Origin of the sequence: Nocardia sp. NPDC005998 (assembly GCF_040614395.1) — a bacterium.
Classification (GTDB): Bacteria; Actinomycetota; Actinomycetes; order Mycobacteriales; family Mycobacteriaceae; genus Nocardia.
The window spans coordinates 1-55,863 of sequence record NZ_JBEXUI010000043.1 but is presented as its reverse complement, the minus strand read 5'-3'; the positions used below and the strand labels follow the sequence as shown (position 1 = coordinate 55,863).

The window sequence follows — 55,863 nt, the reverse complement described above, 5'->3', positions numbered from 1 at the left end:
GAGCACCCATGTCGATACTGCGTTCACGGGTACCACCTCCTCGTTCTCTTGCACGGCCTCCGGAAAAGTAGCAGTGGTCGCCGTGGTCCGGCAACGGGTTTTTGCGGAGGCTCCGGGGCCGGATGCCACGGAGCCACTCGCCTAAAGGCCAAGGCCGCCGGTTCTTCTCGTGCGCCTGGTCGCGGCGATACAGCGCGGTCAGCACTGCGCGGTCACGCTCGGTCAGCGCCTATAGCAGCCGCTGTGGTGCCGACGCCGGGTGCACTATGTCGTAGAGCCCGCGCGCCTTCTGTAGATCAACTTTTCGGGCGTCGTCGAGATCGAGAAAGTAGTCGCACTGCCACTTCTGGGACCGCATCGCTTGACTGTTCTGGGTCGCGGACCACGGCGGATACACGCGGAACCCGCGCTTCCCACCCCGGCCTGCCACGGAAACGATGCCGTGCTCGATCAACGCGGCCTTGGGGAATACGAATTGGCCGAAGCGCTGTCCCTCTCGGGCGGTGATCACCAGCAGATCGATGTCGTCCTCGGCGGCGTACGGCTCGCCCGCCCCATCCGCCGCGCGTTTCCACACTGTCACGAACAGCCCCACCTTCGTCGGCGTCAGCTTGCCCACCCGGAACCTGACCAATCCGCGACCCACACGGGAGACGAACGCCCCGTACTCAGCATTGTCCGTCTCGGGAACCGCAGCCGAAATCTCCAAACCCAGACCGCCGAGAAGATGCCTCGCCTCGGCCACATCGGGATGCACACCAACGGAAACCAAACCAACTCCTCACCGAACAAGACCGAAGTGCCTATCTCCCACCGCATCCGACCAGTGCAGCGTCACCGGAAACAAGCGGGCCGACCACGACGTACAGCGCCATCGCCGCGGCAACCAAGAAGGGTGGGACGACGGCAACATAGCCGACGGTCTTCTTTTGACGCGGGCGGCGCCGACCCGATACGGAGGACGTGTTCGCCGGAGGTTCGCCTTCCCGGGCCGATCGCGGCGCTGCCGCAGGCGGCGGTTCATGCGGAGGGCCTGTCTGGAATGCTCGGCGGGGTCGGCGCGCGCGCTGTGTCGGAAGACACGGCTGTCACCACCCCGCCGAGCAATTGGCTAGCGAACGAGAGGGTACGGTATTCCGGCGGCGAAACGGCACCTGGGCGGCAGTGAGCTCGCAACGACTTCGTGTCGCACTTTCACTACTGTCCAGCACGAAACGGCTCGATCGCTTAGATTGCCAAACGGGTGGTGACACCCGGGTTTCTCGTATCCGAAATGTGGAGGGCTGCTGTGTCTGTTCGATCGGTTCTTGGCAGGCGCGCCCTGCAAGCAATGTGTGTGCTCGCAGGTGGTGCCCTGGTGCTGACGGGCTGTAGTAACTCCGAGGACAACTCGCCCGCGGTCGCGAAGGTTTCCGGTATCGAGAAGGTCGATACCGCCGCCGCGCTGCTCCCGGACAAGATCAAGCAGGAGGGCAAGCTCGTCGTCGGAGTCAATACCCCCTATCAGCCCAATGAGTACAAGGACCCGAGCGGCAAAATCGTCGGCTTCGATGTCGATCTGATGGACGCCGTCGCCGCCACCCTCGGCCTCAAGGCCGACTACCAGGAATCGTCCTTCGAGAAGATCATTCCGGCGATCCAGGCGGGCACCTACGACGTCGGCATGTCCTCCATTACCGACTCCAAGGAACGCGAACAGAGCGTCGACTTCACCACCTACTTCAACGCAGGCAGCCAGTGGGCGCAGCAGTCGGGTAAGCCGGTCGACCCGGATAACGCCTGCGGTAAGCGCGTCGCCGTGCAGGCCACCACGGTTCAGGACACCGATGAGATCCCGGCCCGCAGCAAGAAGTGCGAGGCGGCGGGTAAGCCCGCCATCGACAAGAAGTCGTTCGACGAGCAGAGCGCGGCAACCAATGCCCTGGTGCTCGGCCAGGTCGACGCGATGTCGGCGGATTCGCCGGTGACCGCGTACGCCATCAAGAAGAGCGACGGCAAGATCGAGGCGGCCGGCAAGGTCTTCGACTCCGCGCCCTACGGCTGGGCCATCCCCAAGGGTTCGGCGCTCGGCAAGGCGCTGCAGGCCGCCGTCCAGCACCTGATCGACAACGGCAAGTACCTGGAGATCACCAAGAACTGGGGTGTACAGGAAGGCGCGATCACCAAGTCGGTCATCAACGGCGCTGCGAGCTGATCGATGTCCACACCTGAGACCACGTCGGCGCCCGGCGACAACACCGGGCCCGGCGGGCCGATCGACTCGGCAGAACCGGAGCCGATCAAGGCCGTTCCACTGCGCAGGCCGGGCCGATGGATCACCGCGGCGATCATCCTCGCCCTGCTCGGGCTCTTCATCTACGGCGCGGCCACCAACCCCGCGTATGGGTGGGGGACCTATCGAAAGTACTTGTTCGACAGCCGGATCGCCTCCGGCGCGGTCGTCACCCTGGAGCTGACGGTGCTGGCGATGGCGATCGCCGTCGTACTGGGGACACTGCTCGCGGTAATGCGCCTGTCGCCGAATCCGGTGCTGCGCTCGGTGGCCTGGGTATATCTCTGGATCTTCCGTGGCACACCGGTTTTCGTGCAGTTGGTGTTCTGGGGTCTGTTCCCGTCGCTGTATAAATCGATCCAGCTGGGTGTGCCGTTCGGGCCCGAGTTCGTGCGGGTCGACGTGCAGGGATTGCAGGCCGCATTCACCTTCGCGGTGATCGGCCTCGGTCTGAACGAGGCCGCCTATATGGCCGAAATCGTCCGTGCCGGAATCAATTCCGTCGGTGAGGGGCAGCGCGAAGCCTCGACGGCGCTGGGCATGTCGTGGTCGCAGACCATGCGCAGGACCGTCTTGCCGCAGGCGATGCGGGTGATCATCCCGCCGACCGGCAATGAGCTCATCGGCATGCTCAAGACCACCTCGCTGGTGACCGCGATTCCATTGAGCACCGACCTGTACGGCCGTGCCCGCGATATCTACGGTGTGAACTTCCAGCCGATTCCGCTGCTCCTGGTCACCGCCACTTGGTATCTCGCGGTCACCAGTGTGCTGATGATCGGGCAGTACTACCTGGAGCGTTACTACTCGCGGGGCGCCTCGCGGCAGCTGACCGCCAAGCAGCTGCAGGAATTGGCCGATGCGCAGACGATTGTGAAGGCGAAATGAGCGCGAGTCCGGATAAGAACGATGCGACTCCGATGATCGTCGCGGATCGGGTATGCAAGAACTTCGGCGCGCTGCAGGTGCTCAAGGGCATTTCGCTCGAGGTGGGGCGCGGCGAGGTGCTGTGCCTGATCGGACCGTCGGGATCGGGTAAATCGACCTTCCTGCGCTGCATCAACCACCTCGAGCAGGTCAACGCGGGGCGGCTCTACGTCGACGGTGACCTCATCGGCTATCGCGAAAAGGGTGGCAAGCTCTACGAACTGCATCCGCGCGACGCCGCCAAACAGCGCCGCGATATCGGCATGGTGTTCCAGCACTTCAATCTGTTCCCGCACCGGACGGCGTTGGAGAACATCGTCGAGGCGCCCACACAGGTGAAGGGCATTCGCAAGGCGGATGCGGTGGCCCGCGCACACGAACTGCTGGACCGAGTCGGCATGGCGGACAAGGCGAATGCCTATCCGGCCCAGCTGTCGGGCGGTCAGCAGCAGCGCGTCGCCATCGCCCGTGCGCTGGCCATGGATCCCAAGCTGATGCTCTTCGACGAGCCGACCTCGGCGCTGGATCCGGAGCTGGTCGGTGAGGTGCTCGGGGTCATGCGCGAACTCGCCGCCGACGGTATGACGATGGTGGTCGTCACGCACGAAATGGGCTTTGCCCGTGAGGTCGCCGACCAGTTGGTGTTCATGGACGGCGGTGTCGTTGTGGAGGCGGGCAATCCGCGTGAGGTCCTTGCCGAGCCGAAACATGAACGCACCAAAGCGTTCCTGTCGCGGCTGCTCTGATTCAGCGGCTACCCAACCCGATACGGAGCTGCCCCAGTAGAACTTTCGCGGCCGGGCTGCCGGGGCGATCCCGGCGCCAGGCCAGTGCGAGCCGACCATGTAGCTCCGGCTCGATGATCGGTCGCACCCGCACACCGAATGCCGCGGCCTCCGCTGCCGTCAGCGCGGGTACCACCGCGATGCCGAGGCCACGGGCGGCCAGCCGCAACAGCAGCGGGGGAGCGGCGGCCTCGAATGCGATATCGGGCTCGAATCCCGCTGCGGCACAGGCGCGATCGAATACACCCCGGATTCCGGTGCCGCGCGGCAGACAGATCAGCGGGTGCTCGCGGAGTTCGGCGAGTGCGATCGCGGCGTGGCCCTTGTCATCCGCCGTGTTGCTCGACCCGTCCGCCGCGACCACCGGTGTATCGAGCACCACATCGATACCGACATCGGCGCCGATCTCCGCCCCGGTCAACCCGATCAGCGCGATATCGAGTTCACCGTTGCGCACCGCCGCCAGCATGCGTTCGGAGGTGTCCTCGGTCAGGCTGATGCCGACCTGCGGGTGGTCGTCGTGAAAATCCGCCAGCACCGCGGCGATATCGAAATCCTCGGTCGCGGTGCCGGAGATACTGCCGACGCGGACGTGTCCACGCAGCAGTCCGGTGAATTCGTCGACCGTCGCGGTGATCCGTTCGGTTGCCGCAAGGGCGGCCCTGGCATGTGACAGCACCGCCGCGCCCACTTCGGTCGGCGTCACTGCGCGGCTGCCGCGATCGAGAAGTTGTTGTCCCAGTTCACGTTCCAGCTGACGGATCTGTGCGCTCAGCCCGGGCTGGGCCAAGTGCAGCCGGGCGGCGGCGCGGGTGAAGTTGGCCTCCTCGACCACGGTCACGAAGTAGCGGAGCTGGCGCAATTCCATAACTGTCGATTATAGCTGCGAGCAGAGCTATCTTTTGTACTTCTGACTCGAGTGCGGGCATCGTCTAAGGCATGGCAAACACGGCAGAGCAGATCATCGACACCTTCACCGGCCCCGTCTTTCGCCCCGGCGACACCGGATATGACGCGGAGATCGCTGGCTTCCAGGCCGCGTACACCCATCGTCCCGCGCTGGTCGTCGGCGCGGTGCACGCCGAGGATGTGCGCAGCGCGGTGGAATACGCGGCGCGCAATGGACTTCCGGTGGCGGTTCAGGCGACTGGGCACGGGCTCTCGGTTGCGGCCGACGGTGGTGTGCTGATCAGCACCCGCAGAATGACCGATATCCGGATCGACCCGCAGACCCGGACCGCCCGCGTTGGCGCGGGAGTGCGTGCGGGCGCGTTGGTCGAGGCCGCCGCGCAGTATGGGCTCGCACCGCTGAACGGGTCCTCGCCATCGGTCGGCGTGGTCGGCTACAGCCTGGGTGGCGGATTGGGCCTGCTGGCAAGGCAATTCGGCTATGCGGCCGAACATGTGCGCGTCATTGAAATCGTCACCGCCGATGGCCGGGTGCGCGCCGTGACACCCGGTGACGAACTCTTCGGTGCGGTGCTCGGCAGCGGCGGCAACTTCGGCGTGGTGACCGCGCTGGAACTGGAGCTCGTCCCCGTCGCCAGCGTTTACGGCGGCCAGCTGGTCTTCGACACTCCGCTGGTCGAGCACGCCCTGGAAGTGTGGAAGGACTGGACCGCAACGCTTCCCGAGGAGCTGACCTCGACGGTCACCGTCATGACCTTCCCGCCCATCCCGCAGATTCCGGAACCGCTGCGCGGGCGCTACGTCGCCTCGATCCGAATCGCCTACAACGGATCCGCCGAGGACGGGGAGCGGCTGGTGGCCCCGCTGCGTGCGGTCGGGGATCGGCTGAAGGACGACCTGCGGGTCATGCCGTACACCGAATCGCACACCATCCACAGCGATCCGGATCATCCGCATGCCTACGCCGCCACCAATGCGCTGCTGGGTGAGTTGACCGGAGAAACGTTGTCGGCCTTGCTCGCCGCCACCGGACCCGAATCGCCGATCGAGGCGGTTGCCGACATCCGGCATCTCGGCGGAGCGCTGCGCCGCGGCGGCCCCGCGGGCATCGCGGTAGACAATCGTGACGCCGAGTACATCGTCCGCATCATCACCATGCCCGGACCGGATGCGGGCGACGCGGCCCCCGAGGATCATGCGGTGGTGCGTGCGGCACTCGCGCCATGGACCGTCGGCCACAGTCTGAACTTCCTCTACGGCGCGGGTGCCGCCGCCGACGAAGCACAGACCCGGGGTGGCTATGCGCCGGATACCTATGCGCGACTGACCACGCTGAAGGCGAAGTACGATCCGCGCAACATGTTCCGCTTCAACCGCAATATCAAGCCCGCGAATTGACGCGTGGGTCGTTCCGGTGGCTGCACCAACCGAAGCCCTGCACGGGTCGAATCCGTGCGGGGCTTCGTCATTGCCGCGAACGCACGAAAGCGGGAGTGCGCGGCACCCGCTTCGGTGCTATCTTCGTGATATCACTTTGATACTCGGAGGATGTCATGAAGCTTCGGTCGGCATTCCACACCAACGGCTTTGCCGTGCTGGTGTCCTGGTTTGTGCTCACGCTGCTGATCGGTGGCGGAGCCATCGCTGGCTATGCCGCGGCGGCGAACCACGACAATGTGCCCGCTCTGGTCGGCGCGATCGTCGCAACCGTTGTGGTGGTGGTGCTCCTGCTGTCGGCGACCGGTCTCACCGTGGTGAATCCCAATGAGGCCAAGGTCGTTCAGTTCTTCGGCCGTTATATCGGCTCGCTCAGCGAACCCGGCTTCTTCTCCGTGGTGCCGCTGACGGACCGCCGCAGCATCTCGCTGAAGGTACGCAACTTCGAAACCCAGAAGCTCAAGGTCAACGATGCCGACGGCAACCCGGTGGAGATCGCCGCCGTCGTGGTCTACCGGGTGGTCGACAGCTTCAAGGCCGCGTTCTCGGTCGACGACTACACGGAATACGTGGAGACCCAGTCCGAGGCGGCGGTGCGGCATCTGGCGACCACCCACCCGTACGACGCGCACGACAAGGGCACCACCAGCCTGCGTGACGGCACCGAAGTGGCCGAGGAATTGACCATCGAACTGCGCGAGCGCACCGATTTGGCGGGCATCGAGGTCATCGAGGCCAGGATCACCCACCTCGCCTACGCGCCGGAAATCGCCCAGGCCATGCTCGTGCGGCAGCAGGCGGCGCAGGTGGTCGCCGCGCGCACCCGGATTGTCGAGGGTGCGGTCGGCATGGTCGGTCTGGCACTGGACCGGCTCGCCGAACAGGGCGTTGTCGAACTCGACGAGGAACGCAAGGCTGCCATGGTCTCGAACCTGCTGGTCGTCCTCTGCGGTGACCGAGCCACCCAGCCCGTCGTCAATACCGGCTCGCTCTACGCCTGAGTCGCGCATGGCCGAGCGCAAGAAGATCCTGCTACGCCTCGACCCGTCGATACACGAGGCCATCGCCCAGTGGGCTGCCGACGACCTGCGCAGCATCAACGCCCAAATTGAATACGCATTGCGTCTCGCGTTGAAACAGGCGGGTCGCGGTCCGAAGACGAAGCCGGTCGAGGAGTAGCCGGGGTAGCGAAATGTGCTCTGCCGCAACGATGCCGAACACCGACCGGTGTTCGGCATCGTCGGTATTCGCATCCGGTGATGCGTCAGCGCGTGAGCTCGCCGAGCAGTTCCAGACTGTCGGTGTACAGCGCATGTTGCGCGGCGCGGTCATAGGAAGCCTTCGATGACGGCTTCGCGGTGTGGCCGACGAAATACTGACCGGTCACCTCGGCGAGTGCCGGATCGGTGACGAGTCGGGCCAGATCGGCGCCCGAGCGGCGCGGAGTATTCACGCCGGGCAGTAGCACCAGACCCCGGGCGACCGTGCGCCACAACAGTTGTGCGGCCGCCCCGGCATCCCTGGCGAGTCCGGTGCCCGGCATCAGTCCCGGATCGAACGCATTCACCGTGATACCGCGCGCCGCGAGCTGCCGGGCCAATTCGTAGGTGGTCTGCACATTGGCCAATTTCGACGTGGTGTAGCGGCGGCGGCCGTCGCGCTGCGCGGATTCGGTCGGTTCGGGCGGATAGGCGAGTCGGTGAACGTTGGTTTCCAGCGGATGCGGCATGCCGGTGAACTGATCCGGATCATGCGTGCCCGAGCTGACGAAAACGATGCGGGCGGGGGCGATCAGGTCGTCCAGCAGCGCTTGGACCAGTGCGAGGTGTCCGAGATGGTTGACGCCGAAGGTTGCCTCGACGCCGTCCTCGGTGTAGCTGCGCTGGGTGAACTGGAGTCCGGCATTGCATACCAGCGCGCGCAACGGCGGCAGCCCGCCGCGGCCCAATTCGTCGGCGAAATGCGCCACCGAGGTGAGTGCGCCGAGGTCGAGCGCCATTCCGCGCGCGCCGATGGTGGCGGCTTCGGCTCGCGCCCGGTCGGCGTCGCGTCCGGTGACGACGACTGTCCACTGCGGATCGGCGGCGAGCGCCCTTGCGCATTCGCGGCCGAGTCCGCTGGTGCCACCGGTGATCAAGACAGTTCTGTCGCTTGTTGTCATATGGCACAGTCTGCCATATGGCGTGACATGCAACAATGTTTGCATGTCACTGCGGGATCGGAAGAAGGAGCGGACCAGGCGGGCGATCGCCGATGCCGCGCTGCGGTTATTCGTCGAACATGGCTACGACGCCGTGACCGTTGCGGATATTGCCGCCGAGGCCGACGTCGGGACGCGCACCCTGCACCGCTACTACCCGAGCAAGGACGAACTGCTCTTCGCCGAGGACGACGAGCATCGCGCGGAACTGGCGCGGCTGCTGGCCGCCCGCCCCGCCGAGGAATCCCCAGAGGAAACCATGGCCGCGGTCATCGGTCCGCTGGTCGAACGCTTCGGCGACCGCCTCGTCGACATGCGGGCGCGCGACGCGCTGATCGCGGCCACCCCGGCCCTGCAGGCGCGCGAACTCGCCAAGCGAAACGCGGTGGAATCCCTACTCGCCGAACACCTCGCGCGCCGGATGGGCGTCGAGGTCGGCACCGATGTGCGGCCGCTGCTGTGGGCCAAGGTCGGCATGGCCAGTTTCTTCGCTGGCTACGAAATCTGGCTGAACACCGGCGGTGACCTGGGCTCGCACATCAGCGACGCGCGTGCCGCACTGCTCACCGAAGTTCGTTCGGCCGCTATCTGATCCGGGCGCTCCCGAACCGTAGGAAACACCGGATGCGGGGTATGCGGCGTCGTCGCATTGCGTGCGCTAGGCGATGCAGAGCAGGAGCGGCAGCAGTGTCGGCGCACCGCATTTGGCCGGGATTACCTGCACGTGATCGTTGCCACGGACTCTGGCAGGTGGACCCGGGTAGCGTGATCGGGTGCCAATATCGTTCGACACCAGCGGATTACAGCAGCTCGATACCAGTGCCTGGCGCGATCCCGCGACCGGGGACATCGTTCAACTGTCCTACTTCGATCTGGTGCCCGACCTGCCCGCACCGCTGACGGATCTGGATACGCTGCGCCGCAGACTCGCCGAGATCCACGCCGAAAGCGGCTGTCTCATCGAGGCTTTCATTGTCGGAGTCGATTCGCAGCCCGCCCTGCTGCGGCTGCAGAAGATGCGGCTGCCCGATCAGCCGACGGGGCTCGTCTTCGCCGCATCGCTCACTGTGCCGAAGGCGAACTGCAGTGCGGTCCTGCAGATTCTGTGCCCGGAGACCGGCACCACCGGAATCCGCGAGGCGGTGCTGGCGCTGGAGATCGGCTTCGACAATATGTACCCGCCGCATCCGTACGCACCCGGTCTCCAAGGTGCACTGCCCTTTAACGCGGCCGATGACCACCGCTGGGACGACCAGTTCCCCGAGCACCCGCTCTCCCGCGCCCGCCGGTGGGTGGCGCGGACCTGCCCGGCCGCCCGCATCGATCCGAATTTCGCGGCCCTGCCCGCGTTCCCGGGGTGAGCCTCAGTCGCGAGCCGGTTTGTGGGTGACGAAGATGGCGGTTCCGGGGAACAGCTCGCCGCGCAGTGGACTCCACTGCCCCCATTCGCGGTCGAGCCATTCCGGCCAATCCGGTTCCACGATGTCATCCAGCACCAGCCCGGCGGCCACGATCTCGCGCACCCGGTCACCGATCGTGCGGTGGTGTTCGACGTAGGTCGGCGTGCCATCGTCGTCGACCTCTACATAGGGCGTGCGGTCGAAATACGGAATCGAGGCGGTCAGCCCCGCGGGGCCGGGATCGTCCGGAAAAATCCACCGCATCGGATGGTTCACCGAGAACACCCACCGGCCACCGGGCCGCAACACCCGCGCGACCTCACGCATCACCAATTCGGAATCCGCGACGAACGGCACCGCGCCGAAGGCCGAACAGGCGATATCGAACGATGCGTCGGCAAAGGGCAGTGCCTCCGCCTCTGCCTGTACCAGCGGCACCTGCGGCCCGCCGCATGCCATTGCCGCCAGCCCCCGCTCGAGCATCCCCATCGAGAGGTCCAGCCCGATCGCCTGCGCCCCTTGCCCGGCCAACCAGCGCGAACACGGTGCGGATCCGCACCCGATCTCCAGGATCCGTTTGCCCGCGATCTCGCCGAGGAAGTGGTGATCGCCCTCGTGTAGGCCCTCCGGGCACCAGATGAATTCGCCGCCCGGAGAGTCCACGCCGAGAAAATCGGCGTGTGTTTCGTGGTACTGGGTGGCATCGGCGTCCCACCAGCGGCGGCTGGCCCGCTGGCTGGCAACCGAGCCGATCCGGGTCCGCGCGGTTCCGGTGGTCCCGAGCAGTGCGTTTGCTTGCGCATGGCGATCTTCCGACACGCCGATAGCCTAGTGCGGCGTGGCGTGTGGACCGGTTTGCCCGGCTGGACCAAGGTCGCGTACGCTGAACCAGCGAGTGTCCAGGGTACTGCCGTACCGGTGTCGTTGCAGTAACAGTCTGCGACGGCGACTGTACTGAAGTAACAGAGCGCTCGTGCTGAGTTTCACAAGCGTTTGCGTGCGGTACGTTCATTGTGTCCGTCACGTCGCGTCATCGCGGTGAGTTCGCAGCGTACCGAAAGTTCCAATGTCCGCAACCGACCACAATCCGTCCGGAGCAAACCGACATATGCCCACCACCGTCACCTCGCCGCAGGTAGCCGTCAACGACATCGGCTCCGCCGAGGACTTCCTCGCCGCCATCGACGCCACGATCAAGTACTTCAACGACGGCGACATCGTCGAAGGAACCATCGTCAAGGTCGATCGTGACGAGGTCCTGCTCGACATCGGTTACAAGACCGAAGGCGTCATCCCCTCTCGCGAACTCTCCATCAAGCACGATGTCGACCCCAACGAGGTCGTTTCCGTGGGCGATGAGGTCGAGGCTCTTGTTCTCACCAAGGAGGACAAGGAAGGCCGCCTGATCCTGTCGAAGAAGCGGGCGCAGTACGAGCGTGCGTGGGGCACCATCGAGGAGCTCAAGGAGAAGGACGAGGCCGTCAAGGGCACCGTCATCGAGGTCGTCAAGGGCGGCCTGATCCTCGACATCGGTCTGCGCGGCTTCCTGCCCGCCTCGCTGGTCGAGATGCGTCGCGTCCGCGACCTCCAGCCGTACGTCGGCAAGGAGATCGAGGCCAAGATCATCGAGCTGGACAAGAACCGCAACAATGTGGTCCTGTCCCGCCGCGCCTGGCTCGAGCAGACCCAGTCCGAGGTCCGCAGCGAGTTCCTGCACCAGCTGCAGAAGGGCCAGGTCCGCAAGGGTGTGGTCTCCTCGATCGTCAACTTCGGTGCCTTCGTGGACCTGGGCGGCGTCGACGGTCTGGTGCACGTCTCCGAGCTGTCCTGGAAGCACATCGACCACCCGTCCGAGGTTGTCGAGGTCGGCAACGAGGTCACCGTCGAGGTGCTCGACGTCGACCTGGACCGCGAGCGGGTTTCGCTGTCGCTCAAGGCCACCCAGGAAGACCCGTGGCGTCAGTTCGCCCGCACCCACGCGATCGGCCAGATCGTGCCGGGCAAGGTCACCAAGCTGGTTCCGTTCGGTGCGTTCGTGCGCGTCGAAGAGGGCATCGAGGGCCTGGTGCACATCTCCGAGCTGGCCGAGCGCCACGTGGAGGTGCCGGACCAGGTTGTTGCGGTCGGCGACGACGCGATGGTCAAGGTCATCGACATCGACCTGGAGCGTCGCCGGATCTCGCTGTCGCTGAAGCAGGCGAACGAGGACTACCACGCCGAGTTCGACCCGTCGAAGTACGGCATGGCCGACAGCTACGACGACCAGGGCAACTACATCTTCCCCGAGGGCTTCGACCCCGACACCAACGAGTGGCTCGAGGGCTTCGACAAGCAGCGCGAAGAGTGGGAAGGCCGCTACGCCGAGGCGGAGCGTCGCCACAAGATGCACACCGCGCAGATGGAGAAGATGGCGGCCGACGCCGCGGCCGAGGCCGCGAATGGCGGCGGCGCGTCGAACTACTCCTCCGAGAGCGGTGCGCAGTCCTCCTCGTCCAGCCAGGCCGAGCCCGCTGGCGGTTCGCTGGCCAGCGACGCCCAGCTCGCGGCCCTGCGGGAGAAGCTCTCCGGCAACGCCTGATATTCGGGTAGAGCACTAACAAAGGCCCCGGTCCGATCGGACCGGGGCCTTTGCTATTCGGTGTGCGGCGGCTTTCAGCGATGGCTGGTGTGGTGGTTCCCGGCCCTGCACGTTGGTTGTGCGTCAACTGAATTCGCCAGGTAGTTCACCGGATTCGCCGGTAATGTGCCCGGTCATGGGGAGCAATCCGGGCAAGAATGACTATCTCGACCAAGTGGTGGCGCAGCAGGCGGCGCTGGCGGGGGATCTGCGTACACGCAAGCCCGCGGCCGCACCGGCGCCGCTGGCGGCTCCGGGGGCACCGGCCGCGCCGGGTGGCCCGGTGCGACGCGGTGCGATGGCGAAACGGGCCGATCGGGTCGGGCCCACACCGCAGGGCAGCGGTCCCGGCCCGGTGGAGGTCCGGATCACCGGATTCTGGCGCTGGCAAACGGTTTTGGTGCCGCCCAATGCCTTTGTCGTGCACACCCGCCGCGGTCGCGCCGAACCGCTGCATATCGGGCTCGGCGTATCGTTTCGCTTCGACCCCGCGACGGACTCGTATCCCGTTGTGCCGGGCGCGATGCAGACGATTCTCATCAATGCCTACTGCATCTGCAGCGAATTGCAGGGTGTGCTGGTGCAGGGCTATGTGCAGTGGATCATCGAGGATTTCGGCACGGCCTACCGCAAGCTCGACTTCTCCGATGACGAAGATCCCATGCAGCTGGTCAATATTCAGCTGCGCGAGCAGGCCGAGGCGGCGATCAAGGACAAGGTCTCCACGATGGGCGTGCGCGATGTGCTCAGCGATAAGCAGCCCATCATCGAGGAGCTGACCGCACGCCTGCGCGCGGTCGCCGAAGGCAGCGCCGATCGAAATACCAAGGCGGACAGCGATCGTGGACTCGGCTTGCGCATTGTCACGGTCCAGATCAAGGAGGCGGTGGTCAGCTCCTCGACGCTGTGGGTGAACCTGCAGAAGCCCTACCGCAGTGCACAGAACCAGATCGCCCGGCTCGCGGAACTCGCTGCGCAAGAGGTGCTTTCGGCTCGCGAAACCGAAGCGAATCGGGTTGCCGAAGAGCGCAGGATCGAGAATGAACGCGAACTGGCCGAACTGCGGGCACGCAACGAGGCCGCGCGATTCGACCGGGAGACCGCGGAACGGTTGCGGCGCACGACCCGTGAGCACGATGACGAACGCGCGGTCGCCGATCTCGCACAGGAGACCGCGCTGCACGCCTTGCGGTTGGAGCGCGAACAGCATGCGGAGCGGGCCGAAAACCTGCGCAGGACACTGGAATTGCGAGAGCTCGAGCTCGACGGTGAAATCGCCGTCGCGGCCAGGCGTTCGCGGGCGGCCCATGATGACGCGCTGCTCGATCTGGAACGCGATCGGATTCGGATCGAGAACACCAATCAGCGCTCGGCCTCGGCGACTCGAGCGCAGCTGGTCGATTCGCTGCCGCAGATCGTCGCGCAGTTGCCGACGCCCGCCGAACTCGAGACCTATCAGCTGGGCGGCGACTTGTCCGGGCTGTCCGTGCTCATCGGTCAGTTGACGGGGGTACTCGAAGCGTGGTCGTCGGGACGATCCGTCTCCGAGTCCAGCAAGCCCCGGCTCGACGAATAGGTTGCGCCGCAGATCGTCTCGACTGCCCGCTCGGTCCGGCCGTCGGCTGCGTGCGCCACGCCGACTGGAATCGCGTCGTGCGACAGCTCGCGTAGGCTCCGGCGCACGTAAGCGGCGTCATAGCGATATGTCGGACGATTGACCAACTTCACCGGGAAGCGTGATCTACTTCGCGGTAGGGTGCAGGCGGATAGGCGGCGCCCGGCTCGATCGAGCCCGTCGGACCTGGTCACGAGGGAAGGAACAGCACGCATGTGCGCAGCGAGTCCGTTCAGCGGTCTCAACCGGAGGCAGTTCCTGGCGAAGGCTGCCGCGGCCGGAGCGGTCGGCGCATTGGCGTCCTGGGCCAATCCGATCATCGAGCGTGCCTATGCCGCCGATCCGGCGGGCACCGGCGGGCTCGGCGATATCGAGCACTTCGTCCTGCTCATGCAGGAAAACCGTTCCTTCGATCACTATTTTGGCACCATATCCGGTGTCCGCGGCTTCGGCGAGGCGTCGAAGGCCTGGCAGCAGTACGGCTGGACGCCCGGCGTCGGCCCCAGCGCGGACGGCTTCGTCAACCCGTTCCGCCTGGACACCACACGTGGTGCGACCCTCGACGGTGAATGCATCAACGATCCCGACCACACCTGGGCTGGTATGCACCGGGCCTGGAACGGCGGCGCCAATGATCAGTGGATGCCGATGTCCATCGCCAGCGTAGGCCCGGCCAATGCCCCCGCGGCCATGGGCTACTACCTGCCCGAGGATATTCCGATCCACCACGAACTCGCGGATGCGTTCACCATCTGCGATAACTACCACTGTTCGGTCCTGGGCCCCACCGACCCGAACCGTCTGTACTGGATCAGCGCCACCATCGACCCGGACGGGGTGGCGGGCGGACCGCTGCTGGAAACGCCCACCCTGATCCCGCAGCACGTGTACAGCTGGCGGACCTACCCCGAGAATCTGTCCGAGGCGGGTGTCAGCTGGAAGATCTACAACAACCGCGATGTCGGCCCGCTGTCCTCGGTGATCCTGGACGGCATGCTCGGCTGCTTCACCCAATCGGCGGATCCGAATTCCGAACTGGCGCGGCGTGGTCTGGCACCGGTGTACCCCAACGACTTTCAGGCCGACGTCGCCAACGACACCCTGCCCGCCGTCTCCTGGGTGATCCCGTCGCTGATCAACTGCGAACATCCCGCCCTGCCCGCGGCCTTCGGCGCATATGGCATCGTGCAGCTGCTCGACATCCTCACCTCCAATCCGAAGGTGTGGGAGAAGACCGCGCTGATCATCAGCTACGACGAGAACGGCGGCTTCTTCGACCATGTCACCCCGCCGACCGCACCGGCGGGTACGCCGGGTGAATTCGTCACCGTGCCGTTGGATCGGGTGAAGGCGTCGAATGGCATCGCGGGTCCGATCGGTTTGGGCTATCGCGTTCCCGGCCTGGTGATTTCGCCCTACAGTCGGGGTGGGCTCGTCGCCTCGGAGACCTTCGACCACACCTCCCAGCTGCGACTGCTGGAAACCCGGTTCGGCGTCGAAGTGCCGAATCTGACGCCATGGCGGCGCAGTGTCACCGGCGATATGACCTCGACCTTCGACTTCGGCTCGACACCCAATGCGGCCAAGCCGGTGCTGAGCGATCCGAAGCCGAAGATGGATGCCGCGGTCGCTCAATGCGGGCCGAATGTGGCGCTGGGCACGGCGACCACCGGTGTTCCGTATCCAGTGCCGCCCAACCAGACGCCGACCCAGCAACCCGGCACGCGACGCAGGCCGAGCGGCATCGTGCGGGGGTAAGCCGCGGGTATTCTTGCCCTGATGTCGGAGTCCGCCGTGGAGTATCCCTCGACCGCCTGGGAGCGCAGGAAGATCGAGGCGATGAGCCGCATCCAGCAGGTGGCGCTGGATCTGTTCGACGAGCACGGGTACCGCAATGTGACGGTGGAGCGGGTCGCGGCGGCGGCCGGTGTGTCGCCCAGTTCGGTCTACCGGTATTTCGGCACCAAGGAAATGCTGGTTCTCTACGACGAGGCCGATCCCCGGGTGCTGGATGTGATGCGGACCGCGGGCGGTGGCGAAATCGTCGAGCCCGCCGAGTTGGTGCGGATCGCGCGGCTGATCGTGCCGGTGCTGATCGAGTCATTGCTGGCCCCGGAATCCGAACTGCGGATCCGCAGGCGCCTGCAGTATGTGGTCTCGATTCCGGAGATCCGAGATGGCCAAACCCGCCAGATGCGGGATATGGCAGACCAATTCCGACTGCTGTTCGCCGAGCGGACCGGCCGCAGCTCCGACGATCTGGCCATCGGCATCGCGGCGGCGGCCGGGGTGTGGGGTTGTGTCGCGGCCCTGGACCATTGGGCAGCAACGGGTTTCACCGAACGTCTCAAGGATGTCTATACCAAGGCCATCGGATCGATCGTCGATTCGATCGAGGTCATGTTCCGCTAGTCGAGCTGGCTGCCAGCGCGCGCGGGACCGGACGCTTGCCGAACCGCGGCAGCCACCAGTTCCACCGGCCGAACAATTGCATGAACGCGGGCACCAACACCAGCCGGACCAGCACCGCATCGATCGTAATGGCCACGGCCAGTGCGAACCCGATCTGCTTCAGCTCCAGCACATTCGCGGTCAGGAAGCTGGCGAAGACCGCGACCATGATGGCGGCCGCCGCGGTGATCGGCCGCGCGGTGCGCTGCAGCCCATCGGCGACCGCGGCGGTATTGTCGCCGGATTCGTTCCAGTGCTCCTTCATCCGCCGGATCAGGAATACCTCGTAATCCATGGACAGGCCGAACAGCACCGCGAAGACCAGCATCGGCAGATACACCTGCAGGAATCCGGTGCTGTGGAATCCGAGCGCGGATTCGCCGATGCCATGCTGGAATACCGCGACGGTGAGGCCGAGCGCGGCGCCGGTGGCGAGCAGATTCAGCAGAATCGCCTTGAGCGCCAATACGATACTGCGGAACGCGACGATCAGGAATGCCAGCGATATCGTCAGCACGAGTGCGATCACCCACGGGAAGCGAGCGGTGATCCGGTGCGACACATCGGCGAACGATGCGGAAGTCCCGCCGACCCGAACCTCGACACCATCGAGAGCCGCTGCACGAGAACGGATATCGGCGACCACATCGGTGGCCGCGGTCGAATCGAATGCGGCCTTGGGGACCACGACGGCGAGCGCTCTGCCATCCGCCTGCTGCGGCAGCACCGTGGCGATGCGCGGATCGCGGGCCAGCTCGGCGACGAATCGGTTGGTGTCGGAACGGGTTTCGTCGCTGAGCGGTCCGCCGTCCGGGCCGGTGAGGACCACCTCGATCGGTGCGAGCAGACCGGGCCCGAAGTTCTGCTGGACGAGTTCGGTCGCCTGCCCAGTCGGTCGATCCGCCAGCGAGCTGAGCCCCATATCGACGCCGTAGCGAATGCCGGTGATCGGTGCCGCCGCGGCAAGCAGCAGACCGACACCGATCGCGCCGAAGAGCACGGGGCGTCCCATTACGGTATGCGCCCACCGGGCCCACCCACTCGATGCCGCCGCGGATCGGACCTCGGCCGGTCGCAGCCGGACCGGCAGCGCGCCGCGATTCACCGCCGGACCCAATATCGCCAGCAATGCGGGCAGCAGGGTGAATGCCGCGATCAGGGTGGCGATGACCGCGACCACCACGCCGGTCGCGACGCCGTTCAGCATCGGCAGTCCGACCACCGACAGCGCGCACAGTGAGATCATCACGATGAATCCCGACGCCAGGATGGTGCGGCCGGTCGTATCGATGGCGGTGCCGACTGCCGCCGCGATGGCCTCGGTGGATTTTCGGTCGCGCACGCCGCGACGGGTCAGCTCCTCGTTGAATCGGCTGACGATGAACATCGCGTAGTCGATCGCGGTGCCGGTCGCGATCATGGTGGCCACCGAGAGCACTAGCGAATCGAAGGTGAGGAAGGTGGTCAGGCCGAATAGCGCCCCGACGGCGACCGCGATGCCCGCCGCGGTGACCGTAATGGGCAGGGTGGCCGCGACCACCGCGCCGAGGGCGAGCACCAGCACCGCGGTCGCCACCGGCAGGCCGATGGCTTCGGCGCGCTGCATATCGGCGGTCTCGATGTCGATGAGGTCGGCCTGTGCCGGCGCGAATCCGGTCATCATGACCTCGACACCGGAACCCGATGCGGCCGCCAGCTCGGTTTGCAGCTCTCTGGCGATCTCGACGCGTTCGGGTGTCTCGCCGTTCACGCCGACAATGCCGAAGGCGGTATGCCGATCGGCCGAGATCTGGGCCGCCGCATTGCCTTCGAACGGGCCGATTGCCCCCGCTACCCCCGCGGTAGCGCGGGTTGTGCCGAGTGCCCGATCCAGCACCGCACGGAATTCCGGTGTGTCGACCGTGTGCTGGGCGGAATGGAAGACGATGAGGTCCTGTTCGGTGCCGAAGCGCGCGAAGTGTTCGGCCACAAGGTGATCGACGGCAACCGATTCGGAGCCGGGGACCGAATAGTCGGGGGTACTGAGGCGGTCGTGCAGGGCCGGATAGGCCGATCCGCAGGCAATGACGAACAGCAGCCATGCGCCGAGCACGATGCGCCGATGGCGGGCCATCAGGACTCCCCACCGACCGACGGCGCCCGGTTTCCCTGAGCTGATGGACTCCGCTGAGCCAGGTCCGGTTGCGGTCAGCTGAACCATCGCCCCTCCAGAAGATAGCAACCTGAGAGTCACTCTCAGATATTTTCAGCCATCGTAAGGAGGGGTGCGGAGAAAGTGCAAGTGACTGTCAGGATGATGCGGCTGGTGGCGGCAGCACAAAGTGACCCAGCTCCGATTGGGCTGGGTCACTGGAAGTCTTTGGCCGGATGGGCGGCTGGGCTCAGTTGGCGGTCGCAGGTGCCCAGTACGCCGTCGCCGCAGCGGAGCGTTTTCGCATGGCGGCGAAGCTGTGCCGCGCGGGGCTGATCAGCGCGGTGAACCATGAACGGCGGTGCTCAGCGAGCGCAGCCGCGACGGCGGGGTGCTTGATGCAGTGCATGCCCCCCGCTCTTCCCAGACGGTGGCGACCCGCCTGGTTGATTTTGGTGCCCAATGGTGGTCCTTTGCTTTGCGGGTACTGGCCTGGATCGCCTCGGCGAAGATTAGCCGAACGAAAGTGGTCGGCAGAGTATTTTGCGCAAGTAATTGCCTTGGCGTGTCGGAAAGTTGTCGCTCGCGTGCGCGATTCGACCGGAAATGTTGCGAGATGGTCTCGACGGAGTCACGGATCGGGCAAATGGCGTTTCAGATGGTGGAATGCGCGGCGCTAGTGGGTATTCGCCCCGATCGGGTGCGGTTCGCGGGCCAGGGCGTTCGTTCGGTGGGTGCTCGCGGATGCGAGACTGGTCGAATGTTGCGGATCGGCCTCACCGGAGGCATGGGAGCGGGCAAGTCGACGGTGGCGCGGATTCTCGCCGAGCTCGGCGCGATGATCGTCGACTCCGACGTGATCGCCAGAGAGGTCGTCGAACCGGGTACCGAGGGCCTTGCGGCGTTGGTCGAGGCGTTCGGGCCCGATATCCTCGCCGCCGATGGCACCCTGGACCGCCCCGCGCTGGCGGCCAAGGCATTCGGGAACGACGAGGCGCGCGCGACGCTGAATTCGATTGTCCATCCGTTGGTCGGTAAACGCACCGCGGAATTAATTGCCGCCGCACCGGCGAATGCGATTCTTGTTCAAGATATTCCGCTGTTGGTCGAGAACGGCCTCGCACCGCTGATGAATCTCGTATTGATTGTCGACGTGCCTGCGGAAATTCGGATACGGCGCTTGGTGGAATTCCGGGGCGTTTCCGAATCGGATGCGCGGGCGCGTATTTCGGCGCAGGCTACCGATGAACAGCGGCGTGCCGCCGCGGATGTGCTGTTGGATAATAGCGGCGCGCCGGGGGAGATCGAACCGGTGATCCGGCAATTGTGGGCGGATCGGCTGGTGCCGTTCGAGGCCGGTCTGCGCACCGGGACACCGGCGCGGCGGAAAGAGGTGCGCTTGGTGCCCGCCGATCCGGAGTGGGCGGAACAGGCGCAGCGGCTCATCGCCCGGCTGTGGGTGGCCTGCGGTCCGGTGGCGTCGCGGATCGATCACATCGGTTCGACCTCGGTGCCCGAATTGCCCGCCAAGGATGTGATCGATCTGCAGATCACCGTCGCGGATATGGCGGCCGCCGACGGACTGCGGGATGCCTTGGGTGCGGCTGGTTTTCCGGTTCGTCCGGATACCACCGGCGATAATCCGAAACCGACGGCGACAGATCCGTCGGGTACCGATACAACATTGTGGGCCAAGCGATTTCACCAGAGCGCCGATCCGGGGCGGCTGGCCAATGTGCATATTCGAGTCGCGGGCTCACCCGGTCAGGAGTTCGCATTGCTTTTTCGGGACTGGCTGCGCGCCGACGCGGCGGTGCGCGCGGAGTATCTGGAGATCAAGCGCGAGGGTGCGGCCAAGGCCGCCGGGTTGACCGGGGAGGCGGCCACGCTGGCCTACCTGGATGTCAAGGAGCCATGGTTCGACGCTGCCTACACTCGGGCCGCGGCCTGGCGGGACAGCGTCGAACACTGATCTGCGCGAAGGCTTTTCGGGCCGATCAGAACAGTGTGGCCAGTCGGTCCAGGCTCTGCCCCCAGCCCCGCTTCGCGTCGTCCTCGGGACTCAGCGGTCCGGGGGCCAGCAGGTGGAAGGTCATGGTGGTCTTGGCGTCAGCGGTTTCGTCGAAGGTCACCGTGATCACCGATTCGCGCTCGGCGCTGCCGTCGCCGGTCGGATCGCCCCAGGTGAAGACCAGGCGTTCGGGTTCGGTGATCTCCCGGAACACCCCCGCGCTCGGGAAGCTGGTGCCATCGGCGTCGGCGACCATGGCCGACGCATAGCGGCCGCCGACTCTCGGCTCCACCACGATGCGGTCGCGTGGTATCGAAAAGCCTTCCGGCCCAGCCCATTCGACCAGCTGATCGGGATCGAGCCAGGCCTGGAAGACCAGCTCGCGCGGGGCGTCGAAGACTCGGACGATGGTGAATTCGCGCTCGGCTGTGTTGATGGATCGCTCGCTCATGACAGTGTCGTCTCCTCGTGTTCGGGGTGGGGTGCGCGACCGTCGGCACCGGTCATCCAATCGGGGGCGCCCGCGGGGAATCTGGTGCGGAAGTCCATCAGGCCGACCCAGTTGGGCCGCACCACGATTCGCTCCATCCGCGGCGCCAGTTCGGTCAGGAAGGTGAGGTAGTCGGCGACCGTATCCGCGCCACCCTTGCGCATGGCGGCCGCGTATTCCGGTGCGAGCCCGTCTATTTCGGACACCTCGGCGCGTCCCCTGATCAGTAATGTCTCGGGCGGTGCGGAATTGGTGTCGATGGTGATGGCGACATCGGGTCTGGCCCGCAGCATCTTCGCCTTCTTCGACGGTGCGAAACCGGCCATGACCACCTCGGTGCCGTTCCACCAGAAATTGATCGGCAGCACTCGCGGTGTGCCGTCGGCCGCGGTGCAGGCCAGCCGTGCCGGGATATTCGCCGCCAGTAGCCGCTGGGCCAATTCGGTGTCGAGCAGGCGCACATCGCCCTGGGGCAGCGTTGCGAGATCGGGTGGCTTCGAGGTCATGGGGTGTCCTTTTGCTGTGTTCGTCGCAGATGTTCGTCGAGCCGATCGAAACGGGCGTCCCAGAATTTCCGGTACCGGTCCAGCCAATCGGTGGCCGCGCCGAGCGGCGCCGCCTCCAGTCGGCACGGGCGCCATTGCGCGTGCTGGCCACGGGTGATGAGCCCGGCGCGTTCGAGCACCTTCAGGTGTTTCGAGATCGCGGGCAGGCTCATGGCGAACGGTTCCGCGAGTTCGGTGACGCTCGCTTCGCCCTCGGCGAGCCGGGCGAGGATAGCCCGCCTGGTCGGGTCCGCGAGTGCGGCGAAGGTTCGGCTGAGGTCGTCGGCCTCGGAGTTGTCCGTCATGGTCCGGTCGTCCGTCATGGGTGTATTAAACCAGCTGGCTAATTAACTGATTGGTTAAATGGTGCGCCGACAGGCACTGACCTGTCAAGGGGCTGGCGAGGAATCCGGTCAGTGCCGGGAGGGCTGTGCGGTTACAGCCAGGTCAGGGTGATGTCGAGCGTGTCGAGCCAGCGCTCGAGCGAGTAGCCATTGGCGGCGATGCCGTCGATGGCGATCGATGCGTTGTCGATCGCGGCCGTTGCCTCGGCGAGGGTGATCAGGCCAGCGGCGTGCGCGGCCAGCAATTCGTCGATATCGAGCAGTTCGGTCTCGCGCTCGGAGCGCACCACGATATCGAGGTAGTGGTCCACCGCCTTCCACTTCTTCGGCTCGACCTGGGTGAATTGGCCGATATCGAGGTAGTAGTCCTGATCGCGGCGGTGTGCCGGGTGATAGTGGAAGACCGTTACCCGGATGGAAAGTCCGGGCAGCAGCCACGATTCCATGTAGTGGAACTGTGGATGGTCCGAGGTGCGTGCCATGTACAGGCCCCATGGTTCGGCGCGGTAGCGCTCGACCGGCCGGATGAAGCCCTTCGGGTCCGTGTTGGTCAGTTCCGCGAGGTTGAAGTACTCGACCTTGGGCCTGTGCACGTCCACTGATGGTGCCTGTGTCATGCAAACAGAATCTACCGCCCTTGCAGCCACGTCGAGCGGTACGGCGGTGGACTGCTCGGCCGCTGGCTACATCCAGGTCAGTGTGATCGCCTGAGTGGCGAGCCAGGGCTCCACCTTGTGGTCGTGTGCCGCCACGCCCGCCATTGTCTTGGCCGCTCGGTCGAGGGCGTAGTGCGCATGGGTGGTATCGATCAGACCGGCCGCATGTGCGGTCAGCAATTCGTCGACGCCACGCAGTTGGGCCGCTCGGCCGTGCCGCACCGCGATCTCGAGGTACTGGTCCATGGACTTCCAGCGCTTCGGCTCGATCCGGGTGTACTCGCCGATATGCAGGCAGTAGTCCAGGTCGCGGTGATGCCCCGGCTGGTAGTGCGCGATCGTCACGCGCAACCAGAGTTCGGGCAGCAGCCAGGTCTCCAGGTACTGGATCTGCGGACCGTTGACGGTGCGTGCCACATACAGACCCCACGGTTCGATGTGTACCCGGTCTATCGGCCGCACATAACCCTTGGGGTCGGTCATGGTCAGTTCGGCGATATTGAAGTGTTCTATCTGCGGTCTCAGTTGGGTTGTCATCGGTGATCCCGGTGCGGCGGTCGAAGTTGTGGGGTTCGCGGGAGCCAGCCCGCGAAAGTCTCGCGCGATATAACCGGCGATTCCGGTCACAGCGGGCGCGGCGGCAAGCAATGGAATCAGAGCGCTCATGGCCTCATCCTCAGTTCCGACAACCAAACTAGGCTACACCCGGAACCAGTGGTGCGCGCTCGACGAATTTCGTTGCGGCAACGGACATTTAGGACAGGTAACGGCCTACGCATCGGCGCTGGTCCAGGGTGGTGCGATAGATCGCGCAACGGCTATGCGATCGTGATCCCGGAGGTGGTTCGGCAACCTCGGCCGGCCACGGATGGGAATAGTGGCGGTCGATCACCATTTGAAGGTCGCGGGTGGGAGCGTCACCGTGGGCGGCCAGGTGTACTGAGCGGGACCAGAACCGATTCCCTACAGTTCGGCTGGTGGATCCGCCGGGCCGCGAATCTGTCGGTGCCTGGGCCTAGGCTGGGGACCATGGCATTCGCAACCGAAATCCCGGCGGAAGGCTACGAGGACCGGGGCACTCCGCTGGCGCATTCGGAATTCCGGCCGGTCGGGGAGATCGAGCGGGCCGATGGGCAGTTCCAGGTTGTCAGCGAACATCGCCCCGCGGGCGATCAGCCCACGGCCATCAATGAACTCGAGCGCCGGATCAAGGCGGGCGAGCGCGATGTGGTGCTGCTCGGTGCCACCGGTACCGGTAAGTCGGCGACCACCGCGTGGCTCATCGAGCGGTTGCAGCGGCCGGCGCTGGTAATGGCGCCGAACAAGACCCTGGCCGCGCAGCTGGCCAATGAGTTGCGAGAGATGTTGCCCAACAATGCCGTCGAGTACTTCGTCTCGTATTACGACTACTACCAACCCGAGGCATATATCGCGCAGACCGATACCTATATCGAGAAGGACAGCTCGATCAACGACGATGTCGAGCGGCTGCGGCATTCGGCCACCTCGAGCCTGCTCTCGCGCCGCGATGTCGTTGTGGTCGCCTCGGTGTCGTGCATCTACGGTCTCGGTACGCCGCAGTCGTATCTGGATCGGTCGGTGCAGTTGGAGGTCGGCACCGAGATCGATCGGGATGCCTTCCTGCGGCTGCTCGTGGACGTGCAGTACACCCGCAACGACATGTCCTTCACCCGCGGTTCGTTCCGGGTGCGCGGCGATACCGTCGAGATCATCCCGTCCTATGAGGAACTCGCGGTCCGTATCGAATTCTTCGGCGACGAGATCGAGGCGCTGTACTACCTGCATCCGCTCACCGGCGATGTGGTGCGGCAGGTCGATACCGTGCGGATCTTCCCGGCGACGCACTATGTGGCAGGTCCGGACCGGATGGAACGCGCCGTCCGCGATATCGAGACCGAACTCGAGCAGCGGCTGGCGGAGCTGGAGCGCCAGGGCAAGCTATTGGAGGCGCAGCGATTGCGGATGCGCACGCAGTACGACCTGGAGATGATCCGGCAGGTCGGGTTCTGTTCGGGCATCGAGAACTACTCGCGTCATATCGACGGGCGTCCGGCGGGTTCCGCGCCCGCGACATTGCTGGACTATTTTCCGGAGGACTTCCTGCTCGTCATCGACGAGTCGCATGTCACCGTCCCACAGATCGGCGGCATGTACGAGGGCGATATGTCGCGCAAGCGCAATCTGGTCGAGTACGGGTTCCGGCTGCCCTCAGCCATCGACAATCGACCGCTGACCTGGGAGGAGTTCGCGGAGCGGATCGGGCAGGCGGTCTATCTGTCGGCCACCCCGGGGCCGTACGAACTCGGCCAGGCCGGTGGTGAGGTCGTCGAGCAGGTGATCCGGCCGACGGGGCTGGTCGATCCACAGGTGGTGGTCAAGCCGACCAAGGGGCAGATCGATGATCTGGTCCACGAGATCCGGTTGCGGACCGAACGCGACGAGCGGGTGCTCGTCACCACGCTGACCAAGAAGATGGCCGAGGACCTCACCGACTACCTGCTCGGCCTCGGTGTGCGGGTGCGGTATCTGCACTCGGAAATCGATACGCTGCGCCGGGTCGAGCTGCTGCGGCAGTTGCGGCTCGGTGAGTACGACGTGCTCGTCGGCATCAACCTGCTCCGCGAGGGCCTCGACCTGCCCGAGGTGTCATTGGTCGCGATTTTGGACGCGGATAAGGAGGGCTTCCTGCGCAGCAGTACCAGCCTCATCCAGACCATCGGCCGCGCCGCGCGCAATGTCTCCGGTGAAGTGCACATGTACGCGGACAAGGTCACCGACTCGATGCGTCATGCCATCGATGAGACCGAACGCCGCCGGGCCAAGCAGGTCGCCTACAACGAGTCGATGGGCATCGATCCGCAGCCGCTGCGCAAGAAGATCGCCGACATCCTGGATCAGGTGTATCAGGAGGCCGACGACAGCGAGGTGGCCGTCGGCGGATCGGGCCGCAATGTCAGCCGCGGCCGCCGCGCCCAGGGCGAGCCGGGGCGGGCGGTGAGTGCGGGGGTGTACGAGGGGCGCGATATCAAGTCGATGCCGCGGGCCGAATTGGCCGATCTGGTCAAGGAACTCACCGCACAGATGATGAATGCGGCTCGGGAGCTGCAGTTCGAGTTGGCCGGGCGGCTGCGCGATGAGATCGCGGATCTGAAGAAGGAACTGCGCGGAATGGATGCCGCGGGGTTGAGTTGAGCGGCGGCGTCTTTCGACGCCGCCTGGCTCGGCGTTGCTCAGCTCTGGGTGGCCATCCATTCGTTGACGCGGCGCTCGGCCTCGTCACGGGAGACGTTCTCGACTTTGGTCAGCACCGCCCAGCGGTGGCCGAAGGGGTCGATCACCACGCCGAAGCGGTCGCCGGTGACAAAGGTCTGCGGCTCCTCCGCACTGCGCGCGCCATTGTCGATGGCGCGCTTGATGACCGCGTCGACATCGGGGCAGTAGTGCACGATCGAGGTGTGCACCCATTCGCCATTGGGGGCCAGGACATTGTTGTCCGGAATGGGCATGCCCAGTTGCAGGGTCGAGTCGCCGATCTTCAGTTCGGCATGCGCGGGCTGACCGTCGGGAAGATCGTTGCGGCTGATCACCTCGGCCTCGAAGACGTTGGTGTAGAACTCGATTGCCTTGTTTCCGTCGGGAACCGCCAGGAAGCAGGTGATGGAGTGATAGCCATCGGCAATGGGGTTCACGGTCTCGGTGTTCACGGTTTCGCTCATGCCGATAAGTCTGGTCGTTCGCGACCGCGTGGTCTTGTAAGAAAGCGACAGCGGTGATCGGGACCCACGACGAGACGGTTTCGGTGCCCGCGCCCGACAATGTGAAGGGCATCTTGCATCCGGACGAGCAGGCCAGGCATCGGTCGCTGGCGCGTCTGTCCGCCGGACCCGAGGTCGGCCGATTCGTCGAGTGGTATTGGTCGGTGCGCTGGGATCTGACCGGCAGACCACCGTATTACGCCGAGGTGCTGCCGTTCCCGTGCATGAACGTCACCTTCGAACGCACCGAATCCCGAACCGGCGGTTTCGTCAACGGTGTCTGCACGACGAAGTACGTCCGCGAGCTCAGCGGTGTGGGGGAGACATTCGGCGTACGGTTCCGCGCGGGTGGCTTCGGCGCGTTCACCGGTCTGGATGTCGGTGCCTTCCGGGACGCCGCGGTGCCGCTGACCGAGGTGCTGCCCGAGGCCGAGGACCTGACCGACCGCGTGCTCGCCCAAACTTCAGATGCTCAGCGCCGCAGCATCATCGAGGACTTTCTGATCGGCCGACAGGCCGTGGCGGATCCCAACTATCGGCTGGTGCTGCGCATCGTCGCGGCGATGGAACAGGATCTAGAACTGACCCGGGTCGATCAGGTCACCGACCGGTTCGATATCCCGATCCGCACACTGCAGCGGATGTTCCGGCGGTATATCGGGGCCGGGCCGAAATGGGTATTGCGCCGATATCGGCTCCAGGACGGCGCCGATCTACTGGCGCGCGGTCGCACGCGAGATCTGGCTGCGCTGGCCACCGAGTTGGGCTATTTTGATCAGGCACATTTCTCACGTGAGTTCACGGCCGAAGTCGGAATGGCTCCACTGGAATATGCCAAGAATTCGCTACGCTCCCGCAATGAGGTGACTTCGAAGGTCATTCCGACCAGGATGTAGTTGCAGGACCGATCGCGTTCGACCACTCGAACACGAGGTCGAGAATCGGCCTCCGCATCAGCGAATGAGGAGTTGGCCATGGATGTCTTGGTGTTGATCGGGCGGGTGCTCTTCTCGGTGTTGTTCTTGAGTTCGGCGGCAGGACATTTCACACAGACCGAGGTGATGGCGGACTACGCCAAGAACCGGGGCCTGCCGCTACCGAGGATCGCGGTACTGGCCTCGGGCGTGATGTTCGCGCTCGGTGGCCTCAGCGTGCTGCTCGGCGTATGGGCGGACCTGGGGTCGCTGCTGCTGGCGATCACGCTGCTTTCGACGACGGTGCTGATGCACCAGTTCTGGAAGGAGTCCGATCCGCAGGCCAAACAGGGCGAGATGATCCATTTCAATAAGGATCTCGCCCTCACCGGTGCTTCGCTGATGCTGTTCGCATTCTTCGCACATGTCGACGAACTCGGATTGACCATCACCGGTCCACTATTCACCGGTCTGTAGATTCGGCGCGGCCGGATTTGTGCCGAGCGTGCCAATACTGTGCGCTTTTTGGCTCGATTGCATTTATCGGGCAAACCGAGCCGCAGCACAATAGCTGCGGAATCGGATGGAAGGAGTGCGGCGAGACGAGTGCGCTCCGCGCTGTCCTCGGTCGGGACCGTGTTCCTGCCGGATAGCGGCCATAACTGCGATATGTGATGAATATCCCAGGGGCACAAGAACGTTCGCCGCGGGTTGTGATGGATCACAGCTCGCGGACCCGGAAATTAGATCCGCCCAGGTCGCAAAGGCCGTTCCCGGCATTCGCCGGGTGAACCCGTGTCGGTAAAGCCGGAACATCCCGGAGTGTGATGTGTTGCGATTTCTGCTATTTCCGGCCGATTTGCCGCTATGGTCGACCCCAGTCGCCGCACGGGTGCCACGACTCCAGAGTGGCACCGAGGCAGGCACCCGACACCACAGTTGGAGGAAAGATGACCGCCTACCGGACCATTGTCGTCGGTACCGATGGCTCGGACTCGTCGTATGTCGCCGTCGATAAGGCCGCGGCGCTGGCCGGGGCCGCGGGTGCGACCCTGGTCGTTGCCTGCGCGTACTACCCGACCGACGATCGTGACGTCGCCGCGGCCGCCGATGTGCTCAAGGATGAGGCCTACCAGGTGCGCGGCTCCGCGCCCACCAATGAGATCCTGCGCACCGCCCGAGACCGCGCGGTCGCGGCGGGGGCCGAGGAGATCGTCGAGCGGGGAATCGTCGGTGAGCCCGTCGAGTCGCTGCTCGGGCTCGTCAAGGAGGTCGAGGCCGATCTGCTGGTCGTCGGCAACCGGGGGCTGAACACCCTGGCCGGACGGCTGCTGGGATCGGTGCCCTCAGATGTGGCGCGCAAGTCGCGTTCAGATGTGCTGATCGTGCACACCGTCAGGTAGGTGAAACCCGCTACGGCAGCCGCACATCCCCGAGTGGTCGGGGATGTGCGGCTGTTGTTTTCGTGGTCGGAACTCAGTCCAGTGCGCCGAGCACCGGCGGCAGCTCCGCGGTGTGCACCACCGCGAGTCGCTGGGTCGCTCGGGTCAGTGCCACGTAGAGGTCGTTGAGCCCGCGGGGTGATTCGTCGAGAATGCCCTGGGGTTCGACCAGATAGACCGCGTCGAATTCCAGACCCTTGACCTCGTGCACCGTCAGCACCCGGACGGATTCGCCAGCCAGCCCGGTGAAATCCGCGACCAGCCCGTGCGGTGTGATGACCGCGGTGGTGCCGGGGCCGGTCTCGGCCGCGACCAAATCCGCTACCGTGCTGCGCAATTCGCTCGATTCGACGCCGTGTGCGCGTGGTTTCACGCCCGTCTCGCGCACCGACCGCGGCACGGCCGCGCTCGGATCGATCGCGGCGAGCACATCGGCCGCGACCGCCATGATCTCCGCGGGGGTCCGGTAGTTCACGGTCAACTCGGTGCGCTTCCACCGTTGCGCCACATAGGGTTCCAGCATCGCCTGCCAGGACGACGCGCCCGCCGGATCGCCGGTCTGGGCGACATCGCCGACCACCGTGACCCACCGGTTCGGAATGCGGCGCATCACCATCCGCCAGGCCATCTCCGAAAGCTCTTGCGCCTCATCGACGATCACGTGGCCATAGGTCCAATTGCGGTCGCCCGCAGCGCGTTCCGCGGTGGTCTGCCGGTTGCGCACATCCTGACGTTCGGCCAGCTGGCTGGCATCGATCAGGTCGTAGGCCATCAAGATCTCCGGATCGAGTTCGTCCTCGAGATCCTGTGGGGCTGAACCGGTCAGGATGTCGAGCGCGTCCTGGGCCTCGGCCAGCTGGGCCCGCCAGCGGCGGCGGGCGCGTTCGCGTTCCTCGGTGTCGTCGATGCCGAGCAGTTCGGCGAGCTCGTCGAGCAGCGGCGCGTCGGGTGCGCTGAACTCACCGTTGTCCGAGCGCTCCAGCTCGGCCCGGTCTGCCGGGTCCAAACTGCTCGCGGCGCGGTCGAGTCGCTTCGGATCGGCCAGCAGATCGGCGAGCACGTCCTGTGGTGACAGGATCGGCCACAGTTTGCCGATGGCCGCCTGGATTTCCGGGTCGGCGCGCATTTCGTCCCGGATCTCGGCGAGATCGGTTCGGCTGAGCAGACTTTGGCCCCCGGACAGATCCGCGCCCATGGTCTGGGCCAGCTGTTCGGTGAGTGCGTCGATAACCGAGGAGGCGAAGATCGGGCGGGCCAGATTGTGCGGACGCCGCGATGAGCGCGCCCGGCCGCGGGCCTTGGTGGCGATCTTGCGGTCGAGGGTGACCGGGTAGCCGTCGAAGCTCAGCCGGATCGGTTCGGCGGGTACCTCCTGACGGTCGCGCACCGCCTGTTTGAGCACCTCCAGCATGGCCAGCGAGCCCTTGATCTCCCCGGCGCGCAGCGAATCCTCGCGGGTGGCCTTAACCCCCGGATACAGATCGCCGATGGTGGACAGCAGCACACCGGTCTCACCGAGCGAGGGCAGCACCTGGCCGATGTAATCGAGGAAGGTCGCGTTGGGACCGATGATCAGCACGCCGCTCTTGGCCAGCTGCTGGCGGTAGGTGTAGAGCAGGTAGGCCGCGCGGTGCAGCGCGACGGCGGTCTTGCCGGTGCCGGGACCGCCCTGGACCACCAGCACACTCTTGTGCTCGGAGCGAATGATCGCGTCCTGCTCGCTCTGGATGGTCTCGACAATGTCGTTCATATGGCCGGTGCGGGCGGCATTGAGTGCCGAGAGCAGCGCGCTCTCGCTGCCGACCCCGCCCTCGCCAGCGCTCACACCTGCGGTGCGGGCGGCCTCGAGGTCCAGGTATTCGTCGTTGATGGCCGTGACCCGCCGATTGCGGGATCGGATATGCCGACGCCGGATCACCCCGTCCGGGGCGGCGGTCGTCGCGAGATAGAACGGACGGGCAAGGGGCGCGCGCCAATCCAGCAGCAGCGTCTCGTAGTCGTCCTTCTCGTCGAGGATGCCGAGGCGGCCGATATAGCGGTACTCGGCATCCGAGTCGCCGTCGAGGTCGATGCGGCCGAAACACAGACCGTGTTCGGCGGCGTCGTATTTGGCCAGATCCTCGGAGTAGAGCTGGCTGAACGATTCGCGTTCGGTGCGGGCCTGCGGGGTGCCACCGGTTTCCAGCAGGACGGTGCGCAGTCTATTCGTGGCGTATTCGCGCATACCATCGAGTCGTTCATAGAGCACCGACAGATGTGTCTGCTCCTGGTCGATCTCGCGGTTCCGCTCGGGTGCGCCGTCGGGTACGGCACGGTCCTGAGTGAGACGGTCGGGCAAACTGAACTCCTTGTCACCGCGATGAGCCGGGTGCACACGCAGACTACGTTGCCCGCGAACGCTCGGAAAACAGAGTTGTCGAGTCTACTGCTGGTTCGGCGTGCTCGCTGTAACCGCAGGTAGAGGGTCCGTGAGTGGGTTGTCCGGGACCGGGCTGAAGTGTTGGACGACGGGAAACGGATCGTAGAAGTGGTGCAGCAACTGCTTCCAGCGCTGGTATCCCGCGGACCCGCGGAAACCATCAACATGATCGGCCAGTCGCTCCCATCCCACCAGCAGTAGGTAGGTGTCGGGCGCCTCGACGCAGCGCGACAGCGATAGCGACCGGAAGCCGGGCATACTCGCGATGATCGGCCTGGCCTCGGCGAACGCTGCCTCGAAGGCCGCCGACTGTTCGGGGTGCACGGGGAGCAGGGCGTGTTCGATGATCATGAAAACCTTCAGGAAGCGTGGGTGTTATTGGGTCTGCGGCCCAGTGGATCGGTGCCTTCCCGGCGTCCGGTCGGCTTGGCCCGGTACATCGCCAGATCGGCGTCGTGCAATACCGCCTCGGGTGTGCGGTTGTCGCCCTCCTCGAGTTCGGTGACGCCGATCGAGGCGTTCACCTCGATCCGGTGCCCGCGGGCGATGATCGGTTCTGCCATGGTCGAGCGCAGCCGCCGCACCAGGGAGTCGATATCGACGCGCCGGGTCCGTCCGGCGAGCAGCACCAGGAATTCGTCGCCGCCGAGCCGTCCGACCAGATCGGTGCCGCGCAACGCACGCTGCAGCCGCTGGGCCACGATCTGCAATACGGTGTCGCCGATCGCGTGGCCGAGGGTGTCGTTGATCGCCTTGAAGCCGTCCAGGTCGATGAACAGCACCGTCGAAACCGGCAGATCCGCGCTGCTGGCCAGTGCATTGGCGAGCTGGGACAGGATCAGCGAACGGTTGGCCAGTCCGGTCAGCGAGTCGTGGGTGGCCTGATACTCCAGTTGCCTTCGGCTGGCCCGGAATTCGGTGATATCGGCGAATGACGACACCGCGGGCGAATCCGGATCGCCCGGATTGAGCAGGCGCGAGCTGCCCGAGAGCCAGCGGCGCTGTCCGTCCTGACGGTCGACGCCGAAGATATAGCCGGTGATCGTCTCGCCGGTCGCCAGGGTCCGCGCGACGGGATGCCTGCTCGGCGGCAGTGGCTGGGCATTGGCGTCGAGCAGCATCAGCGGCAGTTCGTCGATGGTGGCGCCGATGAGTTCGCGGCGGTCGTCGGTGCCGAAGATACGCGCGGCCGCGGGATTGGCCGATTCGATGCGGCCGTCCCGATCGATCACCACCACGCCCTCCTCCAACTGCGAGACGACGGTGGTGAAATGCTGTTCGGCCCGGCGTTGCGCGGCCTCGGCGGCGCGCTGCGCGGTGAGATCGTGGATGACCACCTGATAGGCGAGATGGTCGTGCCATGCGGTGAGCACCGATACCGTCTCGACCGGGACGGTATCGCCGTCGACCCGGACCAGCTCCATTTCGGTGGGTTCGGAGGCGGCGCCCGCGAAGGTCAGGTCACTGGTGCCGGCCAGCATGCCGGGCACCGAATCGGGGTGGATGAAGCGGGTCAGCGGCTGGCCGATCACCTGGTCGGAGCTCTCGGCGGCCAGCATGCGCACGGTGGCCTGGTTGGCGTAGACGATGGTGCCGCGCTCGTGTACCACGATCCCGTCCGGGGTGTGCTCGACCAGGGATCGGTAGCGCTGGGCAAGCTGTTCGGCCTCGATACCGACGTCGGCCGCCTTGTCCTGATCCACTCGAACCCCCGATCGTCGACCCGGTTATGGCCATTGGAACATGGGATTATTCTGGTCTCGACGTCTACAAGATCACATCGTCCACGCTATTGCTTCGATCACAGTTCGGGCACTTCATCGGGCACTATCCGATGATCATTACAAAGCCCGGATCTGCGCACATTCTCGAGCCGAACGTCCGTCGGCCCGGGGAGGTCGGTGAAGGAACGATGCCATGCCGGGTACCAACTCGAAGCGCGAAGAGCACCGTAACGATCATATGACGATCGCCGGAATCGGTGCCGTTACCGGGTACGGCTGGGGTCGGGAGGCCCTGTGGCACGGGTTGCTGAGCGGTAAGTCGGCGGCCACGCTGCAACCCGGCTACGGTGCGGGCCGCGATGAGCACGCCTGGGTGGCGCTGATTCCCGATGGCGGCGATCCCGTGGTGAGCAGCAGCAACTACGGGCGCGCGCTGCAGGAGGCGGGTCGCGAGGCGATCGCCGACGCGTCCGCGCGCGGCTGGCGGCCGGGAGGCACCGTCGGCGTGCTGCACGCGACGGTGCTCGGCGACGTCGCCAATTGGCGCGATTTCTACCTCGCCGATCACGGGCACCGGCGCTCCCGCGACTACCTGCCACTATTGCCCTCCACCCCGATCTCGGTGCTGCAGCAGGAATTCGGCTTCCACGGTCCGTCGATGAATATCTCGGTCCGGTCGACTGAGCCCGGCCGATGCTCACGGCAGGGGGACCGACCAGCACAACTTCGTCCCGGGCATGGCGTCCGGTTCGTGCATACCCGCCATCGCCGGTCCGATGGTTAAGTGACCGTCCGACTTCTCGGCCCGCTGCTCCAGATTCCGCAATCCGCTGCGGATCACGTGATTCGGGATGCCCCAGCCGTCATCGGTGACCACGATGGTCAGGTCGTCGGCCACGCTGATCTCCACCGCGACGTTCGCCGCGCCGGAATGCCGCACCGCATTGCTCACCGCCTCGCGCACCACCGCCTCCGCGTGGTCGGCCAGTTCGGCCTCCAGCACCGACAGCGGACCGGTCACCTGCACGGTGGCCCGCAACGGCGCGTCGGCGCTCTGCTGGCGTACCGCGTCCTCGATCCGCTGCTGGAGCCGGATGCTGCTGCCACTGCCGCCGTGCAGATCGAAGATCGAGGTCCGGATCTCCTGGACCACCTCCTGCAGATCACTGATGACCGTCGAAAGATGCTGGCGCACTTCGGGAACCTCGGCCCGCGGCAGCACGCCCTGCAGTCTCAGTCCGATCGCGAACAGCCGCTGTATTACATGGTCGTGCAGGTCGCGGGCGATGCGGTCGCGGTCGGCGAGGATATCGAGTTCGCGCATCCGGCGCTGGGTTTCGGCCAGCTGCATGGCGAGTGCGGCCTGATCGGTGAAGGCGTTGGTCAGCTCGACCAGTTCATCGGTATAGGGCGGCGACCCGATCGGCCGCACGGTGACCAGCGCGCCGAGGGTGGCGTCGGGAGTGCACAGCGGCAGGATCAGCGCGGGCCCGATAGCGTCGAGCGGCACGCCGAGATCGATCAGCGCGGCATCGTCGAAGCGCAGCGGTGTGCGGCGGGTGCAGGCCTCGCCGAGTGCGGTGCCCTCGGCGTCCACGGTCAGCCCGTCGAATCCGCTGCCCGGACCGGACCATTGGGAAATGACCAGTTCGGATACCGCCGCGAGCTGCGGTTGCGGGGCCGCGGTGCTGGCGAGGAACGATTGGTGCGATCCGGTGAGCAGGCGCGCGTGATCGACCACATGCGCGAGCACCAGATCGGGTTCGCTGCCCGCGAGGAATTCGGTGGCGATATCGCGGGTGGCCTCGATCCAGGCCTGTCTGGTGCGTGCCGATTCATAGAGCCTGGCATTGTCGACCGCGATACCGGCGGCGGCCGCCAAGGCCTGCACGAGCACATCGTCGTCCTCGGTGAAGGGCTGGCCATTGGCCTTCTCGGTCAGGTAGAGGCTGCCGAAGACTTCGTCGCGGATGCGCACGGGCACACCGAGGAACGTGTGCATCGGCGGGTGGTGTGCCGGAAAGCCCACCGATGCCGGATGTTTCGACAGTTCGTCGAGGCGCAGCGGTTTGGGCTGGGAGAACACCTCGCCGAGTACGCCGTGTCCGGCGGGGAGCCGGCCGATGGCTTCCTTGGTCTTATCGTCGATGCCCTCATCGAGGAACTGCGTGACCTGCTGTTCGTGGCCGCGCACGGCCAGCGCGCCATAGCGGGCGTCGACCAGGCTGGTCGCGGTGTGCACGATGGCGCGCAGGGTTTCGTCGAGATCGAGGCCCGAGGTGACAGTCAGCATCGCCTCGACCAGGCCGTCCATCCGGTCGCGTGAATCGATGATCAGCTCGACGCGTTCCTTGACCTCCGACAGGAGCTCCCGGAGCCGCAGTTGCGAGAGCGTGTCGCGTACCGAATAGGGGCCGCTACCCAACTCTTCGGTCATGTCGGCATCCTGTTCTGGTGTGTGCGCAACAGCGCCTAGGCCAGTCTAGTTGGCCGATCGGGGACTTTCGGCCCTGTTCGCGACGTCGTAGCAGTGATGGCATGGTCGCACCGGGAATAGAAAGTAGGGTTGTCCTATGAATTCGCCGTTGCGTTCGTCGGAGGTGTGGGCAACCGCCGCCGATCCCGAACTGGCCGTGACCACCCGGGGCGCGGTGCCGCCCGCGGATGTGACCAGGGCCGTGCGGGGGATCGGTCGCGTGCTGCGCCGACATCACCTCGACGCGGCGGCACGGGTGCGGGTGACCGCACCGGTGGATGCGGACGAACCGACGTTGGTACAGGCCAACATTCGCATACACGACACCCCGACCCGGGTGCAGGTCACCGGGCCGCGTGGCTTCGCGGTGACCTTCGCCGTCGAACGGCTGGACCGCCAGATCGCCCGGCTGGCGACCAAGCAGTCACGCGAGTGGCCCGATCCGGCGCGTCCGCCCCTGGCCCGGGTCACCGAGCCGCGCCCGATCGTGCGGAGGAAGCACTGTGCGTTGCTGACCGGTACGCCCGCCGAGGCGACCGCGGTGATGGATGCGATGGATTACGACGCATACCTTTTCATCGATGCCGAGACCGGCGAGGATGCCGTGGTGTCCTGGGCTGATTCACTGGGCATCCAGATGGCAAGGCAGCGTACCACTATCGCGCCGGAGGCCCCGACGGATAGGCCGCTGACGGTGAATTCGCTCCCGGTGATCATGACTGCCCAGCCAGCGCCGACGCTACTCGAAGAGGCGGCGGTGACCAGGCTGTGCCGCAATGGCCTGCCGTTCCTGTTCTTCACCGACGCCGATACCGGTCGGGGCAGGCTGCTGTACCGCCGCTACGACGGGGATCTCACGATCGTCGTTCCGGTCGGTTAACCATCCCGCAGTTTGGAGGCCAGCACCGCGGCCTGGGTACGCCGTTCCATGCCGAGTTTGGCGAGCAAGCGGGATACGTAATTCTTGACGGTCTTCTCCGCCAAGAACATTCGCGCCGCGATCTGCCGATTGGTCAATCCCTCGCCGAGCAATGCGAGCAGTCGGCGTTCTTGTTCGGTGAGTCCGGCGAGTGGTCCGTCGTTTTCGGTGCTGCTGCGCAGCCGCGCTTTGAGCGCGATTGCCGCGCGGTTATCCAAGAGCGAACGACCGGCGCCGACCTCCTTGATGGCGGCTGCCAATTCCATGCCCTTGATGTTCTTCACGACATAGCCGCTCGCGCCCGCCAGGATCGCGTCCAGCATGGCGTGCTCGTCGGTGTAGGACGTCAAAATGAGACAATGCAAACCGTCGATTTCGGCGAGCAGATCGCGGCACAGTTCGATGCCGTTCCCGTCGGGTAGTCGAACGTCCAGTACGGCCACATCGGGTTGCCGTGCGTGAATGCCCGTCATGGCGGTGGCGACGTCGCCCGCCTGGCCGATCACCGTGAGTTCCGGATCGCTCTCCAGCAGGTCGACGAGGCCGCGTCGGACGATCTCGTGGTCGTCGACGAGGAACACAGTGATCACGCGACCTCCCATGTGCTGCAGGGGATCTCGCGCCCCTGATTGTCTCACTCCGACAAGGTATCTCGTCGTGGCGCACACCGGTATGCCGGAGCCGACAATTTCGAGTAAATGCCGACTCGAATTTACCAGCGCGAGTTACGGAACTCCGGTAGAAACCGACCGCGCGAACGGCTTTGTATGAATCAGAGTTCCAGGTATGCTATGGCCGAAAGTCATTCATAGAGGTCTTTGGCAGCGTGGCCTGGAGGGCCCCATGCACAGTTATCTCGAACAATGACATATTCAGCGCAGCTCGATTTCGGCAATATTTTCGGTCCGCCGGAGAGCTGTCCCGATTGTGGTTCGGACGCCATCGGCACCTTGGACGACCTTCGGGATACCCTGTTCGGCTGCCGAACGTGCGGTGTGCAATGGCGGCTGGCGCACGGTCGGACCATTCTGGAGATCCCGGCTTTCGATGCGCAGCCGGTGCCCGAAGAATGGACTTGCCCATGAGAACCGGACTGATCGTGCCACCGTGAGTGCCGGTACCGCCGCTCGCGTACGGCGGCACCGAAGTGGTGGTCGGCAAACTCGTGTCGGGTCCGTCCATCGGATGAACGCGGAGCAGGGCATGCACCGTGCGGTCCAGTCGCCGGGTCACGCGTCGAAAACTGGTGTTGATCACCGAGATCCGCGAATCCGGGGAGTGCCGCTATTACACTGAGCGGGTGCGTCCACTGAGGGGCCCCGACGATCCCGAACCGCGCGGTGAGCGCTCGAGCCGGGCCATGCTGCCCACGCCGGTCGCTTGACGGGCCCGTGGGGTGACGGTGTCGATCCGGGCGCGCCGCGGGCGGTCGCCGGGGTGACACTGGTCGAGGGATCGACGTTCTGCATCAGCGAGGACGGCGGTGTCATCAGCCCGAATCGTCCCGAGGGACTGTTCGTTCGCGATACCAGGGTGCTGTCGCGATGGCGGCTGACCGTCGACGGATTGCCGCCGCAGCCGCTCACCGTCCAGCATGCAGAGCCCTACAGTGCGACGCTGCTGGCCAGAACGCCGCCCCGGCCGGGGCGCGCCGACAGCACCGCGCTGGTGAGCGTCGCTCGGCATGTCGGCGACGGTATGCGCGAGGACTTGACGGTGCGCAATCTTTCCGGTGCGGCCATCAGCTGTGTGGTCGCGCTGGAGCTCGACGCCGATTTCGCGGATCTGTTCGAGGTGAAGGAGGGGCGGGTCGGCGACACCGTTGTGGTCACCAAGAGCAAGGCGATGGCGGGCTCACTCGAGATCAGCCGGACCGATCTGGCTTTGGCGGTGACGGTGACCGCCGCGGGGGCGACCGCGACCGATCGCGAATTGCGGTGGGAGGTGGATCTGCCGGGCCGCGGTGGTTGGTCGGCGTGCATTCAGTACCAGCCGACGCTGGGATCGCCCGTGACGCCGCGGCATGTGTGCGGGAAGCCGGTATCGCACAGCGCGCCAGCGCGGCGGATGCGGGAATGGTACGAGAACTCGCCGCTGGTCCGGACCGGGGACGAGACGCTGGCCGCGGTATTGCGCCGCGCCGTAGTCGATCTCGGTGCGCTGCGCATCTTCGACCCGGGGCATCCGGAGCGGGCGGTGGTCGCCGCCGGTGCGCCCTGGTTCATGGCGCTGTTCGGGCGGGACTCGCTGCTCACTTCCTGGATGGTGTTGCCGCTGGATCGGAGGTTGGCCGTCGGCACCTTGCAGAGCCTGGCCGGCTTACAGGGCAGTGAGATTCGCGAGGTGACCGAGGAACAGCCGGGCCGGATTCCGCACGAGGTGCGATTCGGGCGCGCGGCGACGCTGCTACTCGGCGGTGACACCGTTTACTACGGAACCGCCGACGCCACACCGCTGTTCGTGATGTTGCTGGGTGAGCTGCACCGATGGGGACTCGACGCCGAAACCCGGGACGAGCTGCTGCCGCATGCGGATCGGGCACTGGAATGGATCGAGCGCTTCGGTGATGTGGACGGTGACGGATTCGTCGAATACGAGCGCGCGGCCGAGCACGGGTTGGCGAATCAGGGCTGGAAGGACTCCTGGGACGGGGTGAATTTCGCCGACGGCCGATTGCCCGAGGCGCCGATCGCGCTGGCCGAGGTGCAGGGGTATGTGTACGCCGCGTATCTGGCGCGGGCGGCGCTGGCAGTCGATATGGGAGATCACGCGATCGCGGATCGGTTCCGTACCAAGGCGGCCGCGCTGAAGGCCGCCTTCAATACCGCGTTCTGGCTGCCCGAGCAGGGTTGGTTCGCCATCGGCCTGGATCGGGACAAGCGGCCGATCGACGCGCTGACCTCCAATATCGGGCACTGCCTGTGGACCGGGATCATCGATGAGGACAAGGCGGGCGAGGTCGCGGACCATCTGCTGTCGCCGCAGATGTTCAGCGGGTTCGGGATCCGCACCCTGGCCACCGATATGGGCGCTTACAACCCGGTCAGCTATCACAACGGCTCGGTCTGGCCGCACGACAATGCGATCTGCGCCGCCGGGCTGATGCGCTACGGCTACACCGAACACGCCAACCGCGTGATCGACGGGGTGCTCGACGCGTCGACCCGATTCGGCTATCGACTGCCCGAGCTGTTCAGCGGATTCGACCGCGCAGAATTCGACGCGCCGGTGCCGTATCCGACCTCCTGCTCACCGCAGGCGTGGGCGTCCGCGGCGCCGCTGCTGTTCATGCGGAGCATGTTGCGGCTCGAACCCGGCGGCGGGTCGGCCTCGGTCGCGCCCGCGGTGCCGGACCGGTATCTGCCGCTGCGGGTGAGCGGGGTGCGGGTGGGGGCGGATGTGCTCACGGTCACCGTGGACAATGAGGGGTGGCAGCTCAGCGGGTTGTCCGGAAAGTTGCGTCGATCGGATACTTGACCTGGGCGGATGCCCGGTGTGCGCGGCGCGCGGGGAAACTTGTCGGTGGGTCGGCCTAGCATGGCGCTGGGGGTATCACGTCTGTTGGACCGACACGATCGAGAAGGGACCACCTGGTGGCGGAACGCCTCACTGTGCGCGGAGCTCGGGAGCACAACCTCAAGGGGATCGACCTCGATCTGCCCCGCGACAGTCTTATCGTGTTCACCGGTCTATCCGGTTCGGGCAAGTCCAGCCTCGCCTTCGACACGATCTTCGCCGAGGGACAGCGCCGCTATGTCGAATCGCTATCGGCCTACGCCCGCCAGTTCCTCGGGCAGATGGACAAGCCGGATGTCGACTTCATCGAGGGCCTCTCGCCCGCGGTCTCGATCGATCAGAAGTCGACCAATCGCAACCCCCGCTCCACCGTCGGCACCATCACCGAGGTCTACGACTACCTCCGTCTGCTCTACGCCCGCGCCGGTACCCCGCACTGCCCGGTCTGCGGTGAGCTCATCGCCAAGCAGACCCCGCAGCAGATCGTGGACCAGGTGCTCGCCATGGAGGAGGGCATCAAATTCCAGGTGCTCGCGCCGGTGGTGCGCACGCGCAAGGGTGAATTCGTCGATCTGTTCGATCAGCTGAACTCCCAAGGATATTCGCGAGTCCGGGTCGACGGCGTGGTGTATCCGCTGACCGATCCGCCGAAGCTGAAGAAGCAGGAGAAGCACGACGTCGAGGTCGTGGTGGACCGGCTCCAGGTGAAGCCGAGTTCCAAACAGCGCCTGACCGATTCGATCGAGACCGCGCTGCGGCTGGCCGATGGCATCGTGGTGCTGGACTTCGTCGACCGCGACGAACATGCGCACGATCGTGAACGCCGCTTCTCCGAACGGCTGGCCTGCCCCAATGGGCACCCCCTCGATATCGAGGATCTCGAACCGCGCTCGTTCTCGTTCAACTCGCCCTACGGCGCATGCCCCGACTGCACGGGTCTGGGTATCCGCAAAGAGGTCGACCCGGATCTGGTGGTGCCGGATCCCGAGCTGAGCCTGGCCGATGGCGCGATCGCACCGTGGTCGCGCGGGCAGACCGCCGAATATTTCACCAGGCTGCTGTCGGGTCTGGCCGAATCCATTGGCTTCTCCATGGATACGCCGTGGCAGGATCTGCCGCCGAAGGCACGCAAGGCGGTGCTGGAGGGCAGCTCCGATCAGGTGCACGTCTCCTATACCAACCGGTACGGCCGGAAGCGTTCGTATTATGCCGATTTCGAGGGTGTGATGCCGTTCCTGCAGCGGCGCATGGAGAACACCGAATCCGAGCAGATGAAAGAGCATTACGACGGGTATATGCGCGATGTGCCGTGCCCGGTCTGCAATGGGGCTCGGCTGCGGCCCGAGATTCTGGCCGTCACCATCGCGTCGGGCGGTGAGCAGAAGTCCATTGCCGATGTGAGCGACCTGTCGATCGGTGATTGCTCGGCATTCCTGAACGCGCTGACCCTGGGCGAGCGGGAGACCGCCATCGCCGGGCAGGTGCTCAAGGAAGTGCAGGCGCGGCTCGGGTTCCTGTTGGATGTCGGGCTGGAGTATTTGAGCCTGTCGCGGGCGGCGGCGACGCTGTCCGGTGGTGAGGCGCAGCGCATCCGGTTGGCGACCCAGATCGGATCCGGACTGGTCGGGGTGCTGTATGTGCTGGACGAACCGTCGATCGGTCTGCATCAGCGCGATAACCGTCGGCTTATCGAAACCCTCACTCGGCTGCGGAATCTCGGCAATACGCTGATCGTGGTCGAACACGATGAGGACACCATCCGGGCCTCGGACTGGGTGGTCGATATCGGTCCGCTGGCCGGTGAGCACGGCGGTCAGGTGGTGCACAGCGGTCCGTATCAGGAACTGCTGACCGATGCGAATTCGCTCACCGGCGCTTATCTTTCGGGCCGCGAGCGGATCGAGGTGCCGATGGTGCGGCGGCCGGTCAGCAAGAAACGGCAGCTCACCGTCGTCGGGGCGAATGAGCACAACCTGCGCGGAATCGATGTGAGCTTCCCGCTCGGCGTGCTCACCGCGGTCACCGGTGTTTCGGGTTCGGGTAAGTCCACACTGGTCAACGACATCTTGGCGACCGTGCTGGCGAATAAGCTCAACGGTGCACGGCAGGTGCCGGGTCGGCATATGCGGATCAATGGACTCGATCATCTGGACAAGCTGGTACAGGTGGATCAGTCCCCGATCGGACGCACGCCGCGCTCGAATCCGGCCACCTACACCGGTGTTTTCGACAAGATCCGCACCCTGTTCGCCGCCACCACCGAGGCCAAGGTGCGCGGCTACCAGCCCGGCCGGTTCTCGTTCAATGTCAAGGGCGGCCGCTGCGAAGCATGTTCGGGCGACGGCACTTTGAAGATCGAGATGAACTTCCTGCCCGATGTGTATGTGCCGTGCGAGGTGTGCCACGGCGCCCGGTACAACCGGGAAACCCTGGAGGTGCACTACAAGGGCAAGACCATCGCCGAGGTGCTGGATATGTCGATCGAGGAGGCGGCGGAATTCTTCGAGCCGGTCACCTCGATCCACCGGTACCTCAAGACGCTGGTCGACGTCGGTTTGGGCTATGTCCGCCTGGGCCAGAGTGCACCGACGCTGTCCGGTGGTGAAGCGCAGCGTGTGAAATTGGCGGCCGAACTGCAGAAGCGCTCGACCGGCCGAACCGTCTACATCCTCGACGAGCCGACCACCGGCCTGCACTTCGAGGACATCCGAAAGCTGCTGTTGGTCATCAATGGACTGGTGGACAAGGGCAATACGGTCATCGTCATCGAGCACAACCTGGACGTCATCAAGACCTCGGACTGGGTGATCGATATGGGCCCCGAGGGCGGCTCCGGCGGTGGCACGGTCGTGGCCGAGGGTGCCCCAGAAGATGTTGCGGTGGTTGGCGGCAGCTACACCGGTCAGTTCCTGAAGGAGGTCTTGGCGCTACCCGCCGCGACCGCGCCGAAGGCGCCCGCCAAAAAGGCGGCGAAGAAGGCTCCGGCGAAGAAGGCCGCTGCCAAAGCGGCGGCGAACAACTCCTCGACCGCGAAGGCATCCGCGACCAAGATCCCCGCACCCAACGCCGCCGCCGCAAAGCGCGCCTCCCGAAAGGCCGCTGCTCTGCGCTGACCTCGGGCCGCGCGCCCCTTTGTCGCGCCTACACGCTCTACGGGGCGTGACGGTGCGGCAAGGGGGTGTCGATACATCCACCAATGAGCTGTGGGCGCGCGGTCGTATGGCTCGCCCGTCGACCCGCGTCGAATGGTGGCCGCCTCGGCTGTGTTCCGATCCGCGACGATCACCGGGTTCAGGACCCCGCGCGGGTGTTCCGGAAGCTGCTTCACTCGGTCAGCCGATGAAGGACTCGGGGCCGAGGCGACCCCATGCCACGAACACGGCGACGGCGAGATAGACCAGATTCACCATTAGCGGCAGGCGTTCGCCGTGGCGGAGATGGGTGATCATGGCACCGACCATCAGCGCTATCCAGCAGATGGCGGTCACCGGCACCATCACCGGTGCGATATCGAGCACGGCGGGCAGGATCAGACCGGCCGCGGCCAGGATCTCGAGGACTCCGAGGGTTTTGACGAAGCCAGCGCTGATCTCGCCGGTCCATGCCCCGCCGGGGGCTGCGGCCAGCTTCTCCACGGGCACAAACGTTTTGGTGATGCCGCCGAACAGGGCGACGGCGGCCAGCAGTCCGGCGCAGATCCACAAGGCGACATTCATGAGCTTTCTCCTTCGTGAGCGGTTCGCCCACAAGACGCCGGTGTCGAGATCCTTGTGACAACTCAGATTCATGACGTGCACCACAAGCAAGGCCGCTCGCTGCGCAACCACCTGATCCTTGATCTGGTTGCAATCTGCCATCGGGTGACCTACCGTCGGTTCTACCGATTGCAAAACGCAAGCAGATTGCGAGGGCTGCGCATGGTCGACACTGAGCCACAGGTAGCAGATGGAAAAGTGTTGTGGCACTTCACGATGTCGCTGGACGGTTTCGTGGCCGGGCCGAACCATTCGATGGACTGGATGACCGGATTCTCGATCCGTCAAGGGCTGATCGGGGAGTACGTCGATACCACTGGTGCCGTGCTCGCGGGTCGGGACGGTTGGGACGCCGGGGGCGACAGCCGCCCGTATGGCGGCGCCTGGCACGGACCGATCTTCGTGCTGACCCATCACCCCGAGGACGGGACACCCGCCGACGGAGTCACCTTCCTGACCTGTGACCCCGCCGAGGCGGTGCGGATCGGGCTGGTGGCGGCGGGCGGCAAGAACCTCGAAGTGTTCTCGCCAACCATTGGCCGTCAGCTCCTCGAACTGGGACTGATCGACGAGATCGACCTCCACATTGCACCGATCCTGCTCGGCGAGGGCATCCGGCTGTACGACAACCCGGGCGGTGCACCGATCCGCCTCCGCCAAGTCGGTGCGGGCGATCCCGTCTCGGTCGTCAACGTCCGATACCGACCGAGCGCAACCTGATGCCTCAGCGGTTCGCGACCGTATGGATCAGCTCGGCGAGCTCCTTGTATTTGGACCACATCGGCCAATGTCCGGTGGGTAGATCGAGGTATTCGGCATCTATCTTGGCCAACTCGGCGAACATCGGTTCCTGGCCCGCGTCGCGGAGCTTTTTGACCAGATCGGCGGTGATGCTGTTGCAGATCACCGTGGTCGGGATGACAAGGCGCGCAGGTGAATCGCTGAGCTGCAGGGGAGCGGCGGCGACCCCGGTGGGTTCGGAGACGGCGCGCTCGCGGAAGCGGGTCAGGGACGCCTCGTCCAGTCCGGTGAGGCTATTGCCCTCGGCCTCCAACCGGCCCCAATCCGGCAGTGCGAGTTCGCGAATCGATTCGTCCAGGGCGGAATTGAGAATGAAACCATTGGGGAGCGGAGCGGCGTCGACATAGATGCCGCGGCTGAAGCGTTCCGGGGCGATGTCGGTCGCGAGATAGGCGGCCGCCGCGCCGCCGGAGTGCGCGACGACCACCACTGCTTCATCTGGGGCAATGGCGTCGAGAATGGCCTGCGCCTGGATTTCCAGGGTAGCGTCCAGCCGGTCGTCATCGTCCGGATCGAGTCCGGGCAAGGTCAGCGCCAGCACATCGTCGCCCCGGCCGCGCAGATCATCCGCGACGTCGTCCCATGCCCATGCGCCGAGCCAGAATCCGGGAATCAGAAGTATCCGTGCCATCGCGTGAGCATCGCATGCCGAACCTTCGAAAATACAATTCCCCAGCAATTCGGCTGGTTGTCGAGATATCCACGCGTACAACGCCTTTCATTGTTCATGAGGTGAACCGAATCGGCCGGGCGAGATCGTTCCGTGATAAGCGCGACCGTGAACCTCGGGGCTTGCCCCGCGCCGCAACCCCGCGTCGGTCGCAGCCCACCCAGGGACGATGCGGACATCGCTGCGTCCAGTCTGCGGCGCTGCGGAATCAGTCCGGTATCAAGAGGTCATGGGTGCGCCGAACCAGCGCGTCAGTGCGCTCATGAGCCGATCGGCATCGGGTTGTCCGGCCGTGCTGGCAGCCCACGCGATATGCCCGTCCGGTCGAATGAGCAGCGCGTCGGCGGGGGCGTCGGGGCTGGTCGCGACTACCGTATCGACGCGATCGCGCCAGGGCTCGGCGAGCTCGGCGAAGCCGGTGTCGTCCGCGAGGACGAGCAGCACCGGTCGTGCTCCGTGCAGGAGGTCGGCAACGCGCGCCGCTCGACCTTCGATTTCGATGGACAGTTCGGGGACCAGATATCCGGCCAGCGGATGCGGGTCGCCGATGTCGTAGTGGACATCGGATCCGGCGAGCAGGTTTGCGATATGGGCGGTGGTGGACGGGATCTCGAGCAGTTCGGTGAAGAGTTTGCGCATGGCGGTGACCTGCGGGCCGGGGGCCATCAGGGCGAGTTGCGACAGCGAGTGCATCATGACGCGCTCACCGACCGGATAGCGCTCGGACTGGTAGGTATCGAGCAATCCCGTTGGCGCCCAGCCGTTCACGTGTGCGGCGAGCTTCCAGCCGAGATTTGCCGCGTCCTGCAAGCCCAGATTGAGGCCGGGTCCGCCCATGGCGGAGTGCACATGCGCGGCATCGCCGACGAGGAAGACGGCGCCGTCGCGATAGCGCTCGGCCTGTCGGGTGTTCTGGCCGGTGATCCGGCGCAGCGCATGCGGGCCCGGACCGTGCGGCGGCTGGATCGGCACGTCGACGCCGAGCACCCGCCGCAGGCTGTCGCGCAGCTCCACCACCGTCATCGGCACCTCCTCCGGCACGGGATCGGTATCGAATTCGATGGTGGCGACGATCGGTCGGCCGGGTTCGAGCTCGGCGAAGACGAAGCCGCCGCGCTCGAGGCGATTGTGTCCGAACGGAAGCCGCCCGAAGCCGGGAATCTCGACGCCGCCATCGGCGGTGCGCAGCTCGTCCGGCAGGCTGACATGCGCCATCCGGGTGGTCGAGCCCTCGAATGTGCTTCCGGGAAAGTCGATTCCAGCGTGCTTGCGGACCACGCTCTTGCCGCCGTCCGCCCCGATCAGGAAGGTCGTGTCGATCTCGTAGTCGCCGTCGGGACCGGTCACCGACACCGTGACGCCACCATCGTGCTGCACCAGTTCGGTCAGCTCATGCCCCCACCGGATCTCCGCGCCCAGTTCCAGTGCCCGTTTCTCCAACAGGCGCACCAACTTCGGCTGGGGGAGCAGCAGCATATACATCGGATTTTCGCGCAGTTGCGCGAACGACATCGGAATGCCGCTGAACCCATAGCCCGGCAGCGCGCGGGGCACACCGGGCGCGCCGCCGAATTCGTGATAGAGACCGCGCATATCGAGCAGCCGAATCACCTGGCCGACAAGGCCGTTCGCTTTCGGCTCGGCGCTCGGTTCATCGAGTTTTTCCAGCACCATCGGATGAACTCCGGCCAGTGCGAGTTCGCACGCGAGCATGAGACCGTTCGGTCCAGCGCCGGAAATGATCACGTTGACAGAGTTTTCGGGCATGGCGAATAGACCCCTTTATTTCATTGTGTGATCGGTTGGGTTTCAGTCGGTCGTGGGCGCCGGAAGTCCGGCGGCCACATCATCGATGGCCTGCCGCAGGAGTGCGGTGATCAGCACCGGCGGATCCGCGTGGACATACGTTTCGGTCGTGGCCTGATGGACCGCGCCGAGCACCCCGGCGACGAGGCGTGGGTACATGTCGTGCACCGGATCGGTGCCGGTGCGTTCGGCTATCGCTTCGACCCAGTCGTCGAATACGCCCTTGGACAACGCGATTCGCGTCTCCGGAGCGTCCAGCAGTTCGCGGATCACCGCGAGTTGTTCCGGCCGCGGCAGTGCGAGTCCGGCGCCATCGGCCTCCAGCGGTTCGACGATGGCCGCGCGGATCGAAGTCCACAGCGGTTCGTCGGCGGGCCGCTCACGGAGTATTGCGAGGCTGCGCCTGACCCGCTCGACCTGCCGGTAGACCAGCGCCTCGTGCTTGCCGGTGAAGTAGTTATTGAAGGTCCGCACGGATACGCCCGCCCGGGCGGCGATGTCGTCCCTGGTGATATTCCCGAGGCCGCGGGCGAACGCCAGCTCCAGCGCGGCATCGCTCAGCGCCAGGCGCGTATCGCGTTTCTTGCGTTCACGAAGACCGAGCTGTTCGTCCGACATGACACAAGCTTAGCCAGAATCTTGCCCGGCGGGCAAGATTTCCCGGCGGGCAATTTTTCGGATCAGTAGACCGGACCGGTGTACTTCTCGCCGGGCCCCTTGCCGGGCTCGTCGGGATGTGCCGAGGCCTCGCGGAAGGCGAGTTGCAGCGACTTCAGGCCGTCACGGTAGGGACCGGCGTGCGGCCCGAAGTATTCGATCGATGAGGTGATCAGTCCGGCGAGTGCGGTGATCAGGCGACGCGCCTCGTCCAGATCGCGGCGCGGGCTGTTGTCCGGATCCTCGTCGGCGAGTCCGAGCTTCTCCGCCGCCGCGCTCATCAACATCATCGCGGCGCGGCTGATGATCTCGACCGCCGGGATATCGGCCAGCTCGCGGACCTCGGTCGCGTCGGATACTGCCTCGTCACTCATGTGCACGAGGATGGCATCGTGGTGAGCGGGCGCGCTCGGCGGGGCGGGGCGATTCGGCGATAGCGAGCGGGAATGTTAGACTTTCCGCTGACGACCGCCCCGGGCTTGCTCGGGGCTGATAAGTGGAGCCCGACTCCCACCGTTGCCGACGAGCAATCGTACTGGTTAAACGGTCCGGTCATCCGCCCTTCCGGGGCGGTTTTCTTGTGCGGAGGGTCCTCGTTGGGGATCGTCACGGACAGGGTCGACGCGAGCATGCTCGTGGTCGAAGGCCGGTCGACTCGGGCCCCGAGGCGGAATACCGCACCGGGGCTTTTGTGTTGAAAAGGGGTTGCAGTTATTGCGTGCGGTCGTCGGACGACACCGCTTGACCTAGGAGGCCCCATCAGCACTGAGACCCGCATCAACGATCGCATCCGCGTTCCCGAGGTCCGACTCATCGGACCGGGTGGTGAACAGGTTGGGATCGTGCGTGTTGAAGATGCACTACGCGTCGCCCTCGAGGCGGACCTCGACCTGGTCGAGGTTGCGCCGGATGCCCGTCCACCGGTCTGCAAGATCATGGACTACGGCAAGTTCAAGTACGAGACGGCGCAGAAGGCGCGCGAGTCTCGCAAGAACCAGGTGCAGACCGTGATCAAGGAGCAGAAGCTCCGTCCCAAGATCGACGACCACGACTACGAGACCAAGAAGCGCAACGTTGTTCGCTTCCTCGAGGCGGGTTCCAAGGTCAAGGTGACGATCATGTTCCGCGGTCGTGAGCAGTCGCGCCCCGAGCTGGGCTTCCGGCTGCTGCAGCGTCTGGCCTCCGACGTCGCCGAGTTGGGTTTCGTCGAGACCTCCGCCAAGCAGGACGGTCGCAATATGACCATGGTCCTCGCGCCCCACAAGGGTGCGAAGACGCGGGTGAAGGCGCAGGAGGATTCGCGGGCACCGCGTCCTGCCGCCACCGAGGCTCCAGCCGCTCCCGCACCGGCTGCGGACGCGCCGGCAGCCGAGCAGGCCGCCTCGGCCGACCCGCAGTAATACCGATCAGAAACCGGTGGTCCGCGAGGACCACCGGTACGAGACAGATAGAGGAATCCATGCCGAAGATGAAGAGCCACAGCGGCGCCTCGAAGCGATTCAAGGTTTCGGGCCGTGGCAAGCTGCTGCGTCAGCAGGCGAACCGTCGCCACCTGCTCGAGCACAAGTCCACCCGCCGGACTCGTCGTCTGGACGGCACGGAGTCCGTCGCGTCTGTTGACGTCCCTCGCGTCAAGCGCCTGCTCGGTCTCTGAGATCGCAAGCGACCGTCGATAGGTCGCTCGAAGGCAAGCACCCGCGCGACCGGGACTCCGGACGCCGACCACCGACCAATTTTCGGGGCGCTACGCATGCGCCCCCTAGATCTAAAAAGGACTGACCCATGGCACGCGTCAAAAGGGCCGTCAACGCTCAGAAGAAGCGTCGTTCCGTTCTCGAGGCCTCCAAGGGCTACCGTGGCCAGCGCTCGCGGCTGTACCGCAAGGCCAAGGAACAGCAACTGCACTCGCTCACCTACGCCTACCGGGACCGCCGGGCGCGCAAGGGTGACTTCCGCAAGCTGTGGATTGCCCGCATCAACGCTGCGGCGCGCATCAACGACATCACCTACAACCGCTTCATCCAGGGCCTGAAGGCCGCCGGTGTCGAGGTGGACCGCAAGATCCTCGCCGAGCTTGCCGTTTCCGACGCCGAGGCGTTCGCCGGTCTGGTCGCCGTCGCCAAGGCTGCGCTCCCGCAGGACGTCAACGCCCCGGCTGCCTGATTCGGCCCTGCGTGACGACACAGCATTCGGAACGACCCGTGGACGCGCTCTCCGAGCGCAATCCGCGGGTCGTTTCCGCTGTCAAGCTCCATCGTTCCGTTGCCCGCCGCAAGACCGGGCTGTTCCTCGCCGAGGGCGCGAATTCGGTTGCGGCGGCGTTGGATACGGGGCGGGTGCGGGAGCTGCTCTATTCGGCCGGTGCCGCGGTGCGTGAGCACGAACTGGTTGCCTCGGCCGTCGGTATGGGGGTGCGGACCACGCTGGTGAGCGACCGGGCGGCGCAGCATCTCGGTGAAACCGTCACCGCCCCTGGGCTTGTCGCGGTGTGCGAGCTGATCGACGTGCCGCTGACGGACGTACTGGCCGAGCGGCCGACGCTACTCGCCGTCCCGGTGGAGATCGCCGAACCTGGCAATGCGGGCACCCTTATTCGAGTCGCCGATGCGGTGGGCGCGAATGGCGTTGTGCTGGCGGGAGATACGGTCGATCCGCACAATGGCAAATGCGTGCGTGCCAGTGCGGGCAGCCTGTTCCACGTGCCAATCGCGCGGCACCACGATATTGGCGAGGTGCTCGATGCCGTTGCGGCAGAAGGCATTAAGATACTCGCTACCGCCGCCGATGGTGAGGTCGGTCTGGACGAGGCCGATGAATTGCTGGCCGGTCCGGTGGCCTGGCTGTTCGGCAATGAGGCGCACGGCTTGGATCCGTCGGTCGCCGGCCGGGCCGACCATCGGGTGCGTATCCCGATCCACGGCCGCGCCGAGAGTCTCAACCTCGCCGCCGCAGCCGCTATCTGCCTGTACGCGAGCGCGCGGGTCCAGCACACGAAATAGGCCGGGCGCGAATTTCCCCGATTCTCGGCGGTTCGACTAGCGGTCCACCTCGCCGGCCTTCAGACGGAGTCGAAGAGATCCCTTGCCGCATCGTCGAACACCGGCAACGGCTGATATTCTCCAGTTTCGAATCCCGCACGCCGACCTTGCTGCCCTCGAGGTGTGCAGCCTCCGCAGCGCGTTCGAGGTGTCAACGCATCGCGCGTGGATGTCGGTCGCCTGATGCATGATTGGGCATGGAAAAGTGTGCCGACGGTCGACGGGTCCAGCCTGGGTTTCTCGGCGCTGCCGCCTGGTCCGCCACTACGAACGACTACCCGAACACCACGAAGCCCTCATGATTTGGTCGATGATCATGAGGATGTCGCGGCGTCTGGCCCACACCAAGCAATGAATCACTCACCGCACCAGCATTATTCGACGATCGTGAACACCCCAGAAGGCTCCTGTTCCAGCCAGCCACGCGCTACCAGGCGTTTCACCTTCTCCGCAACGACTCGACCTTCGACCGATCGATACCCGGCTCGGCGGCGACCTGCCCGGCCCGCAACCCGCCACCGGACTCGGCGAGCACCGCCAGGATCTCGGCGTAATCCTCCTGCAGCGCCGACGCTTTCAACCCCGCTGCCCGCTGCGGCACCAGCACCAATCCGATCGGCGATCCATCCGGAATCGGCTGCGACGCAATCATTCCCGTTCTACCGGCCGAAACTTCGCCCACCGCAGGCGGTGTCGGTTCGGCGGTTCCGGCGCGGATCTCGCTCATCGTTTCCTGCGTGATCGCCAGTCGCGACAAGCGGTGCTATTCAGCTGTTCGGTCAGCTCCGCGATCTGGCGACGCAGCTGCTCGACCTGTTCAGCAGCGGCCGCCTCACGCCGGTCCAGCTTCTCACGCCACGACATCATCGCCCACCCGCATTGGCGATAAGCTCTTGGCAACCACCACAACAGTGGCCCAAGCGTTTTCGCAGGTCAGCCGACCTAGGTCGCTAAACGATCAGTTTGGCTCACAGGCACCAAGACACGCACAGGGGGTGCCGCAGATCGTCCGCAGTCGGGACGGTTGCCACGCGCTGTCGCACGAGATATCGGCGAAGTTGCGCTGAGCAGGCATTTTGTGTGAAGGTGCTTCGGTGTAGAGCGGTCGGCGCACGGCCGAGAGGGGAGGTCCGATGTCGGAGACTTTCAAAGTCGATCCAGCTGCAGTGGACGCGTTCGCCGTGGCTTTGAAGACGCTGGCCGAGGCCAATGCGAATGTCGCGACCTATCTGGACAAGTGGTTGGTCTTGGACAACACCGTGTGGGGCGACGGCGGGCTCATCCGGATCGGGCTGAGCGCCGTTGCCGAGGCGCACAACAAGCTGAAGCCCAATTACGCCACCCTCGGCACCCTCTCCGAGGCTGCGGCGACCGAATTGACCAAAGTCGCACAGGTTTACCGGACCACCGACCACGCGCGCGCCGACGAGTTGGACCGCACGTACCCCACAGGCAGCAATTGATGACCAAGACGCCGTCCGAGCACTTGGCGGAACCTTCGCTCGAGGACCCGCTCAACGACAGTTTCGAGTTCCTCATCACCTCGAACGCCATTTCGCCGACGTACTGGGCTTGTAAGTGGTGCGAAAACGTCCTCGGGACAGACCCGCTGAAGTGGCTCACCACCAAAATCTCCGGTGATTGGGAGGCGCTGCAGAAGGCGGGCAAGGCGGTGGAGAACCTGGCTTCCTACAGCGCGAGCTTCTCCGAATCGGTCAAGTCCGCCGCGACGACTGTCGACGCGACGTGGGACGGTAACGCTGCGACCAGCGCCCAAGCGTATTTCACGGAGCTCTCGGCAGCCATTTCCGCGCAGGTCGAGCCATTGAAGGAGATGGCGACCGAGATCAACCGCTTCGCGTCGACGGCGTACCACCTCTCCACCGCCATGAGTAATGCCTTGCAGACCTTGCTGGACTGGGGCGCCATGGCGGTGATCGAGTGGGCCGCGGCCGAGGCCTCCGCGCTTACCGGCGTCGGAATTTTCGCAACGGCGGCCCTGGTCGCCGCCGCCACTGCGACCACGGCGAAAGTGATCGCGGAATGGGGCCTGCTGGTCGAGAAGTTCAACGCCGCGTATGTCGCACTCGAGGCCATCGCCGGGGTCGGTTTCGGCGTGGTCGCGGTGGTCGAGTCCGCCGATATGCCGAGCCTGCCCGCCGCCACCTACGACCACCCTGGAGCCTGAATGAACGCGCCCGAGCCGATTCATGATCTGGCCCACGGCGATCTCGGGGCCTCACGCCAACTGTCCCGGGCGATTCGGGTGCTGATGGATACCGCCACCGATCCGCAATTGAAGGAGCAGCTGCGCGGTGTCCTCGAAGGCAAGGCCAGCGCACGCGAGTTGATGCACAGCGAGGCATTCAATCGGGTGCTCGATCGCACATTGCCCGCCGCCATGCAGCAGTTCGCGGACATGCCGGATGAGGAACGGCAACGGCTGGCCGCCCAGGGCGAAGCCGAGTTGGTGCGACTCCGGTCTGAACCATTGGAGGACCAGCGGCCGCCGGACCGGCCGATGCTCCCTCCCGCGGATCGGCCGGCGCCCGCCGGGAACGCCGTTATCCCGGGCACCCGCAAGCCCAACCGCGATCGCGTCGTAACCCCGACTGATGACGACGACGAGGACGACGAATACTTCCGGGACCGCCAGCAGCGCGGATGGCTGCAGTGACCAGGGCGCGGGTGGTCTTCGACACTGAGATCAACCCGGAGTGGACGCCGACTCTCGCGACGGCACCGACGGAGCTCGTTCTCACCGAGCCGATGCCGGGGTTGTGCAGCGAGCACGGTTGCACCGCCAGTGAGATCCGTTCCTTCGCAGTCAATTCCAGTGGCCCACTATCGGAGTTGCCGACACTGCGAGCCATGTTGCGCTCCATGAAACCCGGGCGGCGGGACCCCGTCCTAGCGCGCGTCCGCTTCGACTGCCCGGCCTGCGAGTTCTGTCTCCTCGAGGTCCGGCGCTTCCGTCGAATTGCGCTGCTGGCACTGCTGGCGATACCACTGGCAATCGCGGCCGCCCTCTTCGTACGGGCGCTCGAACTCGAACCGCTCTATCTACCTTTGGCTTTCGTGAGCGTGCCCGGATGCATGCCGATCGCGTTGCTGGTGGCGATGTTGTCCTGGAGTCGTTCCCGCTATTTCGCCGATGTCTGGATGAACGAAACAGCCGACCAGCTGATCGTTTCCGCACACCCGGATTTCGTGGCCGCGGTCGAGCACAATCGGGCGGGGAATCGCTGAACCCCCCACTGGAGCCCACCACAATAGGGGCCCAAGCCTTTTCGCAGCTCCGCCCACCGGAGCCACTAACGATCAGTTTGTTCACAGCAGTTAGTGAGGACGGATCGAGAATTCTGCTAGCGTTCGGTACGCGATTTCGAGAGAATAATCGCAGTGTTGGATCGATATTCTGGCAAGTTCTGTGCGGTGCTGGAGATGTCGGAGCGGAGGTATTCGATGGCGGTGGGTTTCATCGGGTGAGTGCCGATCTGGGGACGTCGAGCATGGCCTGGCTGGTCGGTGTCGTCGTGTAGGCGTGGCCGCAGGTCGACATTTCCCAGGCCTGGCCCTTTGGCTATTCACTTCCGTGCCACTTGGGCTTACGCTGCGGCTCCCCCACCGGCCAGCACGCCGCCCACACCAACACCGCCAACGGCACCCCAGCCGCCAGCACCAGCCCGGCCGTGCTCCAACTCATCATCCCTGCCTTTCCGACGAGAACGCGGTCCACCGAGCGAAAGACATTCGCGGAGTAGCAGTTTCGACGTTCGCGACACACATCACCGCATGCAACATCAGCACATCCAGATGCAGCGGCGACGGCATGATCACCGCATCCACTTCCGCACCCCGGACCTGGTCGACCAGCGGCACCAGTGTGATGTCCCGGCGGCCATACCAGCGCGTAGCCGAGCCGCCGCACCTGCGCCGCATCCCATTCCGGATTTTCGGTGACCACCGGGTCTATCCAACCCAGCGCGGTCGGACGCGACCTCATCGCTGCCTTGCATCGCGGAATGCGGCTGTCGATGTGAGCCGCGCGGCGAGTGCCGCGGCATCCGCACCGGGGTCGGTCAGTCCATCCAGGACATCCAGCAAGGAAATCGCACACCTCAACGGTGGCATGGTCGGGGTGCGCGACTCGAAGAACCCCACGGGCCCAGCTCTTGTATTCAGTCCCGCTGAGTGGGATGTATTCACGGCGGGTTTGCAGAGCGGGAGGCTCGAGCTGTCCTGAGTGGCGTGCATGTGAAATCATAGGAACCCCAGGTGTGCTGGGGTTCTCCCGTTCCCAGAGCTCCACGCCCGCACGTCGACGGCGGTAGGTGGACGTGCATCGGTTCGGCTGCCGCTGGCGCCATCCGAAACAACCTCGGCGTCGCACTCGGCGCCCCAAGATCTCCTACCTCGCTCTCTGGGCTGCGCCCAAGGCGTATCGGTTAGGATTCGCGCATGAGTGATGGGGGGACACCAGCCTCTGGTCAGAACCTTGCGGTGGTGCCGGAGAAGGTGCGTGAGGTGGGCAAATACGTCTACGAGTTGGCCGAGGCACTGCGATCGGCACTGGATTCTGCGGCCAAGGACGTCGCTTCGCTGACCGATGGTAGCTGGACCGGTGATGCGGCCAACGAGTTCTCTGAGGGCTGGACAGAAGTGCGTGACGGCGGTGTCCAGATCATGACCGCCCTGACCGGCATGGCGGAGAGGCTGGGCGTCACCGCAGATACCTACCAGGCGGGAGATGAGAGCAACGCCGTCACATTGAACACTTCGAGTTTGGATCTGCCGTGAGCTCTCAGTTTTCGGTCGACCTGGACCATCTCGATGAGATCGTGGTCCGTCTGTCAGGACTCGCTGGCTTCATTGGCGAGCATCTCGATGAGATCGATGACCGGGTCGCCGCCTTGACCGGTAGTGGGTGGGAAGGTGTTGCCGCCCAGGCGTATGCCGATGCCCACGCTCAATGGGTTACTGGGGCACGCGAATTCGTCGAGGGTGTGCAGGATGTCAGCGACGCGGCCAAGGCGGCCCACGCGCGCTACAGCACCGCCCACGCCACGAATTACACAATGTTTTCCCAGGGATAAAGACGCATGGGTGTACTGGTTATCGACTGGCAGACCTACTACGACGCCGGCAAGAAATGCCACG

Annotated in this window: 56 protein-coding genes; 33 read left to right on the top strand and 23 right to left on the bottom strand. The window is 65.3% G+C overall.

The window, feature by feature from the left end; translation table 11 throughout:
- Window positions 1-229: 229 nt before the first annotated feature.
- A complete protein-coding gene (locus ABZ293_RS35895; RefSeq protein ID WP_355188108.1) occupies window positions 230-772 on the bottom strand; it encodes a MepB family protein in 543 nt (180 codons plus the stop codon).
- A gap of 558 nt (window positions 773-1,330) precedes the next feature.
- Here ABZ293_RS35895 and ABZ293_RS35890 point away from each other — a divergent pair.
- From ABZ293_RS35890 to ABZ293_RS35880, 3 genes are read left to right on the top strand one after another with little or no spacing between them, the layout of a single operon-like run.
- On the top strand, window positions 1,331-2,194 hold the full coding sequence (locus ABZ293_RS35890) for an ABC transporter substrate-binding protein (RefSeq protein WP_354957680.1): 864 nt from the start codon (window positions 1,331-1,333) through the stop codon (window positions 2,192-2,194).
- A 3-nt stretch (window positions 2,195-2,197) separates the two neighbouring features.
- Window positions 2,198-3,160, top strand: coding sequence for an amino acid ABC transporter permease (locus ABZ293_RS35885; protein WP_354957681.1), 963 nt, complete (start codon window positions 2,198-2,200; stop codon window positions 3,158-3,160).
- A gap of 32 nt (window positions 3,161-3,192) precedes the next feature.
- Window positions 3,193-3,945: an amino acid ABC transporter ATP-binding protein gene (locus ABZ293_RS35880; protein ID WP_354957711.1), complete on the top strand. Its 753-nt coding sequence runs from the start codon at window positions 3,193-3,195 to the stop codon at window positions 3,943-3,945.
- 1 nt (window position 3,946) lies between these two features.
- Here ABZ293_RS35880 and ABZ293_RS35875 read toward each other — a convergent pair whose 3' ends face one another.
- On the bottom strand, window positions 3,947-4,852 hold the full coding sequence (locus ABZ293_RS35875; protein WP_355188106.1) for a LysR family transcriptional regulator: 906 nt from the start codon (window positions 4,850-4,852) through the stop codon (window positions 3,947-3,949).
- Between the two features lie 71 nt (window positions 4,853-4,923).
- On the opposite strand from ABZ293_RS35875, the gene ABZ293_RS35870 reads away from it, so the two are divergent.
- From ABZ293_RS35870 to ABZ293_RS35860, 3 genes are all read left to right on the top strand, one after another.
- Window positions 4,924-6,291: an FAD-binding oxidoreductase gene (locus ABZ293_RS35870; RefSeq protein ID WP_355188104.1), complete on the top strand. Its 1,368-nt coding sequence runs from the start codon at window positions 4,924-4,926 to the stop codon at window positions 6,289-6,291.
- Between the two features lie 155 nt (window positions 6,292-6,446).
- Window positions 6,447-7,331 carry an SPFH domain-containing protein gene (locus ABZ293_RS35865; RefSeq protein ID WP_355188102.1) on the top strand — a complete coding sequence of 295 codons (885 nt, stop codon included), beginning with the start codon at window positions 6,447-6,449 and terminating at the stop codon, window positions 7,329-7,331.
- A 7-nt stretch (window positions 7,332-7,338) separates the two neighbouring features.
- On the top strand, window positions 7,339-7,509 hold the full coding sequence (locus ABZ293_RS35860) for a toxin-antitoxin system HicB family antitoxin (RefSeq protein WP_354957685.1): 171 nt from the start codon (window positions 7,339-7,341) through the stop codon (window positions 7,507-7,509).
- Between the two features lie 85 nt (window positions 7,510-7,594).
- On the opposite strand, the gene ABZ293_RS35855 is transcribed toward ABZ293_RS35860, so the two are convergent.
- On the bottom strand, window positions 7,595-8,491 hold the full coding sequence (locus ABZ293_RS35855; RefSeq protein WP_355188100.1) for an SDR family NAD(P)-dependent oxidoreductase: 897 nt from the start codon (window positions 8,489-8,491) through the stop codon (window positions 7,595-7,597).
- A 43-nt stretch (window positions 8,492-8,534) separates the two neighbouring features.
- Between ABZ293_RS35855 and ABZ293_RS35850 the strand changes: the two genes are divergently transcribed.
- Together ABZ293_RS35850 and ABZ293_RS35845 are read left to right on the top strand one after the other, a co-directional pair.
- Window positions 8,535-9,122, top strand: coding sequence for a TetR family transcriptional regulator (locus ABZ293_RS35850; RefSeq protein ID WP_355188098.1), 588 nt, complete (start codon window positions 8,535-8,537; stop codon window positions 9,120-9,122).
- Window positions 9,123-9,303: 181 nt separating this feature from the next.
- Window positions 9,304-9,891: a hypothetical protein gene (locus tag ABZ293_RS35845; protein ID WP_355188096.1), complete on the top strand. Its 588-nt coding sequence runs from the start codon at window positions 9,304-9,306 to the stop codon at window positions 9,889-9,891.
- Window positions 9,892-9,894: 3 nt separating this feature from the next.
- Here ABZ293_RS35845 and ABZ293_RS35840 read toward each other — a convergent pair whose 3' ends face one another.
- The gene (locus ABZ293_RS35840; RefSeq protein ID WP_355188094.1) at window positions 9,895-10,749 is read right to left on the bottom strand and encodes a class I SAM-dependent methyltransferase; all 855 of its coding nucleotides are present in this window, start codon (window positions 10,747-10,749) and stop codon (window positions 9,895-9,897) included.
- A 289-nt stretch (window positions 10,750-11,038) separates the two neighbouring features.
- On the opposite strand from ABZ293_RS35840, the gene rpsA reads away from it, so the two are divergent.
- From rpsA to ABZ293_RS35820, 4 genes are all read left to right on the top strand, one after another.
- Complete coding sequence (gene rpsA / locus ABZ293_RS35835) at window positions 11,039-12,508, top strand: 30S ribosomal protein S1 (protein WP_354957690.1); 1,470 nt, start codon at window positions 11,039-11,041, stop codon at window positions 12,506-12,508.
- A 175-nt stretch (window positions 12,509-12,683) separates the two neighbouring features.
- Entirely contained in the window at window positions 12,684-14,123 is a 1,440-nt protein-coding gene (locus tag ABZ293_RS35830; protein WP_355188092.1) for an SPFH domain-containing protein, read from the top strand.
- A 252-nt stretch (window positions 14,124-14,375) separates the two neighbouring features.
- Complete coding sequence (locus ABZ293_RS35825; protein ID WP_355188090.1) at window positions 14,376-15,920, top strand: alkaline phosphatase family protein; 1,545 nt, start codon at window positions 14,376-14,378, stop codon at window positions 15,918-15,920.
- Between the two features lie 21 nt (window positions 15,921-15,941).
- The gene (locus ABZ293_RS35820; RefSeq protein WP_355188088.1) at window positions 15,942-16,574 is read left to right on the top strand and encodes a helix-turn-helix domain-containing protein; all 633 of its coding nucleotides are present in this window, start codon (window positions 15,942-15,944) and stop codon (window positions 16,572-16,574) included.
- Here the strand turns inward: ABZ293_RS35820 and ABZ293_RS35815 are convergent.
- The gene (locus tag ABZ293_RS35815) at window positions 16,561-18,726 is read right to left on the bottom strand and encodes an MMPL family transporter (protein WP_355188086.1); all 2,166 of its coding nucleotides are present in this window, start codon (window positions 18,724-18,726) and stop codon (window positions 16,561-16,563) included. The genes ABZ293_RS35820 and ABZ293_RS35815 overlap by 14 nt on opposite strands.
- A gap of 778 nt (window positions 18,727-19,504) precedes the next feature.
- Here ABZ293_RS35815 and coaE point away from each other — a divergent pair.
- A complete protein-coding gene (gene coaE, locus ABZ293_RS35810; RefSeq protein WP_355188084.1) occupies window positions 19,505-20,716 on the top strand; it encodes a dephospho-CoA kinase in 1,212 nt (403 codons plus the stop codon).
- 25 nt (window positions 20,717-20,741) lie between these two features.
- On the opposite strand, the gene ABZ293_RS35805 is transcribed toward coaE, so the two are convergent.
- From ABZ293_RS35805 to ABZ293_RS35785, 5 genes are all read right to left on the bottom strand, one after another.
- Window positions 20,742-21,206 carry an SRPBCC domain-containing protein gene (locus ABZ293_RS35805; RefSeq protein ID WP_355188082.1) on the bottom strand — a complete coding sequence of 155 codons (465 nt, stop codon included), beginning with the start codon at window positions 21,204-21,206 and terminating at the stop codon, window positions 20,742-20,744.
- Window positions 21,203-21,751, bottom strand: coding sequence for a pyridoxamine 5'-phosphate oxidase family protein (locus ABZ293_RS35800; protein ID WP_355188080.1), 549 nt, complete (start codon window positions 21,749-21,751; stop codon window positions 21,203-21,205). Before ABZ293_RS35800 ends, ABZ293_RS35805 begins: the two co-directional genes overlap by 4 nt.
- Entirely contained in the window at window positions 21,748-22,113 is a 366-nt protein-coding gene (locus tag ABZ293_RS35795; protein WP_355188078.1) for a metalloregulator ArsR/SmtB family transcription factor, read from the bottom strand. The genes ABZ293_RS35800 and ABZ293_RS35795 overlap by 4 nt, the downstream gene beginning before the upstream one ends.
- A 113-nt stretch (window positions 22,114-22,226) precedes the next feature.
- Window positions 22,227-22,751, bottom strand: a complete 525-nt coding sequence (locus ABZ293_RS35790) for a DUF402 domain-containing protein (RefSeq protein ID WP_355188076.1) — start codon at window positions 22,749-22,751, stop codon at window positions 22,227-22,229.
- 66 nt (window positions 22,752-22,817) lie between these two features.
- Window positions 22,818-23,456, bottom strand: coding sequence for a hypothetical protein (locus ABZ293_RS35785; RefSeq protein WP_355188074.1), 639 nt, complete (start codon window positions 23,454-23,456; stop codon window positions 22,818-22,820).
- A gap of 363 nt (window positions 23,457-23,819) precedes the next feature.
- On the opposite strand from ABZ293_RS35785, the gene uvrB reads away from it, so the two are divergent.
- The gene (gene uvrB, locus ABZ293_RS35780) at window positions 23,820-26,003 is read left to right on the top strand and encodes an excinuclease ABC subunit UvrB (protein WP_355188072.1); all 2,184 of its coding nucleotides are present in this window, start codon (window positions 23,820-23,822) and stop codon (window positions 26,001-26,003) included.
- Between the two features lie 38 nt (window positions 26,004-26,041).
- Here uvrB and ABZ293_RS35775 read toward each other — a convergent pair whose 3' ends face one another.
- Window positions 26,042-26,527: a VOC family protein gene (locus ABZ293_RS35775; protein ID WP_355188070.1), complete on the bottom strand. Its 486-nt coding sequence runs from the start codon at window positions 26,525-26,527 to the stop codon at window positions 26,042-26,044.
- A 53-nt stretch (window positions 26,528-26,580) separates the two neighbouring features.
- Between ABZ293_RS35775 and ABZ293_RS35770 the strand changes: the two genes are divergently transcribed.
- The 3 genes from ABZ293_RS35770 (at window position 26,581) to ABZ293_RS35760 (ending at window position 28,883) form a co-directional block, all read left to right on the top strand.
- Entirely contained in the window at window positions 26,581-27,462 is an 882-nt protein-coding gene (locus ABZ293_RS35770; protein WP_355188068.1) for a helix-turn-helix domain-containing protein, read from the top strand.
- Between the two features lie 78 nt (window positions 27,463-27,540).
- Window positions 27,541-27,957: a DoxX family protein gene (locus tag ABZ293_RS35765; RefSeq protein WP_354957705.1), complete on the top strand. Its 417-nt coding sequence runs from the start codon at window positions 27,541-27,543 to the stop codon at window positions 27,955-27,957.
- 473 nt (window positions 27,958-28,430) lie between these two features.
- Window positions 28,431-28,883 (top strand): universal stress protein, encoded by a 453-nt coding sequence (locus tag ABZ293_RS35760; RefSeq protein WP_355188066.1) that lies wholly within the window; start codon window positions 28,431-28,433, stop codon window positions 28,881-28,883.
- A gap of 73 nt (window positions 28,884-28,956) precedes the next feature.
- Here the strand turns inward: ABZ293_RS35760 and ABZ293_RS35755 are convergent, their stop codons facing one another.
- From ABZ293_RS35755 to ABZ293_RS35745, 3 genes are all read right to left on the bottom strand, one after another.
- Entirely contained in the window at window positions 28,957-31,260 is a 2,304-nt protein-coding gene (locus ABZ293_RS35755; RefSeq protein ID WP_355188064.1) for an ATP-binding domain-containing protein, read from the bottom strand.
- Between the two features lie 84 nt (window positions 31,261-31,344).
- Window positions 31,345-31,692: an antibiotic biosynthesis monooxygenase gene (locus ABZ293_RS35750; RefSeq protein WP_355188063.1), complete on the bottom strand. Its 348-nt coding sequence runs from the start codon at window positions 31,690-31,692 to the stop codon at window positions 31,345-31,347.
- 8 nt (window positions 31,693-31,700) lie between these two features.
- The gene (locus tag ABZ293_RS35745; RefSeq protein WP_355188061.1) at window positions 31,701-33,044 is read right to left on the bottom strand and encodes a diguanylate cyclase; all 1,344 of its coding nucleotides are present in this window, start codon (window positions 33,042-33,044) and stop codon (window positions 31,701-31,703) included.
- A 214-nt stretch (window positions 33,045-33,258) separates the two neighbouring features.
- Between ABZ293_RS35745 and ABZ293_RS35740 the strand changes: the two genes are divergently transcribed.
- Window positions 33,259-33,849: a hypothetical protein gene (locus tag ABZ293_RS35740; protein WP_355188059.1), complete on the top strand. Its 591-nt coding sequence runs from the start codon at window positions 33,259-33,261 to the stop codon at window positions 33,847-33,849.
- Here ABZ293_RS35740 and ABZ293_RS35735 read toward each other — a convergent pair.
- Complete coding sequence (locus tag ABZ293_RS35735; RefSeq protein WP_355188057.1) at window positions 33,763-35,502, bottom strand: GAF domain-containing protein; 1,740 nt, start codon at window positions 35,500-35,502, stop codon at window positions 33,763-33,765. The genes ABZ293_RS35740 and ABZ293_RS35735 overlap by 87 nt on opposite strands.
- Window positions 35,503-35,638: 136 nt before the next feature.
- Here ABZ293_RS35735 and ABZ293_RS35730 point away from each other — a divergent pair, with 136 nt between their 5' ends.
- Window positions 35,639-36,421, top strand: a complete 783-nt coding sequence (locus ABZ293_RS35730; RefSeq protein ID WP_355188055.1) for a sigma 54 modulation/S30EA ribosomal C-terminal domain-containing protein — start codon at window positions 35,639-35,641, stop codon at window positions 36,419-36,421.
- On the opposite strand, the gene ABZ293_RS35725 is transcribed toward ABZ293_RS35730, so the two are convergent.
- Complete coding sequence (locus ABZ293_RS35725; protein WP_355188053.1) at window positions 36,418-37,050, bottom strand: response regulator transcription factor; 633 nt, start codon at window positions 37,048-37,050, stop codon at window positions 36,418-36,420. The two genes, ABZ293_RS35730 and ABZ293_RS35725, sit on opposite strands and share 4 nt — an antisense overlap.
- A gap of 790 nt (window positions 37,051-37,840) precedes the next feature.
- Here ABZ293_RS35725 and ABZ293_RS35720 point away from each other — a divergent pair.
- Both ABZ293_RS35720 and uvrA read left to right on the top strand, forming a co-directional pair.
- Window positions 37,841-39,937 (top strand): glycogen debranching N-terminal domain-containing protein, encoded by a 2,097-nt coding sequence (locus ABZ293_RS35720; protein WP_355188051.1) that lies wholly within the window; start codon window positions 37,841-37,843, stop codon window positions 39,935-39,937.
- A 116-nt stretch (window positions 39,938-40,053) separates the two neighbouring features.
- On the top strand, window positions 40,054-43,089 hold the full coding sequence (gene uvrA, locus ABZ293_RS35715) for an excinuclease ABC subunit UvrA (protein ID WP_355188049.1): 3,036 nt from the start codon (window positions 40,054-40,056) through the stop codon (window positions 43,087-43,089).
- Between the two features lie 219 nt (window positions 43,090-43,308).
- On the opposite strand, the gene ABZ293_RS35710 is transcribed toward uvrA, so the two are convergent.
- On the bottom strand, window positions 43,309-43,692 hold the full coding sequence (locus tag ABZ293_RS35710; protein WP_355188047.1) for a DoxX family protein: 384 nt from the start codon (window positions 43,690-43,692) through the stop codon (window positions 43,309-43,311).
- Between the two features lie 201 nt (window positions 43,693-43,893).
- Between ABZ293_RS35710 and ABZ293_RS35705 the strand changes: the two genes are divergently transcribed.
- The gene (locus ABZ293_RS35705) at window positions 43,894-44,451 is read left to right on the top strand and encodes a dihydrofolate reductase family protein (RefSeq protein WP_355188045.1); all 558 of its coding nucleotides are present in this window, start codon (window positions 43,894-43,896) and stop codon (window positions 44,449-44,451) included.
- 4 nt (window positions 44,452-44,455) lie between these two features.
- On the opposite strand, the gene ABZ293_RS35700 is transcribed toward ABZ293_RS35705, so the two are convergent.
- The 4 genes from ABZ293_RS35700 to ABZ293_RS35685 all read right to left on the bottom strand — a co-directional run bounded on the left by ABZ293_RS35700 (window position 44,456) and on the right by ABZ293_RS35685 (window position 48,039).
- On the bottom strand, window positions 44,456-45,163 hold the full coding sequence (locus ABZ293_RS35700) for an alpha/beta hydrolase (protein ID WP_355188043.1): 708 nt from the start codon (window positions 45,161-45,163) through the stop codon (window positions 44,456-44,458).
- Window positions 45,164-45,421: 258 nt separating this feature from the next.
- Window positions 45,422-46,969: an FAD-dependent monooxygenase gene (locus tag ABZ293_RS35695; RefSeq protein ID WP_355188041.1), complete on the bottom strand. Its 1,548-nt coding sequence runs from the start codon at window positions 46,967-46,969 to the stop codon at window positions 45,422-45,424.
- 42 nt (window positions 46,970-47,011) lie between these two features.
- Window positions 47,012-47,626 carry a TetR family transcriptional regulator gene (locus ABZ293_RS35690; protein ID WP_355188039.1) on the bottom strand — a complete coding sequence of 205 codons (615 nt, stop codon included), beginning with the start codon at window positions 47,624-47,626 and terminating at the stop codon, window positions 47,012-47,014.
- Between the two features lie 62 nt (window positions 47,627-47,688).
- Window positions 47,689-48,039: a DUF1844 domain-containing protein gene (locus ABZ293_RS35685; RefSeq protein WP_355188037.1), complete on the bottom strand. Its 351-nt coding sequence runs from the start codon at window positions 48,037-48,039 to the stop codon at window positions 47,689-47,691.
- Window positions 48,040-48,378: 339 nt separating this feature from the next.
- Between ABZ293_RS35685 and infC the strand changes: the two genes are divergently transcribed.
- The 4 genes from infC to ABZ293_RS35665 all read left to right on the top strand — a co-directional run bounded on the left by infC (window position 48,379) and on the right by ABZ293_RS35665 (window position 50,664).
- On the top strand, window positions 48,379-49,065 hold the full coding sequence (gene infC / locus ABZ293_RS35680; RefSeq protein WP_354960394.1) for a translation initiation factor IF-3: 687 nt from the start codon (window positions 48,379-48,381) through the stop codon (window positions 49,063-49,065).
- 59 nt (window positions 49,066-49,124) lie between these two features.
- Complete coding sequence (gene rpmI / locus ABZ293_RS35675) at window positions 49,125-49,319, top strand: 50S ribosomal protein L35 (protein ID WP_328411703.1); 195 nt, start codon at window positions 49,125-49,127, stop codon at window positions 49,317-49,319.
- A 128-nt stretch (window positions 49,320-49,447) separates the two neighbouring features.
- Entirely contained in the window at window positions 49,448-49,828 is a 381-nt protein-coding gene (gene rplT / locus ABZ293_RS35670; protein WP_354960377.1) for a 50S ribosomal protein L20, read from the top strand.
- Window positions 49,829-49,866: 38 nt separating this feature from the next.
- Window positions 49,867-50,664, top strand: a complete 798-nt coding sequence (locus ABZ293_RS35665; RefSeq protein ID WP_355188137.1) for an RNA methyltransferase — start codon at window positions 49,867-49,869, stop codon at window positions 50,662-50,664.
- A 478-nt stretch (window positions 50,665-51,142) separates the two neighbouring features.
- Here ABZ293_RS35665 and ABZ293_RS35660 read toward each other — a convergent pair whose 3' ends face one another.
- Entirely contained in the window at window positions 51,143-51,430 is a 288-nt protein-coding gene (locus ABZ293_RS35660) for a hypothetical protein (protein ID WP_355188035.1), read from the bottom strand.
- 406 nt (window positions 51,431-51,836) lie between these two features.
- Here ABZ293_RS35660 and ABZ293_RS35655 point away from each other — a divergent pair, with 406 nt between their 5' ends.
- Genes ABZ293_RS35655 through ABZ293_RS35640 form a run of 4 tightly spaced genes read left to right on the top strand, consistent with a single transcriptional unit; the run spans window position 51,837 to window position 53,952 of the window.
- Entirely contained in the window at window positions 51,837-52,166 is a 330-nt protein-coding gene (locus ABZ293_RS35655; RefSeq protein ID WP_355188034.1) for a type VII secretion target, read from the top strand.
- Window positions 52,166-52,891, top strand: a complete 726-nt coding sequence (locus ABZ293_RS35650) for a WXG100 family type VII secretion target (protein ID WP_355188032.1) — start codon at window positions 52,166-52,168, stop codon at window positions 52,889-52,891. The genes ABZ293_RS35655 and ABZ293_RS35650 overlap by 1 nt, the downstream gene beginning before the upstream one ends.
- Window positions 52,892-53,380 carry a hypothetical protein gene (locus tag ABZ293_RS35645; RefSeq protein WP_355188030.1) on the top strand — a complete coding sequence of 163 codons (489 nt, stop codon included), beginning with the start codon at window positions 52,892-52,894 and terminating at the stop codon, window positions 53,378-53,380.
- The gene (locus tag ABZ293_RS35640) at window positions 53,368-53,952 is read left to right on the top strand and encodes a hypothetical protein (protein WP_355188029.1); all 585 of its coding nucleotides are present in this window, start codon (window positions 53,368-53,370) and stop codon (window positions 53,950-53,952) included. Before ABZ293_RS35645 ends, ABZ293_RS35640 begins: the two co-directional genes overlap by 13 nt.
- Before the next feature lie 334 nt (window positions 53,953-54,286).
- Here the strand turns inward: ABZ293_RS35640 and ABZ293_RS35635 are convergent, their stop codons facing one another.
- Entirely contained in the window at window positions 54,287-54,409 is a 123-nt protein-coding gene (locus tag ABZ293_RS35635) for a hypothetical protein (protein WP_355188027.1), read from the bottom strand.
- A 405-nt stretch (window positions 54,410-54,814) separates the two neighbouring features.
- Between ABZ293_RS35635 and ABZ293_RS35630 the strand changes: the two genes are divergently transcribed.
- The 3 genes from ABZ293_RS35630 to ABZ293_RS35620 all read left to right on the top strand — a co-directional run bounded on the left by ABZ293_RS35630 (window position 54,815) and on the right by ABZ293_RS35620 (window position 55,799).
- On the top strand, window positions 54,815-54,949 hold the full coding sequence (locus tag ABZ293_RS35630; protein ID WP_355188135.1) for a DUF397 domain-containing protein: 135 nt from the start codon (window positions 54,815-54,817) through the stop codon (window positions 54,947-54,949).
- Between the two features lie 215 nt (window positions 54,950-55,164).
- The gene (locus ABZ293_RS35625) at window positions 55,165-55,503 is read left to right on the top strand and encodes a WXG100 family type VII secretion target (RefSeq protein WP_355188026.1); all 339 of its coding nucleotides are present in this window, start codon (window positions 55,165-55,167) and stop codon (window positions 55,501-55,503) included.
- Complete coding sequence (locus tag ABZ293_RS35620) at window positions 55,500-55,799, top strand: WXG100 family type VII secretion target (protein WP_355188024.1); 300 nt, start codon at window positions 55,500-55,502, stop codon at window positions 55,797-55,799. Before ABZ293_RS35625 ends, ABZ293_RS35620 begins: the two co-directional genes overlap by 4 nt.
- The last annotated feature ends 64 nt before the right edge of the window (window positions 55,800-55,863 follow it).

Bases quoted from the DNA above. Each gene is read 5' to 3' on its own strand.
- ABZ293_RS35890 (WP_354957680.1), top strand. From the start codon at position 1,331: ATGTGTGTGCTCGCAGGTGGTGCCCTGGTGCTGACGGGCTGTAGTAAC.
- ABZ293_RS35885 (WP_354957681.1), top strand. From the start codon at position 2,198: ATGTCCACACCTGAGACCACGTCGGCGCCCGGCGACAACACCGGGCCC.
- ABZ293_RS35880 (WP_354957711.1), top strand. From the start codon at position 3,193: ATGATCGTCGCGGATCGGGTATGCAAGAACTTCGGCGCGCTGCAGGTG.
- ABZ293_RS35875 (WP_355188106.1), bottom strand. From the start codon at position 4,852: ATGGAATTGCGCCAGCTCCGCTACTTCGTGACCGTGGTCGAGGAGGCC.
- ABZ293_RS35870 (WP_355188104.1), top strand. From the start codon at position 4,924: ATGGCAAACACGGCAGAGCAGATCATCGACACCTTCACCGGCCCCGTC.
- ABZ293_RS35865 (WP_355188102.1), top strand. From the start codon at position 6,447: ATGAAGCTTCGGTCGGCATTCCACACCAACGGCTTTGCCGTGCTGGTG.
- ABZ293_RS35860 (WP_354957685.1), top strand. From the start codon at position 7,339: ATGGCCGAGCGCAAGAAGATCCTGCTACGCCTCGACCCGTCGATACAC.
- ABZ293_RS35855 (WP_355188100.1), bottom strand. From the start codon at position 8,491: ATGACAACAAGCGACAGAACTGTCTTGATCACCGGTGGCACCAGCGGA.
- ABZ293_RS35850 (WP_355188098.1), top strand. From the start codon at position 8,535: ATGTCACTGCGGGATCGGAAGAAGGAGCGGACCAGGCGGGCGATCGCC.
- rpsA (WP_354957690.1), top strand. From the start codon at position 11,039: ATGCCCACCACCGTCACCTCGCCGCAGGTAGCCGTCAACGACATCGGC.
- ABZ293_RS35830 (WP_355188092.1), top strand. From the start codon at position 12,684: ATGGGGAGCAATCCGGGCAAGAATGACTATCTCGACCAAGTGGTGGCG.
- ABZ293_RS35825 (WP_355188090.1), top strand. From the start codon at position 14,376: ATGTGCGCAGCGAGTCCGTTCAGCGGTCTCAACCGGAGGCAGTTCCTG.
- ABZ293_RS35820 (WP_355188088.1), top strand. From the start codon at position 15,942: ATGTCGGAGTCCGCCGTGGAGTATCCCTCGACCGCCTGGGAGCGCAGG.
- ABZ293_RS35815 (WP_355188086.1), bottom strand. From the start codon at position 18,726: ATGGCCCGCCATCGGCGCATCGTGCTCGGCGCATGGCTGCTGTTCGTC.
- coaE (WP_355188084.1), top strand. From the start codon at position 19,505: ATGTTGCGGATCGGCCTCACCGGAGGCATGGGAGCGGGCAAGTCGACG.
- ABZ293_RS35805 (WP_355188082.1), bottom strand. From the start codon at position 21,206: ATGAGCGAGCGATCCATCAACACAGCCGAGCGCGAATTCACCATCGTC.
- ABZ293_RS35800 (WP_355188080.1), bottom strand. From the start codon at position 21,751: ATGACCTCGAAGCCACCCGATCTCGCAACGCTGCCCCAGGGCGATGTG.
- ABZ293_RS35795 (WP_355188078.1), bottom strand. From the start codon at position 22,113: ATGACGGACGACCGGACCATGACGGACAACTCCGAGGCCGACGACCTC.
- ABZ293_RS35790 (WP_355188076.1), bottom strand. From the start codon at position 22,751: ATGACACAGGCACCATCAGTGGACGTGCACAGGCCCAAGGTCGAGTAC.
- ABZ293_RS35785 (WP_355188074.1), bottom strand. From the start codon at position 23,456: ATGAGCGCTCTGATTCCATTGCTTGCCGCCGCGCCCGCTGTGACCGGA.
- uvrB (WP_355188072.1), top strand. From the start codon at position 23,820: ATGGCATTCGCAACCGAAATCCCGGCGGAAGGCTACGAGGACCGGGGC.
- ABZ293_RS35775 (WP_355188070.1), bottom strand. From the start codon at position 26,527: ATGAGCGAAACCGTGAACACCGAGACCGTGAACCCCATTGCCGATGGC.
- ABZ293_RS35765 (WP_354957705.1), top strand. From the start codon at position 27,541: ATGGATGTCTTGGTGTTGATCGGGCGGGTGCTCTTCTCGGTGTTGTTC.
- ABZ293_RS35760 (WP_355188066.1), top strand. From the start codon at position 28,431: ATGACCGCCTACCGGACCATTGTCGTCGGTACCGATGGCTCGGACTCG.
- ABZ293_RS35750 (WP_355188063.1), bottom strand. From the start codon at position 31,692: ATGATCATCGAACACGCCCTGCTCCCCGTGCACCCCGAACAGTCGGCG.
- ABZ293_RS35740 (WP_355188059.1), top strand. From the start codon at position 33,259: ATGCCGGGTACCAACTCGAAGCGCGAAGAGCACCGTAACGATCATATG.
- ABZ293_RS35735 (WP_355188057.1), bottom strand. From the start codon at position 35,502: ATGACCGAAGAGTTGGGTAGCGGCCCCTATTCGGTACGCGACACGCTC.
- ABZ293_RS35730 (WP_355188055.1), top strand. From the start codon at position 35,639: ATGAATTCGCCGTTGCGTTCGTCGGAGGTGTGGGCAACCGCCGCCGAT.
- ABZ293_RS35710 (WP_355188047.1), bottom strand. From the start codon at position 43,692: ATGAATGTCGCCTTGTGGATCTGCGCCGGACTGCTGGCCGCCGTCGCC.
- ABZ293_RS35705 (WP_355188045.1), top strand. From the start codon at position 43,894: ATGGTCGACACTGAGCCACAGGTAGCAGATGGAAAAGTGTTGTGGCAC.
- ABZ293_RS35700 (WP_355188043.1), bottom strand. From the start codon at position 45,163: ATGGCACGGATACTTCTGATTCCCGGATTCTGGCTCGGCGCATGGGCA.
- ABZ293_RS35695 (WP_355188041.1), bottom strand. From the start codon at position 46,969: ATGCCCGAAAACTCTGTCAACGTGATCATTTCCGGCGCTGGACCGAAC.
- ABZ293_RS35690 (WP_355188039.1), bottom strand. From the start codon at position 47,626: ATGTCGGACGAACAGCTCGGTCTTCGTGAACGCAAGAAACGCGATACG.
- ABZ293_RS35685 (WP_355188037.1), bottom strand. From the start codon at position 48,039: ATGAGTGACGAGGCAGTATCCGACGCGACCGAGGTCCGCGAGCTGGCC.
- rpmI (WP_328411703.1), top strand. From the start codon at position 49,125: ATGCCGAAGATGAAGAGCCACAGCGGCGCCTCGAAGCGATTCAAGGTT.
- rplT (WP_354960377.1), top strand. From the start codon at position 49,448: ATGGCACGCGTCAAAAGGGCCGTCAACGCTCAGAAGAAGCGTCGTTCC.
- ABZ293_RS35660 (WP_355188035.1), bottom strand. From the start codon at position 51,430: ATGAGCGAGATCCGCGCCGGAACCGCCGAACCGACACCGCCTGCGGTG.
- ABZ293_RS35655 (WP_355188034.1), top strand. From the start codon at position 51,837: ATGTCGGAGACTTTCAAAGTCGATCCAGCTGCAGTGGACGCGTTCGCC.
- ABZ293_RS35650 (WP_355188032.1), top strand. From the start codon at position 52,166: ATGACCAAGACGCCGTCCGAGCACTTGGCGGAACCTTCGCTCGAGGAC.
- ABZ293_RS35645 (WP_355188030.1), top strand. From the start codon at position 52,892: ATGAACGCGCCCGAGCCGATTCATGATCTGGCCCACGGCGATCTCGGG.
- ABZ293_RS35640 (WP_355188029.1), top strand. From the start codon at position 53,368: ATGGCTGCAGTGACCAGGGCGCGGGTGGTCTTCGACACTGAGATCAAC.
- ABZ293_RS35635 (WP_355188027.1), bottom strand. From the start codon at position 54,409: ATGAGTTGGAGCACGGCCGGGCTGGTGCTGGCGGCTGGGGTGCCGTTG.
- ABZ293_RS35625 (WP_355188026.1), top strand. From the start codon at position 55,165: ATGAGTGATGGGGGGACACCAGCCTCTGGTCAGAACCTTGCGGTGGTG.